Below are 57,671 nucleotides of genomic sequence, written 5' to 3' on the forward strand. Positions count from 1 at the left end.
AGGTCAATTAGTTCTGGGTCGTCTACCATGTCTGCCTTGTTTAAGAATACTACAATGTATGGAACACCAACTTGTCTTGCTAGTAGTATGTGCTCTCTTGTTTGTGGCATTGGACCGTCTGCTGCACTAACAACTAGTATAGCTCCGTCCATTTGCGCTGCTCCTGTAATCATGTTCTTTACGTAGTCAGCGTGTCCTGGACAGTCTACGTGTGCATAGTGTCTTGCTTCTGTTTCATATTCAACGTGTGCTGTGTTGATTGTAATTCCTCTTTCCTTTTCTTCTGGTGCCTTATCTATTTCGTCATACTTTGTTGCTTGCGCTCTTCCATATTGAGCTAATACTGTTGTTATTGCTGCTGTTAATGTTGTCTTCCCATGGTCAACGTGTCCTATTGTTCCTACGTTAACGTGTGGCTTCTTTCTCTCAAAATGTGCCTTTGCCATTTCTCTTCTCCTCCTTTATTTATATATTATTCTTTATTTCTTTCACCAACTATTTGAGCTTGAATGCTAGCTGGCACTTCTTCATATGTTGCAAATTGCATTACGTAAGTTCCTCTACCTTGTGTTCTTGAACGTAGAGTTGTTGCATATCCAAACATTTCAGCAAGTGGAACATATGCTCTTATAACTTGAGCACCATTTCTTGGTTCCATACCTTCTATTCTACCTCTTCTTGAGTTGATGTCTCCCATTACATCTCCCATGTATTCTTCTGGAACAACAACTTCAACCTTCATTATTGGTTCAAGAAGAACTGGGTCAGCCTTTTGCATTGCATTCTTGAATGCCATTGAACCTGCAATCTTGAATGCCATTTCTGATGAGTCAACTTCGTGGTATGAACCGTCAAATAGAACTACCTTACAGTCTATAACTGGGTATCCTGCAACAACACCACTTGTCATAGCTTCTTGGATACCTGCATCTACTGCTGGGATATATTCCTTTGGAATTACACCACCAACGATGTTGTTAACGAATTCGTATCCCTTACCTCTTTCTTGTGGTATAAGTTCTATCCAACAGTGACCATATTGTCCACGTCCACCTGATTGTCTTACGAACTTACCTTCAGCCTTAACAGCCTTTCTAATTGTTTCTTTGTAAGCAACTTGTGGCTTACCAACATTACATTCAACCTTGAATTCTCTTTGAAGTCTGTCAACAATTATTTCAAGGTGTAGCTCACCCATACCAGCTATAATTGTTTGACCTGTTTCTTGGTCAGTGTATGTTCTAAATGATGGGTCTTCTTCTGCTAGCTTTTGTAGTGATAGAGCAAGCTTTTCTTGACCTGCCTTTGTCTTTGGTTCAATTGCAACTGAGATAACTGGTTCTGGGAATTCCATCTTTTCTAGAATTATTGGCTTTTCTGGATCACAAAGAGTATCTCCTGTTGTAACATCCTTTAGACCTACAACAGCACCGATATCTCCTGCTCTTATTTCTTCTACTTCTTCTCTGTGGTTAGCGTGCATCTTAACAAGTCTTCCGATTCTTTCCTTCTTACCCTTTGTTGAGTTAAGTACATAAGTACCTGCAGTAAGAACACCTGAATATACTCTTGTGAATACTAGCTTTCCAACGAATGGGTCAGCCATTATCTTAAATGCAAGTGCTGATAGTGGTTCATCATCGCTTGCATGTCTTTCATCTTCTTCACCTGAATCTGGATTGATACCCTTTACTGATGGGATATCAATTGGTGATGGTAGGAATTCAACAACTGCGTCAAGAAGTGGTTGAACCCCTTTGTTCTTGTATGAAGAACCACAGCATACAGGAACTATTTCTCCAGCTATTGTAGCCTTTCTAAGTCCTGCTTTTATTTCTTCTACAGTGAATTCTTCACCTTCTAAGTACTTCATCATTAGTTCTTCATCTGTTTCAGCAACAGCTTCTATTAAGTTTGTTCTGTATTCTTCTGCAAGATCCTTTAGATCTTCTGGAATTTCAGTTTCTTCAGCCTTTGTTCCAAGGTCATCAGTGTAGATTATAGCTTCATTTCTTATAAGGTCGATAACACCCTTGAATGTATCTTCCTTACCTATTGGTAATTGGATTGGTACTGGCTTAGCTCCAAGTCTATCCTTCATCATTTGGATAACGTTGAAGAAGTCAGCTCCCATAATGTCCATCTTGTTAACATAAGCTATTCTTGGAACACCGTACTTGTCTGCCTGTCTCCAAACTGTTTCAGATTGTGGCTCAACTCCACCCTTTGCACAGAATACTGCAACTGCACCATCAAGTACACGAAGTGATCTTTCAACTTCTACTGTAAAGTCTACGTGTCCTGGTGTATCTATTATGTTTATAGTGTGTCCTTTCCATTGGCAAGTTGTCGCTGCTGATGTAATTGTGATACCTCTTTCTTGCTCTTGTACCATCCAGTCCATTGTAGCAGCGCCTTCATGAACTTCACCTATTTTGTGAGTTCTACCAGTGTAGAAAAGAATACGTTCTGTTGTAGTTGTCTTACCTGCATCTATGTGCGCCATTATACCTATATTTCTAACCTTCTCAAGTGGTACTAATCTCGGCACTATATTTCCTCCTCTCTAGGATACTATTTGTATATAGGGAAACCCTAAATGCACATTAAAAGTATGTGCATTTAGGGTAATTTTTATAAATTTATTACCATCTATAGTGAGCAAATGCCTTGTTAGCTTCTGCCATCTTATGAGTATCTTCTTTCTTCTTAACAGCTGCTCCTGTGTTGTTAGCTGCATCCATTATTTCATTAGCAAGCTTAAGTCTCATGTACTTTTCGCCTCTATTTCTTGCAGCTTCAACTAACCATCTAATTCCTAGTGTTTGTCTTCTATCTGGTCTTACTTCAACAGGAACTTGGTAAGTTGCACCACCTATTCTTCTTGCCTTAACTTCAAGAACAGGCATAACATTGTTCATAGCAGCTTCAAATACTTCTAGTGGATCTTTTCCTGTCTTTTCTCTTATTATATCAAATGCATCGTAGCAAATCTTTTGTGCTACGCCCTTCTTCCCGTCCCACATAATCTTATTGATAAGCTTTGTTACAACAGTGCTATTGTATATTGGATCAGGAAGTACTTCTCTCTTTGGTACATAACCCTTTCTTGGCACTTTTCTTCCCTCCTTAACATTAAAGTTTAAGTTCATCGGTACTCGGCCTTCGCCGCAAAGTGCTCTGTTAATGCAATCTATTATAACCCAGAAGGAGATAGCATTGCATTGCACACAGCACTAAATATTAAATTACTTCTTTGGTCTCTTAGTACCGTATTTTGATCTTTGTTGCTTTCTGTTAGCAACACCAGCACAGTCAAGAGCTCCTCTTACGATGTGGTATCTAACACCTGGAAGGTCCTTTACTCTTCCACCTCTTATAAGAACAACGCTGTGTTCTTGTAGGTTGTGTCCTTCACCTGGGATGTATGCAGTTACTTCAATTCCATTTGTTAGCCTTACTCTGGCAATCTTTCTTAGCGCTGAGTTTGGCTTCTTTGGAGTTGTAGTCTTAACTACTGTACATACACCTCTCTTTTGAGGACAAGCCTTTAGAGCTGGTGACTTTGACTTCTTTTGAACCTTTTCTCTTCCAAGTCTTACTAGCTGGTTAATTGTTGGCATATGTGCACCTCCTTCCAAAAGTAGAACACAAAATATATAAAATAAAAATATTAGCTATTCCTTAAGAATGCATGCTGCAGAGGCCCCTACATCAATACCACATAGTCTTCCTAGTTCATCCATTGAATCAACCATAACAAGCTCAACCTTATTTTCTGTACAAAGATCAATTATAGGTTGAGTTACCTTTTTATCTGCGTCCTTTGCAACATACACTATTTTTGCTGTTGCCTGCTTGATTGCCTTTAATGTTTGTTTTGCTCCTACTATCTTTTTGTTTGGCAACTTACCACTCATTTTATCACCCTCTAAAAAGGCAAAAATACATTGACTATGGACAGCAAAATGCTGTCCCATAGTCACACAAACTTAATTTTAACATCTAAAATACAATGTGTCAACAATAGTGTTGTTATTATTTTGTTAATTCACCACTAGTATTTTCATCCTCAACTGTTGTAATTTGTATACTTCTGTACTTAGTCATACCAGTTCCTGCTGGTATTAACTTACCTATAATTACGTTTTCCTTTAATCCTACAAGTGGGTCTATCTTACCTTTTATTGCTGCATCTGTAAGAACTCTTGTAGTTTCTTGGAATGATGCTGCTGATAGGAATGAGTCTGTAGCTAAAGCGGCCTTTGTTATACCAAGTAATGCTACTTTACCTTCAGCCTTTCTTAGACCTTTTTCTTCAGCTTCTCTATTTACCTCTTCAAACTCAAACATATCTACTAAGCTACCTGGTAGTAGATCAGTATCTCCAGCATCTTCTACTTTAATCTTTCTCATCATCTGTTTAATTATTATTTCTAGATGCTTGTCGTTTATATCAACACCTTGCATTCTGTAAACCTTTTGTACTTCAGCAAGTAAGTATGCCCTTACTGCTTCAACACCCTTAATTCTTAATAGGTCATGTGGGTTAACTGAACCTTCTGTTAATAGGTCACCTGCTTCTATAACTTGACCATCGTATACCTTTAATCTTGAACCATATGGTATTGGATATACTCTCTCTTCTCCAGAATTTGATGTTACTGTTACTAACTTTCTCTTTCTATCTTCTGTTACCTTAACTAATCCGCCAATTTCTGAGATAATTGCAAGTCCCTTTGGTTTTCTAGCTTCAAATAGCTCTTCTACTCTTGGTAAACCTTGTGTGATGTCTGCACCAGCTACACCACCTGTGTGGAAAGTTCTCATTGTAAGCTGAGTACCTGGTTCACCGATTGATTGTGCAGCTATTATACCTACTGCTTCACCTATATTTGTCTTATCGCCTGTAGCCATGTTCATACCATAGCACTTTGAACATACTCCATATCTTGTTTTACATGTGAATACACTTCTAATCTTAACCTTTTGTATTCCTAGCTTTTCTATCTTGTTTGCAATTTCTTCAGTAATGTATTCATTTTTAGCAACAATTAGCTCTCCTGTTTCTGGGTTTACAACATCTTCTGCTGCATATCTACCATAGATTCTATCCTTTAATGGTTCAATTACTTCGTTTCCATCCTTTATTGCTTCAACATAGAATCCTTCTTGAGTACCACAATCTTCTTCTCTTACTATAACGTCTTGTGATACGTCAACAAGTCTTCTTGTTAGGTAACCTGAGTCAGCAGTTCTTAATGCTGTATCCGCAAGACCTTTTCTTGCACCGTGTGTTGAAATGAAGTACTCAAGCACGTTAAGACCTTCACGGAAGCTTGCTCTAATTGGAAGCTCTATGATCTTACCTGATGGGTTTGCCATAAGACCTCTCATACCACAAAGCTGTCTTATTTGGTTCTTAGAACCTCTCGCTCCTGAATGTGCCATCATGAATATTGGATTTAGTTTATCAAAGCTATCCATTAGAGCATTAGTAACTGCTTCTGTTGTCTTAGTCCATGTATCAATAACGCTATTGTATCTTTCTTCTTCTGAGATTAGACCTCTTCTAAACATCTTTTGAATTTCATCAACTGTTGCATCTGCTTGTGCTAGCAATTCCTTTTTAGCCTCAGGAATAATCATGTCTGAAACTGAAACAGTAATTGCACCTCTAGTTGAGAATTTAAATCCTAGTGCCTTTATCTTATCTAATGTAATTGCTGTTTCAGTTGGACCATGCTTCTTATAAACTCTATCTACTATCTTACCTAGTTGCTTCTTATCTACTAGGAAATCAACTTCTAAATCAAACATCTTTTCTGGGTCATTTCTATCTACAAAGCCTAAATCCTGTGGTATAGCTTCGTTAAATATAATTCTACCTGGTGTTGTTTGTATTATCTTGCTTAACTTTTGACCGTTTACTTCTTTAGTCATCTTTACGTTAATTTTTGCATGTATTCCAACTTCACCTAGCTGATAAGCTAGTAGCACTTCTTCTGGTGATGAGAAGTATTTTCCTTCTCCCTTTTCTCCCTCTTTTTCTATTGTTAGATAGTATGAACCAAGTACCATGTCTTGTGTTGGAACAGTTACTGGTTTACCATCTGAAGGCTTTAACATGTTGTGTGCTGCAAGCATTAAGAATCTTGCTTCAGCCTGTGCTTCTACTGATAGAGGTACGTGAACTGCCATTTGGTCTCCGTCGAAGTCTGCGTTGTATGCTGTACATACAAGTGGATGAAGTTTAATCGCACGTCCCTCTACTAAAACTGGTTGGAATGCTTGAATACCAAGTCTATGTAGAGTAGGAGCACGGTTTAGTAAAACTGGATGATCTTGAATTACTTCTTCTAATATATCCCAAACTTGATTGTTTACCTTTTCAACCATCTTCTTAGCACTTTTTATGTTATGAGTTATTCCCTTGTCAACAAGAGCCTTCATAACAAAAGGTTTAAATAACTCAAGTGCCATTTCCTTTGGAAGACCACATTGATACATCTTAAGTTCTGGACCAACAACTATAACTGAACGTCCTGAATAGTCAACACGCTTACCAAGTAGGTTTTGACGGAATCTACCCTGCTTACCCTTTAACATATCTGAAAGTGACTTTAGTGGTCTATTTCCAGGACCAGTAACAGGTCTTCCACGTCTTCCATTATCTATTAGTGCATCAACAGCTTCTTGAAGCATTCTCTTTTCATTTCTAACTATAATATCTGGAGCTCCAAGATCAAGAAGTCTCTTTAATCTGTTATTTCTATTAATAACTCTTCTATATAGATCGTTTAAGTCTGATGTTGCAAATCTACCACCATCTAATTGTACCATTGGTCTTAGATCTGGTGGAATTACTGGAATTACATCAAGTATCATCCATTCTGGCTTATTATTTGACTTTCTAAAAGCCTCTACAACTTCAAGTCTTCTAATAGTTCTAACCTTCTTTTGTCCTGTACTATTTTCTAATTCTGCTCTTAATTCCTTTGCAAGCTTTTCTAAATCTATTTCCTTTAGAAGCTCTTTTATAGCTTCTGCTCCCATTCCTGCTCTAAAGGAACCTTCACCATACTTTTCAATTGCTTCTCTATATTCCTTTTCAGTTAACACTTGCTTCTTTGATAGACCAGTATTACCTGGATCTATTACTACATATGCTGCAAAATATAGTACCTTTTCAAGTGATCTTGGTGACATATCAAGAATTAGTCCCATTCTTGATGGGATGCCCTTAAAATACCAAATATGTGATACTGGAGCTGCAAGCTCAATATGTCCCATTCTTTCACGTCTTACCTTTGACTTTGTAACCTCAACACCACATCTATCACATACAATACCTTTATATCTTACTCTTTTGTATTTACCACAGTGACATTCCCAGTCCTTAACAGGACCAAATATTCTTTCACAGAAAAGACCGTCCTTTTCTGGCTTTAAAGTTCTGTAGTTTATTGTTTCTGGTTTTTTAACTTCTCCCTTTGACCACTCTCTTATTTTTTCTGGAGAAGCAAGACCTATCTGGATGGAATCAAAATTATTTAATTCGAACAAGAGGACATCCTCCCTTCATTTTTTGTTATGGACTGCCTACAACATAAGTGTAGGCAGTCTATATCTTATTATTCTTCAAAATCATCAAAACCATTTAAATCATCATCTAAACCGAAGTCAACATCCACCTTCATGTCCTCATCCATAAGTGATGATATATCCATATCTTCATCCATCATATCTTCATTGTCTTCAGTTTCTTCATAAACAACATCTTCTTGAGGTGATGGTGGGAATATTCCTTCTACGCTTTCCATAGTTTCTTGCATTTCTTCTAAATCATCTTCTATATCTTCTTTAATTGCAATTTCTTGTTTATCATCAGTTAGTACCTTAACATCTAGACATAGTGATTGTAATTCCTTGATTAGAACCTTAAAGGATTCTGGTACACCAGGTTCTGGAATGTTTTCACCTTTAACAATTGCTTCATATGTCTTAACACGACCTACAACGTCGTCAGACTTAACTGTTAACAACTCTTGAAGCATATGAGCAGCACCGTAGGCTTCTATTGCCCAAACTTCCATTTCACCAAATCTTTGACCACCAAATTGTGCTTTACCACCTAGTGGTTGTTGAGTAACAAGTGAGTATGGTCCTGTTGATCTTGCGTGTATCTTATCGTCAACAAGGTGAGCAAGTTTTAACATGTACATGTAACCTACAGTTACTCTATTATCAAATTCTTCACCTGTTCTACCATCTCTTAAGGTTATCTTACCATCTGGGCTGAATCCTGCCATTTCTAAGCACTTTTCTATATCCTCTTCTGTTGCACCATCAAATACTGGAGTTGCTACATGCCATCCTAGTTTTGATGCCGCAAGTCCTAAGTGTACTTCTAGAACCTGACCGATGTTCATACGTGATGGAACACCAAGTGGGTTTAATACTATTTGTAGTGGTCTACCATCTGGTAAATATGGCATGTCTTCAACTGGTAATACTCTTGAGATAACACCCTTNTTGAAGCATATGAGCAGCACCGTAGGCTTCTATTGCCCAAACTTCCATTTCACCAAATCTTTGACCACCAAATTGTGCTTTACCACCTAGTGGTTGTTGAGTAACAAGTGAGTATGGTCCTGTTGATCTTGCGTGTATCTTATCGTCAACAAGGTGAGCAAGTTTTAACATGTACATGTAACCTACAGTTACTCTATTATCAAATTCTTCACCTGTTCTACCATCTCTTAAGGTTATCTTACCATCTGGGCTGAATCCTGCCATTTCTAAGCACTTTTCTATATCCTCTTCTGTTGCACCATCAAATACTGGAGTTGCTACATGCCATCCTAGTTTTGATGCCGCAAGTCCTAAGTGTACTTCTAGAACCTGACCGATGTTCATACGTGATGGAACACCAAGTGGGTTTAATACTATTTGTAGTGGTCTACCATCTGGTAAATATGGCATGTCTTCAACTGGTAATACTCTTGAGATAACACCCTTGTTACCGTGACGACCAGCCATCTTGTCACCAACAGATATCTTTCTCTTTTGTGCAATGTATACTCTTACAAGTTCATTTACTCCAGGTGGTAGTTCATCACCATTTTCTCTTGTAAATATCTTAACATCTACTATTATACCTGCTTCTCCGTGTGGTACTCTAAGTGATGTATCTCTAACTTCTCTTGCCTTCTCTCCAAATATTGCTCTAAGCAATCTCTCTTCAGCAGTTAACTCTGTTTCTCCCTTTGGAGTTACCTTTCCAACAAGTATATCTCCTGCTCTAACCTCTGCACCTATTCTTATAATTCCTCTTTCATCAAGATCCTTAAGAGCGTCTTCTCCAACATTTGGAATGTCCCTTGTTATTTCTTCTGGTCCAAGTTTTGTATCTCTAGCTTCACATTCATACTCTTCTATATGAATTGATGTAAATACATCGTTCATTACAAGTTCTTCTGAAATTAGTATAGCGTCCTCGTAGTTGTAACCTTCCCAAGTCATGAAACCAATTAATATGTTTTTACCAAGTGCAATTTCGCCTTGGTCAATTGAAGGTCCATCTGCTATTATATCGCCCTTCTTTACTCTGTCTCCTTCATTTACTATTGGTCTTTGATTTATGCATGTTCCTTGGTTTGATCTCTTGAACTTTATTAGCTTATAAGTATCAATCTTACCATCTTCATCTCTCTTTATTTGAATCATATCACCAGTTACCTTTACAACAACTCCATCAGCCTTAGCAAGAGGAATTACCCCTGAGTCTTTAGCAGCCTTATACTCAATACCTGTTCCTACTATTGGTGCCTCTGTCTTAATTAGTGGCACTGCTTGACGTTGCATGTTTGAACCCATTAGGGCTCTGTTTGCGTCGTCATTTTCAAGGAAAGGTATCATAGCTGTTGCAACTGATACAATTTGCTTTGGTGATACGTCCATTAAATCTACTTGGTTTGGTGATACAACTACTATTTCCTTCTTAGCTCTTGCTGTAACTCTCTTGTCTATAAATCTTCCATTTTCATCAAGTGGTTCGTTAGCTTGAGCTATTATATATTGGTCTTCCTCATCTGCTGTTAAATAAACAACTTTATCTGTAACAATACCATTTTCCTTATCAACTATTCTATATGGAGTTTGAATAAAACCATATTCATTAACTCTTGCATAGGTTGCAAGTGAGTTTATAAGACCTATGTTTGGACCTTCTGGTGTTTCGATAGGACACATTCTACCATAGTGTGAGTGGTGAACGTCTCTTACTTCGAATCCAGCTCTTTCTCTTGAAAGACCTCCAGGACCTAGTGCAGAAAGTCTTCTTTTGTGTGTAAGCTCTGATAGTGGGTTTGTTTGGTCCATAAATTGTGAAAGCTGTGAGCTACCAAAGAACTCTTTAATAGCTGCTGCAACAGGTCTTATATTTATTAGCTGCTGTGGAGTTACTACATCTAGATCTTGAATGGTCATTCTTTCCTTAATTACTCTTTCCATTCTGGATAGACCAATTCTAAATTGATTTTGTAGTAATTCTCCAACCGCTCTTAATCTTCTATTTCCAAGATGGTCTATATCATCAACATATCCAATTCCAAAGGATAGATTTAAGCAGTAGCTAATTGTTGCAAAAATGTCATCCTTAATTATATGCTTTGGAATTAATTGATGTATATTTTGTCTTATTGCATCCTTTACATCTTCTTCATCTTGATATTCATCCAATATAGCTTTTAGTGTAGGATAGTGAACGAATTCTCTTATATTTAAATCGCTTAAATCGTATGGTAGATTTAGGCTATGAATATCAACAAAGTTATTGCCTATTACCCTAACTCTCTTCCCTTCAACAAGAACATCAACTACATTTATACCTGCATTTTGAATAGCCCAAGCCTTTTCTCTTGATATCTTTTGGCCTTCTTCAACAAGAATTTCTCCTGTTTCAGGGTGAGCAATGGTATCGGCAGCAACTTGACCATTAATTCTCATTGCAAGTGCTAATTTCTTATTAAACTTATATCTTCCTACTCTTGATAAGTCGTATCTCTTAGGATCAAAGAATAATCCTTCTAATAGTGCAGTTGCACTCTCAACAGTTGGTGGTTCACCTGGTCTTAATCTCTTATAAATTTCAATTAAACCTTCTTCTGTTGACTTTGTGCTGTCCTTTTCAATAGTAGCTCTTAAATGCTCATCTTCTCCAAAGAATTGTATTATTTCATTATCTAAACCTAAACCAAGTGCTCTAATAAACACTGTTAAAGGCAACTTTCTTGTTTTATCTATTCTAACATAGATAATGTCATTTGAATCTGTCTCGTACTCTATCCATGCTCCTCTATTTGGTATTATTGTTGAGGAGTATAGTCTCTTACCTGACTTATCAATTGTTTCAGCATAGTAAGCACCAGGTGATCTAACCAACTGGCTTACTATAACTCTCTCTGCACCATTAATGACAAATGTTCCTTGCTCTGTCATTAATGGAAAATCTCCCATGAATACCTCTTGATCTTTAACTTCACCTGTTTCCTTGTTTACAAGTCTTACCTTTACCTTTAAAGGAGCTGCATATGTAGCATCTCTCTCTTTGCATTCTTCAACAGTATATTTGATGTTGTCATAGTCCAATTTGTAGTCTATGAATTCTAAAACTAAATTTCCTGTGTAATCAGTAATCGGGTTAACATCTTCAAATACTTCCTTTAACCCTTCATCTAAGAACCATTGATATGAATTGAGCTGTACCTCGATAAGATTAGGCATGTCGATTACTTCTTTGATTTTTGAGAAGCTCATCCTAGTTCTTCTACCGACTTGAACTGGATGCACGATGTTGTTTTCAGGATGTACCATTAAAATCTCACCCCTTATGTATTGATAAATAACAGTTGACAGTTTATATACAGATAAATAAAATTATTATCAGCTATCATTATATTTTTTACATATTAGCTAAATTATATACAAAATATAATATATATTTGCATAGTAATCCCATTATTCATGCATTTTATTATAATATCATAACATTTTTTCCTAGTCAAGAATATATATCTAAAAATGGATAAAAAAAAGTGCTGCATTGCAGCACTTTTTTCTTGCCTATCTTAAATTACTTTATTTCTACAGTTGCTCCAACTTCAGCAAGCTTTGCCTTGATTTGTTCTGCTTCTTCCTTGCTTACGCCTTCCTTTAGTGTCTTTGGAGCGTTGTCAACTAGGTCCTTAGCTTCCTTTAATCCAAGACCTGTTAATTCTCTTACAACCTTGATTACCTTAACCTTTTCAGCACCAGCGTTTGCTAGGATTACATCGAATTCAGTCTTTTCTTCAGCTGCTGGAGCTGCTGCAGCTGCTGCACCTGCTACTGCAACTGGAGCTGCTGCGCTTACACCAAACTTTTCTTCGCATGCCTTTACTAATTCATTTAGTTCAAGAACAGTCATATTTTCTATAGCTTGAATGATTTCTTGAATTGTCATTTTCAAACACCTCCACTAATTTTTAATAATTATGCATTTGCTTCTTCTTTTTGTTTTCTAATAGCATCAAGCACATAAACAAGGCTTGATAGTGGTGACTTGATACTTCCAAGGAATTTTGCAATAAGTACTTCTCTTGGTGGAACCTTTGATAGTTCAATAACCTTAGCAGTGTCGTATACTTCTCCTTGAACAACACCTGCTTTTAGTTGGATAGCCTTATTGTTTTCAGCGAAGTTTGCAAGTATTCTTGCTGGAGCAGTTGGATCATCATATCCAAATGCTATAGCAACTGGTCCTTCGAAATATTGATCAAGACCTTCAATACCTGCTTCCTTAGCTGCTCTTAAAGCTAGTGTGTTCTTTACAACTTTGTATTCTACACCTGCTTCTCTCATCTTCTTACGAAGCTCTGTATCTTGCTCAACTGTGATGCCTATATATGATGTCAAAATAGCAGCTTGGGCTTTTTGGAATTTTTCTGCAAGCTCTCTAACTTTAGCTTCTTTGATTTCTCTGTTGCCCACCGTTTACACCTCCTTGTCTTTTATATAGGCCTTTTGCACAACACAAAAGGCCTCCCGTAGACATAGAGAGGCCTAAATATCATATCTAAAACCTCGGTAGGTTGGTTACCCGTTATGCCTACTGGCACCTACTGTCTACGGCGTTTTTTTCGTATTCAGTTCGACTGTATTATTATATCAAAATCCAAGCAGCATGTCAATATATTATTCAAGTGTCTTTGCTGGGTTGATCTTTATTCCAGGACCCATTGTGCTTGAAACTGTAACACTCTTAATGTATTGTCCCTTTGCTGCTGCTGGCTTAGCCTTTATAATAGCTTCCATTAAAGTATGGAAGTTATCAAGTAACTTATCAGTTCCAAATGACTTCTTACCAATTGGAACGTGTACTATAGCAGTCTTGTCAACTCTGTATTCAACCTTACCTGCCTTAATTTCTGCTATTGCCTTAGCAACATCAAATGTAACTGTACCTGATTTTGGGTTTGGCATTAATCCCTTTGGACCAAGAATCTTACCTAGTCTACCTACAACACCCATCATATCTGGAGTTGCAACAACTACATCGTAATCAAACCAGTTTTCCTTTTGGATCTTATCTACTAATTCTTCAGCACCTACATAGTCAGCTCCTGCTGCTTCTGCTTCCTTAGCCTTTTCTCCCTTAGCAAACACTAAAACCTTAACAGTCTTACCTGTTCCGTGTGGAAGAACAACTGCTCCTCTAACTTGTTGATCTGCATGTCTTGGGTCTACACCAAGTCTTACGTGTACTTCAATTGTTTCATCAAACTTTGCCTTTGCAGTTTGAATTGCTAAATCAAGAGCTTCTCTTGGAGTGTATAATACACTTCTATCAACTAGCTTAGCGCTTTCTAAATAATTCTTTCCTCTTTTCATTTCTTAACCCTCCTTATGTGGTATTAGCGGTAATAACCTCCCACTTTCAAGCAGGAAATTACTCTACTATTTCAATTCCCATACTTCTAGCTGTTCCCTTGATCATGCTGATAGCTGCTTCAAGTGAACCTGCATTTAGGTCTGGCATCTTAAGTTCAGCGATTTCTCTAACCTTAGCCATTGAAACCTTACCAACCTTTTGCTTGTTTGGTACTGCTGAACCTGATTCAATTCCAGCTGCCTTCTTTAGTAGAACTGCTGCTGGTGGAGTCTTTAGAATAAAGCTGAATGATCTGTCTTGGTAAATTGTGATAACAACTGGGATTATAAGTCCTGCTTGGTTTGCAGTCTTAGCATTGAATTCCTTACAGAATCCCATGATGTTAACACCATGTTGACCTAGTGCTGGACCTACTGGTGGCGCTGGAGTAGCCTTACCTGCAGGTAATTGAAGTTTTACCATACCTACTACTTTCTTTGCCATTGTCTGTACACCTCCTTAAGATAAGAAATCATATCTTTTCAATCTGGTTAAAATCTAGTTCGACTGGAGTTTCCCTACCGAACATATTAACCAGAGCTTTTATCTTTTTCTTTTCATAGTTTATTTCCTGGATTTGAGCTATGAAACTTTCAAGGGCACCACTTGTTATTCTTACATTTTCTCCAACTTCTACATCAATTAATTGAACAGGTTCAACTATTCCCATAGCCTCAACTTCTTCATCTGTTAGAGGAACTGGCTTAGAACCTGGTCCAACAAATCCAGTAACGCCCCTTGTGTTTCTAACCACATACCATGACTCATCTGTCATTATCATTTTTACTAGTACATATCCAGGAAATCTCTTTCTCTGTACTACTCTAGTTTTGTCATTCTTTGTTTCAACAACATCTTCTAATGGTATTTGAATATCGTGTATAAGGTGATGCAATCCTCTGTTTTCTATTGTCTTTTCTAGATTTGCCTTTACCTTATTCTCATAACCTGAATATGTGTGTACAACATACCATCTTGCTTTTTCTACCATATCTTAAGGGACTAACTTTAAATAGTCCCTCCCTCCTTTTTTACTTAAAATAATTGAGGACACCTTTTAGTATGTTACTAAAAACTGAATCATATACAGTTATAACTAATGTAAAGAACAACATAACCACAAGTGTCTTAATTGTTGATTCCTTAACATCTTCCCAAGTAGGCCATGTAATCTTCTTAAATTCGGCCTTTATATCTTTAAAATATGAGATTACCCCATTTGTTTTAGCTGCCATAAAATTCACATCCTTAAACAAAATTACTTTGTTTCCTTGTGAAGTGTGTGCTTTTTGCAGAATTTGCAGTACTTGTTAAGTTCTATTCTATCTGGGTCATTCTTCTTATTTTTTGTTGTGTGATAATTTCTTTGCTTGCATTCTGTACAAGCTAATGTTATCTTTACTCTCACCTTCTACACCTCCTAGTTGAGAAAAGTGCTACCCTACTATTTTTAAGCATTCCATTTTAATTTAACACAAATACAGTATTATGTCAAGAATACAAAATAATTTAACAAAATTCATTTTAAAAGAAAATAGGAAGCCTAGGATAACCCTAAGCTCCCAGTTTTATTATTCAAAAATCTTTGCAACAACACCAGCACCAACAGTTCTTCCACCTTCACGGATAGCGAATCTTAATCCTTCTTCCATTGCTATTGGAGTGATTAGTTCAACTTCCATGTTGATGTGGTCTCCTGGCATACACATTTCAACGCCTTCTGGTAACTTAATTGATCCAGTAACGTCTGTTGTTCTGAAGTAGAATTGTGGTCTGTATCCGTTGAAGAATGGAGTATGTCTTCCACCTTCTTCTTTCTTTAATACGTATACTTGACCTTCAAATCTCTTGTGTGGATTTACTGTTCCTGGCTTTGCTAGTACTTGACCTCTTTCGATTTCGTCTCTTGTTACACCTCTTAGAAGTGCTCCTATGTTGTCTCCTGCTTCTGCTTGATCAAGTACCTTTCTGAACATTTCTACTCCAGTTACTACTGTCTTCTTCTTTTCATCTGATAGTCCTACGATTTCTACTTCGTCTCCTACCTTTAGTACTCCTCTTTCTACTCTACCAGTTGCAACNTATTATTCAAAAATCTTTGCAACAACACCAGCACCAACAGTTCTTCCACCTTCACGGATAGCGAATCTTAATCCTTCTTCCATTGCTATTGGAGTGATTAGTTCAACTTCCATGTTGATGTGGTCTCCTGGCATACACATTTCAACGCCTTCTGGTAACTTAATTGATCCAGTAACGTCTGTTGTTCTGAAGTAGAATTGTGGTCTGTATCCGTTGAAGAATGGAGTATGTCTTCCACCTTCTTCTTTCTTTAATACGTATACTTGACCTTCAAATCTCTTGTGTGGATTTACTGTTCCTGGCTTTGCTAGTACTTGACCTCTTTCGATTTCGTCTCTTGTTACACCTCTTAGAAGTGCTCCTATGTTGTCTCCTGCTTCTGCTTGATCAAGTACCTTTCTGAACATTTCTACTCCAGTTACTACTGTCTTCTTCTTTTCATCTGATAGTCCTACGATTTCTACTTCGTCTCCTACCTTTAGTACTCCTCTTTCTACTCTACCAGTTGCAACTGTTCCTCTACCTGTTATTGTGAATACGTCTTCTACTGGCATTAGGAATGGCTTATCCTTATCTCTTTCTGGTGTTGGAATGTAGCTGTCTATTGTATCCATAAGTTCTAGAATCTTTCCACACCATTGACATTCTCTCTTTCCACATCCACATTCAAGTGCTTGTAGTGCTGATCCTACTACGATTGGTGTGTCATCTCCTGGGAATTCATATTCGTTTAGTAGGTCTCTGATTTCCATTTCTACTAGGTCAATTAGTTCTGGGTCGTCTACCATGTCTGCCTTGTTTAAGAATACTACAATGTATGGAACACCAACTTGTCTTGCTAGTAGTATGTGCTCTCTTGTTTGTGGCATTGGACCGTCTGCTGCACTAACAACTAGTATAGCTCCGTCCATTTGCGCTGCTCCTGTAATCATGTTCTTTACGTAGTCAGCGTGTCCTGGACAGTCTACGTGTGCATAGTGTCTTGCTTCTGTTTCATATTCAACGTGTGCTGTGTTGATTGTAATTCCTCTTTCCTTTTCTTCTGGTGCCTTATCTATTTCGTCATACTTTGTTGCTTGCGCTCTTCCATATTGAGCTAATACTGTTGTTATTGCTGCTGTTAATGTTGTCTTCCCATGGTCAACGTGTCCTATTGTTCCTACGTTAACGTGTGGCTTCTTTCTCTCAAAATGTGCCTTTGCCATTTCTCTTCTCCTCCTTTATCTAGTCAATTAGTTCTGGGTCGTCTACCATGTCTGCCTTGTTTAAGAATACTACAATGTATGGAACACCAACTTGTCTTGCTAGTAGTATGTGCTCTCTTGTTTGTGGCATTGGACCGTCTGCTGCACTAACAACTAGTATAGCTCCGTCCATTTGCGCTGCTCCTGTAATCATGTTCTTTACGTAGTCAGCGTGTCCTGGACAGTCTACGTGTGCATAGTGTCTTGCTTCTGTTTCATATTCAACGTGTGCTGTGTTGATTGTAATTCCTCTTTCCTTTTCTTCTGGTGCCTTATCTATTTCGTCATACTTTGTTGCTTGCGCTCTTCCATATTGAGCTAATACTGTTGTTATTGCTGCTGTTAATGTTGTCTTTCCATGGTCAACGTGTCCTATTGTTCCTACGTTAACGTGTGGCTTCTTTCTCTCAAAATGTGCCTTTGCCATTTCTCTTCTCCTCCTTTATGTATGGTTTTTTGTGTGCACCTTTGAACTTCCCTTTGAGGGATTCCTGCTTCATTGATACTAAATCTCCACAGGCGTAACTTCGGATTGTTCAAACCCTAGTTTATTTATTCGCCCTATGATTAGGACGATATGTTTGGCATTTAAACTTACCCTGGTGTTTCTTTTATGTAAAATAATGGAGCCCATGATCGGGATTGAACCGACGACCTCCACCTTACCAAGGTGACGCTCTGCCTACTGAGCTACATGGGCAAAGCTCTGTTTATACTTCAGTATTATATTCTACACTCTTTAAAAAAATATGTCAATATAATAATCATTCTTCCATAAGTAGCTTCTCTATTTTTCTCTTTACTCTTTGAAGTGCATTATCTATAGATTTTGCATGTCTATCTAAATCACAAGCAATTTCTTGATATGATTTACCATTTAAATAGCTTCTTAATACCTCAAGTTCAAGGTCACTTAAAACTTCCTTCATCCTTCTTTCTATTTTTCTTCTCTGCTCTTTACTAATAATAAGCTCTTCTGGATCTGATACATATATTGTCGATAAAACATCCATAAGGGTTCTATCTGATTCTTCATCATATACAGGTTTATTTAACGATATGTAGCTATTTAATGGTATATGTTTTTGTCTAGTTGCAGTTTTTATTGCTGTTATTATTTGTCTTGTTATGCATATCTCTGCAAAAGCCCTAAATGAAGCTAATGTCTCGGGCTTAAAGTCCCTTATGGCTTTATATAATCCAATCATACCCTCTTGATATAAATCTTCCTTCTCTGCACCAACTATAAAATATGTTTTAGCCTTTGATTTAACATAATTCTTATATTTATTTATTAAATATTCCTCTGCTTTATTATCCCCCTTTTTTGCTAGTTCAACAACTTCTTCATCTACCATTTCATCATAATTAAGCACTTTCTTTTCTAAAGCCGCATTACAACTCAATTTAACCCCCCCTAAATCAAAGGCTCAACTAAGTTCAATTATAATGCTTAATATTACATAAATCAAGTATTTTCAAGACTTTCGACGCAATTTTTCAAGTTTTTCCAAAATTTCTTCATCTAATATATCTGCAATTCTCACTGTTTTTTCTGTATAGCTAATATTCGACTTTTTTCTTACATCCTTCTGCAGAGCTTCTATTTCCCACAAAAGCTCATTTGGTGTAATTCTTGCTCCCCCCATCTGTAGAGCTATCCTCTGTTCAACATAATCAGATGTAACAACATAAACTTGACCTATCTTTGAATATAACGGAACATTCCTTTCTATATAGCAATCAGCCGTCTCACCTTCTCTTGTATATACAACATCAATATTTCCAATCTTATATTTACTCTCTATGTTTCCCTTCTTTAAATGAGCATCAAATACAACAGTTATATTTATATTTTTTATAACAGAATATTCCTGCAACATATCAACCAATTTATCCCTTGCATAATCTAAGTTTTCATCCTTTAAATCTTTTAAACCCTTCCACTGATTTATTACGTTATATCCATCTACAAACATGTACCTTAGCTCTTTCACCTTATATTCCCCTCTGCCTTACAACTTCGTACATAATAATACCAGCAGCAACTGAAGCATTTAGGGAATTTACATCTCCCCTCATAGGTATTTTAACAATTATATCACAATTTTCTTTGACAAGCCTTGATATACCTTTTCCTTCACTACCTATTACAAGTCCAATAGGTCCTTTTAGGTTGCTTTGGAAACTTACTTCTCCATCCATATCAGTACCTATTATCCAAAGCCCTCTCTCCTTTAACTCTTTAATTGTTTGAGTTAAATTTGTTACTTTAGCCACCCTTGTATGCATGGCAGCTCCAGCAGAAGCCTTTATAACTGTTGGAGTAACTAGTGCTGATCTTCTTTTTAGAATAATCACTCCGTGGGCACCAAAAACATTTGCAGATCTTATTATTGAACCTAGATTGTGTGGGTCTTCTATTTCATCTAAAATTATAACAAATGGATCTTCTCCCTTTTCTTTAGCATAATTTAATATATCATCAACAGTTGAGTATTTATAAGGTGATATAACTGCAATTACACCTTGATGCGCTTTAATTGTTGACATATCGTCTAGTTTTTTTCTATCTACTTCAATTACCGGAACCCTTTTTTCTTTAGCAAGGGCATATATTAGTTTAACTGGACCTTCTTGAGAAGACCCCTTTGCAATATATACTTTTTCTACAGTCGTTTCTGATCTTAAAGCTTCTATTACCGGATTTTTACCCTCAACTATATTTTCAACATTTTCATTGAAAGATTCATTTATCTTTCTTTTCTTATCCATACTTTTTCTCTCCTTTTATAAGTTTTGTAAATATTTTTCCCTAATCTCCCTTTGCTTACCACAGGTCATACTTCCTTCTTTACATGCACCTCTTACACACGATGGCCCTGCATATTTAAATATAGTAGGTGCAACTTGTCTTACAAGTTTTAGCATTTCATCAGCCATCTGTCTTATTTCCCACTGAGCTCTATTACAACATCTATGACTGAAGAAATTTAATAAAGTTCTTGCATTCATTGTAAATACAATCTTTGTTTCACATGCATTTGGAAACACATATCTTGCATCTTCTATGGCCAACTTTTCTGCTTTCTTTTCTGCAGTTTTTTCGTCTTCACCCTCATTAATCAACTTCTTTTTATGGTAATCCTTTAGTATGGATGAAATTCTATCATAGTATTCTTGATCCTTCTCCATAGCCTCAATGAAAAGATTTAGAGCTTCTTCATTCTCTTCTATTGAAGGAGGTACTATGTACTCAAACTGATTTAATCTTACATACCTTTGACTTTGCTGTGAATATGATGCAATTCTATGCCTTACAAGTTGATGGCTACAAGCTCTTGATATGCCCTCAACTGCAAAAGTAAAATTTATATGTTCAATTGGAGATTCATGGCCTAAGGATAAAAGCATGTTTAAAAATCTTTGTGTAGATTCATCATCAAGCTTCTTTGTTATCTCTTCAACACCAACTGGGCTATAGCATAATTTTGCAGCTGAAGCTACAATCTTCTCAGCATCTTTAGTATAAGCTAAAAGTTGAACCTTTAAATTTGCTTTCATTTAAAACACCATCCCTTTATTTTTCTATTTTAAACAAAGTAAATTCTATTATTTCATCTAATCTATCATACCTTTTCATTAGAAAAAGATATCCAATTAAACCCTCAAAGGCAGTAGCCATTTTATAATCAAACAGATTTGCATTTTTGGGTACATGTCCTACCTTAGCATTCCTTGTCCTTCTAACTATTTCCTTTTCTTCCTCTGTAAGCATCGGTTCTACTTCCTTTAAAAAACGTGCTTGGTTTGATGCCTTAACATACAGTATTGAACTTTTATGTATTTGATTTGGTTTAACTATCCCCATTGTTATGAGATAACTTCTTACAAACATCTCATATACAGCATCGCCAATATATGCCCATATTATAGGGTTTAATAGCTTTACCTCTTTTTCCGAAAGTCCAACATACTTATCTAAATAGAGCATCTTTTCTCCCTTTCTTAACTTTTTTTAAAATTAACTTTACATCATCACAACAAAAATATATTATCATATTATCAAAAGAACTGTGGAGGTTATTTATGAGAAAAATAAAAACTTTGCTCTATGAAAATGATATAAAAATTTTATATGCCTTTAATATACTTTATAAATCAAAAATACTTGATGTTATAATGCCAATTATAACTCATTTTGGTGGACCTTTCTTTACTATAGCAACTCCACTTATATTAATGCTATCTAAAAATGATTATGTCGCAAAATGTGGTAAAGAATGTATCCTTTCACTTTCAACAAGCCATATTTGTGTTCATTTTATAAAAAAAACCTTCTTAAGACCAAGACCATGCTGGATTATAAAGGATTTTGCAAGATTTAATAGTAAACTTAAAGACTATTCCTTCCCATCTGGACACACAACAGCAGCTTTTTCAACCTTTGTTACTCTATCTATTTTCTTTCCTAACTTTTCATTTATATTTATAAGTTTAGCTTTTTTAGTTGGTCTATCAAGAATATACCTTGGTGTACACTATCCAACAGATGTAGCTGCTGGAATGTTAATTGGATCAGTATTTCCAATTTTAATTCATATATTAGCTTAAAATTATTAGGGGCATAAAGCCCCTATTTTATATTCTCTTCCACCTTACACCTTGAGGTGTATCTTCTAATATTATGCCCCTTTGCTTTAATTCATCCCTTATCTTATCTGCTAGTGCATAGTTTTTCTCTTTTCTTGCCTTTTGTCTCTCTTGTATTAATCTTTCTATTTCCTCATCTAAATTTTCCTTTGTTGATTTTTGAAGTATAGCAAGTGGTGAACCTAGATCTCTTATCATATCTAAAGCTTTTCTTGCTATCTCCTTTGAACTTTCAACACTTATATTGCTGTTTATATCTCTAACCATATCAAATATAACAGAAATAGCATCTGCAGTATTAAAATCATCATCCATAACCTCTATAAATCTATTTTTATATTCAACAAGCTTATTGCTAAACTCCTTTTCTTCTTCCTTTAAATTCTCATATTTTGAAACATCAATAACATGTTCTAAATTTGATATTGAATTATAAATCCTTTCAAGTCCTGCCTTTGCTTGTTCTAATAAATCAATACTAAAGTTAATAGGATTTCTATAATGTCCTGATAGCATAAACATTCTAATAACTTCTGCATCATATTTTTCAAGTATTTCTCTTGCTGTAAAGAAGTTGTTTAATGACTTAGACATTTTTTGATTGTTAACATTTAAATATGCCGCATGCATCCAGTATCTAGCAAATGGTTTGCCATTCCTTGCTTCACTTTGTGCAATTTCATTCTCATGATGTGGGAATACAAGGTCTGCTCCACCACCATGTATATCAATAGTTTCGCCAAGTAATGTGCAGGCCATTGTAGAACATTCAATATGCCAACCTGGTCTTCCTTCACCCCAAGGGCTTTCCCAAGCAGGTTCTCCTTCCTTTTTTGCCTTCCAAAGAGCGAAATCCATTGGATTTCTCTTTCTTTCATCTACTTCAATTCTTGCTCCCGCTTCTAAATCCTCTATACTTTGATGGCTAAGCTTACCATACTCTTTAAATTTAGTTGTATCAAAATAAACATCACCATCAACTACATATGCATAGCCCTTATCAACTAAGTCCTTAACAAAGTTAATTATTTCATCTATATATTCAGTAGCTCTAGGATTTACAGTTGCTCTTTTTAAGTTTAGTGCATCTGCATCCTTATAATATTCAGCAATATATTTTTCAGCAACATCCTTTACAGTAACTCCCTCTTCATTTGCTCTTTTTATCATTTTATCATCTATATCTGTAAAGTTTTGTATAAAATTAACCTTATATCCTCTATACTCAAGATATCTTCTTATTGTATCAAAAACTATAAAAGTTCTTGCATTTCCTATGTGGAAATAGTTATATACCGTTGGTCCACACACATACATTCTAACTACTCCAGGTTCAATTGTAACAAAGTCTTCTTTTTGTCTTGTCATTGTATTATAAACTTTTATTCCCATACCCTCACCTCTATTTTTATAATTTAACCCCTCCATCTCCTTAGAGACGAAGGGGCACTCCGTGGTTCCACTCTAATTAGGCAAAGCCTCACTCAAAATTATAACGGAATCACCGTTCCTACCTACTAAAATTCGGTAGAAAGGCTCTAGGACGCACTAAAGGAGTGTCCATATAGCTGCTCACAGCCTAAGGCAGCTACTCTCTGAAATGGATTAATTCCTTATTCTTCCCTTCATTGCCTTTTATTTTATTATAGCAAATTTTGTTTTACATATTCAATTCTTTTTATCAGCATATCCTTACCTAGTATTTCAAGTATATTAACAAGTTCTGGTCCATGTACTTGACCTGTTACTGCAACTCTAATTGGCATAAATAAAGCTTTTCCCTTTGCTCCAGTTCTCTTTTTAACTTCATTCATTATATCCTTAGCATTTTCTATAGTTACAACTTCAGTTTCTAATAATATATTCTTAAACTCATCAAGAAGTGCAGGAACATGTTCTTGCTTTAATACTTCTTGAGCTTCTTCATTTTCCAATTTAACTTCTTCTCCAAAGAATATTCCTACATGATTTACAATTTCACCAACGTAGGATAATCCACCTCTTACAGTTTCTACTACCTTCGTTATCCATTCTCTATTTGATTTAGCAAATTCTTCAGTTATAAAACCTCCATTTATAAGATGTGGAATTGCTAAATCAACTATTCTATCTATGTTTGCATTTCTTATGTATATTCCATTTATATGATTTAATTTATCTATATCAAAAACAGCTGGGTTTTTGCTTACTCTATTTATATCAAACATCTTTTCTAATTCTTCCATAGAAAATATTTCTTCTTCTCCCTCTGGTGACCATCCAAGTAGGGCTAGAAAATTTATTATAGCCTCAGGAAGATAACCTGCATCTCTATATTGTTCTACCCATGTTGAACCATGGCGCTTGCTCATTTTTGTTCTATCTTTTCCAAGTATTAAAGAAACATGGGCAAACTTTGGAATATCAAATCCTAATGCTTTATATATTAGTATTTGTCTTGGAGTATTTGATAAGTGTTCTTCTCCACGTATTACAGTAGTTATTTTCATTAGATAATCATCTATTGTAACTGCAAAGTTATAAACAGGAATTCCATCGGACTTTACTATTATAAAATCCCCAATGTCATTTGAATTAAACTCTACTCTTCCTCTTACTAAATCATCAACAACGATCAATTCATTTTCAGGAACTCTAAATCTTACAACAGGTTTTCTACCTTCTTTTTCAAGTCTTTCCCTGTCCTCTTTTGTTAAATTCCTACACTTACCTGAATATCTAGGCATTTCTCCTCTCTTTAATGCCTCTTCTCTCTCCTTCTCTAACTCTTCCTCTGAGCAATAGCATAAATATGCCTTTCCTTCATCAAGAAGTCTTTGAACATAAGGATTGTAAATATGTACTCTTTCTGTTGATCTATATGGACCATGTTCTCCGCCAACTTCTATACCTTCATCCCAATGTATTCCAAGCCACTTTAGACCTTCTATAATTACCTTTTCTGATTCTTCTGTTGAACGATTTAAGTCTGTATCTTCAATTCTTAGTAAAAACTTACCGCCTGTCTTTTTAGCATAAAGATAATTAAACAGTGCTGTTCTTGCACCACCTATATGCAAATGCCCTGTTGGACTTGGGGCAAATCTTACTCTCTCCATGATACACCTCCACAAATATAGTATACTAATACAATTTTATATTTATATTCACTTTTTTTCAACACATATATTAAAAAAGCTACAGCTAATGCTGTAGCTTATGAATTCTTCTTTTGAATAATATTTGCTAAAACCATAGGATCTATATTACCACCTGTAACAACACATACTACATTTTTACCTGGCATATTAACCTTTCCATTTATAACTGCCGCAACTGTTGTTGCTCCTGCTCCTTCAACTACAAGTTTTGACTTTTGAAGTAGTCTGTATATCGCATCCTCTATTTCTTCCTCTGATACAGTTACAACATCGTCAACATACTTCTTTATTATCTCAAAAGTTAAATCCCCAGGAGTTTTTACTGATATACCATCTGCTAAAGACTTTACACCAGGTAGTGTAACTATCTTTCCTGCATCAAGTGATGCTCTAGTTGAAGCAATAACCTCTGCCTGAACACCTATTATCTTAACATCTGGCTTTATTTCCTTCATGGCAATGGCTATACCTGATATTATTCCTCCGCCACCTATTGGAACAACAACTGCATCAACATCTTTTAAACCTTCTAATATTTCAAGTCCTATTGTACCTTGTCCAGCAATAACATAAGGATCATTAAAAGGATGAACAAAAGTTGCACCTGTTTCTCTTTGAATTTCAACTGCTTTTTGATAACAATCATCATACACAAGTCCATGTAATACCACATTAGCTCCATATGACTTTGTAGACTCTACTTTTGTCTTAGGAGCTGTTTCTGGCATACATATTGTTGCATTTATACCAAAAGCCTTTGCAGCAAATGCAACTCCTTGTGCATGGTTACCTGCAGATGAAGCTATAACCCCTCTTTTTCTCTCTTCATCTGTTAAGTTTGCAATCTTATTATAGGCACCTCTTAGCTTGAATGAATTTGTATTTTGCCTATTTTCTGTCTTTAGATATATATTCATACCTGTAGCTTGTGACAAGCTATATGATTTAGAAAGTTCTGTCTTTCTTATAACACCTTCTAAATTTCTTTGAGCCTCTTTAATCATTTCAAGTGTTACTTGCATAACATCCCTCATTCCTTTAAATTTTATAAATAATCTTAATTTTAATATAACATTAATCGACAAATGTTTCAATTATTTAATCTGCCATTTTTGTTCATATTTTAGAATTTATCATCATCACATCTTATTGATCTATTTTATACACCTAATACTTTATTTTTTTTATCATATCTCTTAATATTTTGATTTTGCTCTATTTGAAGATATTTCTAAATAAATATAAAACAATATGTTCGCGATATACGTACACAATATTATGTATATTAAAACATAACATTTAATTTTGCACAACCGCATATTTTATAGTATAAACTTATTTTAGGAGGTTTTCCCCTTGGAAACAAAATACAAGGAAAGTTCTCTTGTGGGTTTAATTTTTAAAATGAACTCCCTAGAAAAAGCCCTTATCAACCTTTCATATCACTTAAAAGGCATTAAAGTATCTAAAGACTCTATGCCTATATATCGTGAAATCTATAATGATTATCTAAACTCTCTTTCCTATTTTTCTCAAAGTCTTGGATTTATAAAATGCCTCTACCTATGTAATTCTAATCCTTCATCAAAGGGATACCTACTTAATAACCTCTTTACCCAAGCCTATAGAAAACTCAATAACATAGATATAAAGCTTAAACTTGTAGAAGTCGATGATATCTATTCTGAAAGCAAAAAAATACTTGAGGATAAAATTTCATATATAAACTCAAACATGAAGGACATATTAAATGATCTAATTAACAATTAATAATTTAGCCCAATGAAGAATTTTAATCTCTTCATTGGGCTAGATTTTACTTATTAAATTTTAATCAAGTTCTAAATACAACTTCCTCTTTGCTAAACATATACCTTGCAAACAAAATTGCAGCTATTATATAAACTAATGCCCAAGCAAATGTTATAGCTATGTGTACAGGATTGTAAATTCCAATTATAAATTCCTTTATGATAAGTGAAACATTTGCAAGTGGTATGTTAAACATTATAGTAGAAGCACTTTTAACATCCATCATATAGGTTCCATAGGCAACTATCATACCAATAATAGTAACAGGAGATAGATAGGTTTGAGCTTCCTTAAAGGACCTTGCATATATACTTATAGCAAGTTCAACTGCTGCAAAAATCATATTTAGTATTATTGCTGTAATTCCTATTAAAATTAGGGAGCCTATTGAGATATTTAATCCAACATCCCCCATAAAATCCATTGAATATTTAAAGGCTATATAAAGTCCTGTTAAAGAGGATGTTGTTCCTATAATACCCATAACAGATATAGCCAAAAGCTTTCCAAACAATAGCTGCATTCTACTTGCTTGAGTTGTAAGAAGTGGCTCAAGAGTTCCTCTTTCCTTTTCACCTGCACCCAAGTCAACAGCAGCAGCCATAGGCCCTGTAATTGCATATATAATTAAGTAAAGTGGTAGAAGCATTGTTAATATTAGAGCCCCTTGATTTGCCTTTTCTTTATCTATAGGCTCATTTTTAATATCAATAGGATTTAAAATAGATACATCTATTCCCCTTGCTTCAAGTCTTCTTTTTACAATCTCATCCTTATATTTATTTATTATATCTTCAACCACATCTAAAGCTGTTTGGGAGTTTGTACTCTCTGAATCATATATAATTTTTATATCCGACATCTTATCCTGTGCTAACTTTTTATCAAAATCTTCCTCTACAACAACAGCTAAATAAACGCTTCCTTTTCTAACTTCCTCTTGATAATCTTTAGTCTCGATAAGTTTTATATTAGGTACATTACTTAAGAATTTTTTAAATGAAGATTCTCCTCCTACATAAGCTATTTTTACTTCCTTTGTTACCTTTTCAGTTGTACTCTTTACTCCTTTACCTATTAGACCAAATAATAATGGAAAAAGTACCAAAGGTAAAACAACTGACATTATAACTGTTTTTCTATCTCTAAATAAATCCTTTAATTCCTTTTTAAAAACAATTCCCCACAAATTACTCATTTTTATCCCCCACCAATCTTAAGAATACTTTTTCTAAATCTTCTCCATTATATTCTCTTCTTAAATCTTCAACCCTTCCATCATACACAAGTCTTCCCTTATGTATAATAACTACTCTATCACACAGTTTTTCAACTTCCCTCATGCTATGGCTTGAAAATATAATTGCCCTTCCTTTTTTCTTACAATCTAGTATAAAATCCTGAACAATTGCACTAGATGAAACATCAAGTCCTATTGTTGGTTCATCAAATAGCATAACATCAGGATTATGTACAATTGCCCTTGCTATTGCAACCTTTTGTTTCATACCTCTTGAAAACTTACCAACACGCCTATCAATATATTCCTTCATATCAAGCATTTCTGCTAAAAGTTCAATATTTTTATTAGCCTCTTCACTGGAAAGTCCACCTAAGTCTGCAAAGTACTTTATATTTTCCCTCGCAGTTAGTCTATCATACAACCCCACTTCTCCTCCAAATAATATTCCTATTTTTTTCCTTACTTTATCTGGTTCCTTTAACAAATCTAAACCACATACCTTTGCAGTACCTGATGTGGGCTTTAACATTGTGGATATCATTCTTAAGGTTGTTGTTTTTCCTGCCCCATTTTCTCCTAAAAGCCCAACTATCTCCCCCGCGTCAACTTTAAAACTTACATTATCAACTGCTGTTACTTCTTTAAACTTTTTTGTTAACCCAATTACCTCTATCATTCTATTCCCCCCTTTTTATAATACAAACAGCATGGGCTGCAATTCCTAAGCCCTCACCTGTAAAACCAAGTCCCTCCTCTGTTGTAGCCTTTACATTTACATCGTCAATACTTACCTTACAAACTTCTGCTATATTCCTTCTCATCAAATCAATGTAGGGTGCCATCTTTGGTCTTTGAGCTATTATTGTAGCATCTATATTGTTTACCTTATAACCCTTCTCCTCTATTATATTAATCACATGTTCAAATAGTTTTAAACTATTTGCACCCTTAAACCTTTCATCTGTATCTGGAAAGTGCTTACCTATATCTCCTAATGCTGCAGCACCTAATATTGCATCCATTATAGCGTGAAGAAGTACATCTGCATCAGAATGTCCAAGAAGCCCCTTTTCATAAGGTATTTTTACTCCTCCTATTATCAAATCTCTTCCTTCAACCAACTTATGAACATCATAACCATGACCTATTCTCATAATATACCTCCTAACCAATTGTAAATTTTACCATATCACTCTATAAAAAACAATTAAACTAATCATTTTTTAATTATTTTTTTACCAATTCATAATAATCCAACCAAAGTGACGTTATATTCGCGTATTATATCATATTTTTAAAACCCCATAAATGGATTTATAAATAAATTCTCAAAATCCATTATGGGGCTTCATCATAAATATATTTTATATATAAAACATAAGTTTATCATAGCTTGGGAATGGCCATCTATCCTCATCTACTATCATTTCCAGCCTATCAGCATAAACTCTTACCTTCTTCATTCTTTCAACTATAACATCTCTAAATAAACAAGCCTTTTCATAAAGGGTTCCATTAAACTGATGCACCTTTTCTAATTCCTTCTCAAGTTCAAGTGTTTCTTTGTTTAATTCGTTCAAGTTATTTTGTAGATCCTTAATAAGCTCTATCTGTGTTGTAGGCTCAATTTCTTTTACAACATTTTTAAAAGCACTAATAGAATTTGCTACATCAGTAATTTCTTTAATTACTGCAGGCACAATCTCCTTTTTTACCATATCTATCATAGTTCTAGCCTCTACATTTATATGCTTTATATACTCTTCAAGTTTAATTTCATATCTTGCCCTAAGTTCAACCTCTGTAAACACCCCATGCTTAGCAAATAATTTTATTGATTTATCTGATATTAAAGCACATAGAGCATCAACTGTATTATTAATATTTTTAAGTCCTCTTCTTTCTGCTTCCTTTACCCAATCTTCTGAATATCCATCACCATTAAAGATTATCCTCTTATGGTTTTTATAGATTTCCTTAATTATATTATTAACTTCTTCGTTAAAATCCTTAGCCTTTTCTAATCTATCTGCGATTTCACTTAAAACTTCAGCTACAGCGGTATTTAAAACAATATTAGGAGTTGCAATAGATGCAGATGATGGTACCATTCTAAATTCAAACTTATTTCCTGTAAAGGCAAAAGGTGATGTTCTGTTTCTATCACTAGCATCCTTAGGTAGTGGTGGAAGAGTATTTACACCTACCCTTAGATATTCTCTTTCCTTCTTTTCTGTTCCATTTCCCTTTTCTATATTCTCAAGTATCTCTGTTAACTGATCTCCTAAATACATTGATACTATAGCAGGTGGTGCTTCGTTTGCACCAAGTCTGTGATCATTTCCTGCATTTGCTGCTGATGCCCTTAAAATTTCAGCATACTCATCTACAGCCTTTATAACAGCACATAAAAATATAAGAAATTGAGCATTTTCATGTGGTGTTTTACCAGGATCAAGAAGATTTTGCCCTTCATTAGTTGAAAGAGACCAGTTATTATGCTTACCCGAACCATTCACACCTGCAAATGGCTTTTCATGAAGTAAACAAGCCAAATTATGTCTATTGGCTACTCTCTTTAGCGTATCCATTATAACTTGGTTATGATCAGTTGCAATATTAACATTTTCATAGATAGGAGCTATTTCATGCTGTGCTGGTGCAACTTCATTATGCTTAGTTTTTACAGGTATTCCCATCTTCCAAAGCTCATAGTCCAAATCCCTCATAAAATTTGCAATTCTATCCTTTAAGCTTCCAAAATAATGGTCTTCAAGTTCCTGCCCTTTAGGTGGTCTAGCACCAAAAAGTGTCCTTCCTGTAAAAAATAAATCTTTTCTCTTTAAATATAAATCTTTATCTATTAAAAAATACTCCTGCTCTGCACCTACAGTAGCAAAAACCCTTTTTGCAGTTGTATTTCCAAATAATCTTAAAACCCTTAACGCTTGTTTTGAAACAGCCTCCATGGAACGTAATAGTGGAGTTTTCTTATCTAACGCTTCACCTGTATAGGAACAAAATGCAGTAGGAATGCAAAGTGTTAATCCACCCTCATCCTCCTTTAAAAATGCATAAGAAGTAGCATCCCATACAGTATATCCCCTTGCTTCAAAGGTAGATCTAATTCCGCCTGATGGAAAAGATGAAGCATCTGGCTCTCCTTTGATTAATGCTTTACCTGAAAACTCAGTTATTGCTTTACCTTCGCTTACTGTATTCAAAAAAGACTCATGTTTTTCGGCTGTTATTCCTGTCATTGGCTGAAACCAGTGGGTATAATGAGTTGCTCCCTTTTCTATTGCCCAATCCTTCATTGCATTTGCAACAACATCTGCAACTGCTGGATCAAGAGGTACTCCTTCATCCATTGTTTTTCTTAAGGCTTTATATACATTCTTAGGAAGCCTTTCCCTCATTACCTCATCATTAAAAACATTCTCACCAAATACCTGTTTCAAATCTACGTTAGAATTTCCATTTGCCATACAGAACCCCTCCTAAATCTAAATCTATAAAAAAAGATACGGCGCCCCTTAAATACACCAAAGTGTATTTTAAGGAAACGCCGTTGTTTCCAAAATTTTATTTACTTTTCATACTGTATTATACGTTACACAACAGAAAATTGCAACTTTTATTTTTAAAAATTTCATTTTTTTAATATCAATTGAGCTAATTGTATATCCTCTGGAGTTGTTATCTTAATGTTATCATAGGACCCCTCAACTACCCTTACCTTATATCCTAAACATTCAAGTAAACTTGTATCATCAGTTGCAATAACTCCATTTTCTTTTGCAAATTCATGTGCCTTTATTATCAATTCATATTTAAAGGTCTGAGGTGTCTGAATTAAATATATAAAATTTCTATCTAGCGTTTTTTCAAAAAACTCTCCTTGGACATACTTTACAGTATCTTTAACCTTAACAGCCACTGCAGATGCTCCATATTTTTTTGCCATTTCAATTGATTTTAATATATGTTCTCTTTTAACAAATGGCCTTGCTCCATCATGAATTAATACAATATCGCTATTACAACAATTTACAAGTCCATTATAAACCGAATCCTGTCTTTCAGATCCACCCTTTACAATCTTTGTTACCTTTTTGTATCCATATTTTTCTATTATGTTTTTCTTAAAATAATCCACCTCATCTTCAGCAACAACAACCACAATATTATCTATAAAATCCAAACCATCAAATACATCTAAAGTTCTTGCTATTACTTCCTTGCCATCTAATAAAAGATATTGCTTATTGTATCCTAATCCCATTCGTTTACCTTTTCCTGCCGCAACAATAAGTGCTGTAACCATAGTTCCTCCTATACTGCCTTATCTTGAGTATTCTTTAATTTTGCAAATATCATTCTACCTGCCGCCGTTTGAAGAACACTAGTTACAATTACATCAACAACCTCTCCAACGTGCTTTTTACCACCTTCAACAACAATCATTGTTCCATCGTCAAGATAAGCTACTCCCTGACCAGATTCTTTTCCATCCTTTATTATGTGGATGTTCATTTCCTCTCCAGGTATAACTACAGGTTTTACCGCATTTGCAAGTTCATTTATGTTTAATACAGGAACACCTTGAAATTCTGCTACTTTATTTAAATTAAAATCATTTGTTATAATCTTACCACCTAAAACCTCAGCAAGCTTTAATAATTTACTATCAACCTCTGATACATTTGGAAAATCCTTATCACATATTTCTACTGTAACAGGTAGCTCCTTTTGTATTTCATTTAGTATGTCAAGTCCTCTTCTTCCTCTTGCTCTCTTTAGGTTGTCTGAAGAATCAGCAATATGTCTTAGTTCTTCTAATACAAATTGAGGAATAACAATGGTTCCTTCTACAAAACCTGTTTTTAATATATCTAATATTCTCCCATCTATTATAACACTTGTATCTAATATTTTAGGTTGACTTGGTTTTAAATCCATCTTTTGTTTTTTGTCCTTTGTGAACTTCTTCATAAACGTAAATACATTTGACAATTCTTCCTTCTTCTTAATTGCTAAATTAACACCCAAAGTACCAAAAATTATGTTTACAATTAACGTAATTACACTTCCTATCGCTGATAAAACAGAATTTGTCTGAAGAAAACTTGCAACTGACCCCACTAAAAGATTAGCAATTAAAAGACCTATTATAAGTCCAATAACTCCTATTATTATTTCATTTGTTGGTACCTTTTGCAATCCATTTTCCAAAAGATCAATGACCTTCCACACAAGAGATAGTATAAAAGGAGATATAATATAAAATATGAGTCCAACAATAAGTGTTCCAATAATATAAATAGTAATTCCTGCAACAGAAGTCATCTTGATATTTAATATATGCTTTACATATTCAATTTTTACAATAGTCGATGTCAAAACATATCCCAATATGAGCCCTGCTATTGTCAATAACCACCTAAATATTTTATTAAGCATTTATACACCTCCTATTTCATATATTTTCCATATTTTAATTTTTACTATTATACAACAATTATAAAAAAAAAACAATTAGAGTAAAAGAAAATATTATTATATTTTTATTAATTTTATGACAACAGATTATTAATTATTTTTTGCTTTGCCTCGTCAATTGATACATCTAATATAATAGAAATTTCACTTGATAACAAAAGAATACAGTTATCTAATATTTTTTCTTCACTACTAGATAAACTTTTATTTTTAGATAAAGCTTTAATATCTAATATAAGTTGTGCTATTTCAAATACATCCCCTTTAGAAATAACATTATCATATATCTTTAATCTATCTATCCATTTTGATGGTAACTTACTATGTTTTTTATTTGAAACATCAAATATCTTTTCAACATCCTCTGCTTTAATAACCTCTCTAATTTTTATATTATTTCTTTCGTCTACTGGTAGCATAATCTCTACATCGTCAATAATAAATTTTATTATATAATACCTCTTAACTGTTTTATAAATCTCCTTTTCTTCTATATTAACAATAAATCCTGCTCCAAACTTAGGATGATATATCTTATCTCCAATATTAAACATAACAATCCCTCTTTATAAAATAAATTTAATATTATCCTCATTTTATTATATTAATTAGGCTTTTAAGGTGTTAAAAAGATTATAAATATTCCCCATTGCATTTGACATATTAAAGTAAGAATATTTATAATATTTATAAAGCAAAGTTTACCCCAAACAAATGTAAGCTTTGTACCTCCTGTTAATTTTATAGAAAAGGGGTGTAAACATATGAAGGACATAATAATAGATGACTTTCAAAATGCTGTATCTGAGTCACTAATAAGACACAAAAGTATACTTGATATAATGACAAAACTTGGCGAATCACAAGCTAGAATAAATCGTGCGATAGCAAAATCTGCAACAAACTGTGGTTGTATTAAAATAGACGTTGAAAAGCAAAAGCTACCTCAAGATTGTTCTTTAGAAGATGCTGCCAAAATACTTTCACATCAAATAAAGGGTAAACTTTGCGATAACTGTCGCGAAGTTTTAGAAGATGAAATAGGAACAGAACTATATTACCTTGCTGCCCTTTGCGAAGCATTAAACCTAAATCTGTTTGATATACTATTAAAAGAATATAAAAACGTAACTACACTAGGTAAATTTTCTCTACTTTAAAATTTAAATATTATTCTTATTACATACAAATAGGCATGAACTTTTAAGTTCATGCCTATTTAAATTCTTCTATTTAAAATTACCTGTTCTTGCAATTTTCTTAATCCCTCTTTTATAGCTCTAGCTCTTGCTTCTCCTATACCTTCTACTGCATCTAACTCCTCTATTGTAGCATTTAATATATTCTTAAATTGACCAAATGTTTTCACCATATTATCTATAACAACTTGTGGCAATTTTGGTATTTTATTTAGTATTCTATAACCTCTTGGGGATATCATCGTTTCAAACATTGCATCAGGTGCATATCCTAAAACTTTACTAACAACATTTATATCTATTAAATCATCTGAAGGTATATTTCTTATTGCCTTTTGAACATCAGCTGGTTCTCTTTCTGCATAATCCTTTATAAGTAGTATTCCTTCTTCTTCCACTCCATCTGCTAAATCGTCTAACTGCATCGAAACTAGTCTTCCTTCATTACCCAACTCATATATATACTTTTCTATTTCATATACTATCCTCATAACCATTTCATTTCTCTGTACAGCTACTGATACATCATAGGCTGTTACTAAATCTTCAAACTCCAATGCCGATAAATTAGCCATTGCTTCATCAAGAACCTGCTTATATCTTTCTAGAGTTTGAATAGCTTGATTTGCTTTTGTTAATATTATGTTTGTATCCTTTAATACATATTTGAAATTACCTTTATAAACTGTAATAACATTTCTTCTTTGAGATATAGCTATTACTAAATTTCCTGTTTGTTTTGCTACTCTATCTGCTGTTCTATGTCTTGTTCCTGTCTCTGTAGTAGGTATTGTAGGATCTGGTATAAGCTGAGTGTTGGCATATAAAATTCTTTTTAAATCACTACTTATGATTATAGCACCATCCATCTTTGCAAGTTCATAAAGATATGAAGGTGAATATTCACTGTTTATATAAAAGCCTCCATCTACTATTTTCATAATTTCTTCTTGATCACCAATGACAATTAAACCACCTGTTTTAGCCTTTAATACATTTTCAAGTCCATCCCTTAGGGGTGTTCCAGGCGCCATAAGCTTTAAAACATTTAAAAGTTCAGTTTCTCTATATCTCATATCAACTATCCCCCTAATACCTCTTCTAATACTTCATATATATTTTTAACTCCAATTACATTTATGTCAAGATTATCCTCTATTGATTTTAAGTTTTCAAAAGGTACTATGCATCTTTCAAACCCTAACTTTTGCGCCTCTAAAATTCTCTTTTCAATAAAATTCACACCTCTAACTTCACCAGTTAATCCAAGTTCTCCTATTACAACCGTTTTAGAATCAATTGGTATATTCCTAAAACTAGATGCAATTGCACATACAATGCCTAAATCACATGCAGGTTCATCTAATTTTAAACCTCCAACAACATTTATATATGCATCAAAGGTTTGAAGTTGCATACCTACTCTCTTTTCTAATACTGCCATCAAAAGAACTACTCTGTTATAGTCTATTCCTGTTGCCATTCTTCTTGGCATACCAAATGCAGTTGCAGAAGTTAGTGCTTGAATTTCAACTAAGACTGGCCTTGTACCTTCTAAGCTACAGACAACAGCAGAACCTGGCACATTTTCTGGCCTACCAGATAGCATAACTTCAGAAGGATTTAATACCTCCTTAAGTCCATCACCCTTCATTTCAAAAATTCCTATTTCATTAGTTGAACCAAATCTATTTTTTACCGCCCTTATAACTCTATAGGTATGGTGTCTTTCGCCTTCAAAATATAAAACTGTATCAACCATATGTTCAAGTACCCTTGGACCTGCAATAGCTCCTTCCTTGGTAACATGTCCAACAATGAAAATAGGAATTGAAAGGCTCTTTGCTATCCTCATAAATGTTAATGTAGATTCTCTTACCTGACTTACACTCCCTGGAGCCGACTGCAAATCAATTTTAAACATCGTTTGTATTGAATCTACAATAACAATATCTGGCTTTAGGTTTTTTATATGTCTTTCAATAATATCCAAATTAGTTTCTGATACGATAAATAAATTTGTACCTTTAACATTTAACCTCTGTGCTCTTAGCTTAATCTGTTTTTCTGATTCTTCTCCAGATATATAAAATACTCTCTTTCCGTCAAGAGAAAGGTTTTTAGACACTTGCAGTAGTAAAGTAGACTTTCCTATTCCAGGATCTCCTCCTACTAAAACTAAAGAGCCTCTTACAATACCTCCACCTAAAACTCTATCTAGTTCATCTAATCCTGTTTTTAATCTTTCTTCTTCTGTCACTTCAATTTCATCTACTGTAAGAGGTGTTAATATATTGGTAGTTGTTGCTATATAGTTTTTGTTTATTTCATTTTCAAATTCTTCAACAAGACTATTCCAAACACCACATTCTGGACATTTTCCCATCCATTTTGGTGATTCATATCCACACTCTTGACATACAAATTTAGTTTTGACTTTTGCCATACAATCACATCCATAATGAATATATTTTTACCTTTCGTATATATTTTACACTAACTTATAAAAAAATAAATATATTTTTATTTTTACACTATAAAAAGCAAGGAGATTTATTCTCCTTGCTTTATAAACACTATTTCTTCATCTTTAACATCCATCTTTACTCTATCACCTTTTTTAATATTACCCTTTAACATCTCTTCTGATAGCTTATCCTCTACCGCCTTTGTAATTGCACGTCTTAGAGGTCTTGCTCCATATACAGGGTCAAATCCAGCCTTTGCAAGATGTTTCTTTACATCCTCAGTATATTCTACTTCAATATCTAAATCCTTCAACCTCTTTAATACACTGTTTAACATAAGCTCAACAATCTTTTCAATATCCTTTTCTTCAAGTTGATGGAATACTATTATATCATCTATTCTATTTAAAAATTCTGGTCTAAATGTTCTCTTTAGATCCTCCATTACATTTTCCTTCATCTTTTCATATGAACTTTCTTTTTCCTTCTCAGTATTGGCAGCAAAACCTAATCCTTGTTGTTTTTTAATCGTACTTGCACCTACATTTGATGTCATTATAATTATTGTATTTTTAAAGTCTACTGTCTTTCCCTTTCCGTCAGTTAATCTACCATCTTCAAGTATTTGAAGCAATATATTAAATACATCTGGATGAGCCTTCTCAATTTCATCAAATAGAACTACTGAATATGGCTGTCTTCTTACCTTTTCAGTTAACTGTCCTCCTTCTTCATATCCTACATATCCTGGAGGTGAACCTATAAGCCTTGATACCGCATGCTTTTCCATATATTCTGACATATCTATTCTTATCATAGCATTTTCATCACCAAACATAGCCTCAGCAAGAGCCTTTGTAAGCTCTGTCTTACCAACTCCTGTTGGTCCTAAGAATATGAATGAACCTATTGGTCTCTTTGGATCCTTTAAACCTACTCTTGCACGTCTTACAGCACGTGCTACTGCTTTAACTGCTTCTTCTTGTCCTACAACCCTGTTATGAAGTATTTCTTCAAGTTTTAGAAGCTTTTCTGATTCTGTCTCTGTTAATTTGTTTACAGGTATATTAGTCCATCTTGATACTACATTTGCTATATCTTCAGCTGTAACAGATAAGTTCTCATTATCTGCTTTATTTTGCCATGACTCCTTCAATTTATTTAGTTCGTTAACAAGCTCTTGCTCTTTATCTCTTAGTTTTGCAGCCTTTTCATACTCCTGCATATTAACAGCTTCGTCTTTATCTTTTCTAACTTTTTCTATTTCCTCTTCTAACCTCTTTATATCCGGTGGAGCTGTCAATGTCTTTAACCTAACCTTTGAGGCTGCTTCATCCATAAGGTCAATTGCCTTGTCTGGTAGATATCTATCGGTAATATATCTATGTGATAGATTTACTGCAGCTTCAATTGCTTCATCAGTGATCTTAACCTTATGATGTGCTTCATATTTATCCCTTAACCCCTTTAAAATCAATATTGACTCTTCAACAGATGGTTCACCAACCATTACAGGCTGGAATCTTCTCTCTAGAGCTGAATCCTTTTCTATATATTTTCTATATTCATCAATTGTTGTAGCACCAATTACCTGTAACTCTCCTCTTGCTAAAGCAGGCTTTAGTATATTAGATGCATCCATTGCACCTTCTGCTGCACCAGCACCAACAATTGTATGCACTTCATCTACAAATAGTATTATATTTCCTGCCTTCTTTATATCGTCCATTACCCTCTTTAATCTTTCTTCAAACTCTCCTCTATACTTTGAACCTGCAATCATGCCTGATAAATCAAGAGTTACAACCCTCTTATTCTTAAGTATCTCAGGTACATTACCTTCAACTATTTTTTGAGCTAGTCCTTCAGCTATTGCTGTCTTACCTACACCTGGTTCACCAATTAAACATGGATTATTTTTTGTTCTTCTACATAGTATTTCAATAACCCTTTCAGTTTCCTCTTCTCTTCCTATAACAGGGTCTAATTTTCCTTCTCGTGCAAGTTCTGTTAAGTCACGACCAAACTGATCTAAATTAGGAGTATTAACTCTTCCTTTTTTAGTTTGTCTAGACTTTGATTGCATTTCATTGTTTTGTGACATATTTTGAATTAAATCATTTCTTAATTTATTAAAGTCAACGCCCATCTTTTGAAGAAGTGTAACAGCAACTCCTTCTCCTTCTCTTATAATTCCAAGCAGAAGATGTTCAGGAGCAATAAAGTTATGATTTAATGAACTTGCTTCACCCTTTGCAACCTCAATTAACCTTTTAGTTCTTGGTGTAAGTTCTAATTGTTTAAGGAAGAAGTCAACTTCCCCAGTTCCTTCTATATTTATTATTTCTTGTCTTAACTTATTAGCATCTATTCCATAATCTGATAAAAGCTTTGAAGCATAGCCACCCTCTCTTACAATTCCTAAAAGTATATGCTCAGTTCCTATAAAATTATGTCCAAGCCTTTGGGCCTCTTCAGCAGCTAAATTTAAAACCCTTTGGCTTCTTTCTGTAAATCCTCCAAACATCATAAACACCTCCTTAATTTAGTTTTTCCCTAATTAGCCTTGCTCTAACAATGTCTCTATCCTTAGGACTTAAATCTCTTTTTTCTAAAAGTTGTAAAGTTGCTGGTTGAACATTAACAAATAGTTCATTTAATTTATCTACATTTACATCTTTAATTATTCCCATTTCAACTCCCATTCTTACCTTTGATATCAATTCTAAACTTTCCTGTGTTGATATGCTTCTTGCATACTTTAATATACCTAGTGCTCTATAGAGTTCATCTTCAAGTTCAACCGATTGCTTTTCAAGTAGCATTTCTCTTGCCTTTTTCTCTTTTTCTACAATCTTATTTGTTACTGCAATTAAATTGTTTATAATTTCCTCTTCAGATAGTCCTAGTGTTATTTGATTTGATATTTGATATACATTTCCTAAGGCATTGCTGCCTTCACCATATAATCCTCTTATTGTTAATCCAACTTGGTTAATTGTATTTATTATATTGTTTATATTCTTAGTTATAGTTAAAGCTGGTAAATGAAGCATAACCGATGCCCTAAGTCCTGTTCCAACGTTTGTTGGACAGCTTGTTAAATATCCAAGTCTTGTATCATATGAATAAGTTATTCTCTCTTCAATTAAATCGTCTATTTTACTAGCAAGCTCATAAGCTTCCTTTAATTTAAAACCTGGATATATAACCTGAAGTCTTATATGATCCTCCTCATTAATCATTATTGATACATTTTTTTGCTTATTGATCATTACAGCTGAAATATCACTTCTATTTATCAAATCCTTACTAATAAGATGCTTCTCAACAAGAGACATTCTTTCATTTAAAGTTATATCTTTTAAATTTATAACATCAAAATCCTTTGAAATTGCAGAATTACTATCTAATATAGCTGATGTTACATCTTCAACTACCTTTTTTGCACTGTCTTTATCTAAAATATGTGGAAATGGAACCCCATCTATATTACGAGCAAGTCTTATTCTGCTAGTAAGAACTATCCCCTCATCTGAAGATTTTGAGAAAAACCATGCCATATTATTCACCCCTTTCAGTACCCAATTTTGACTCAAGATATCTAATTTCATCTCTTAGTTTTGCTGCTTTTTCATATTCCTCTTTATTTATTGCAATTTTTAATTCTTCCTTTAATCTTTGAATATCCCTTCTCAATTTTAACTCTCCACCTGTTCTTGCAGGTACCTTGCCAGTATGCTCTATATTGCCATGCACCCTTTTTATTATAGGAGTTATCTTTTGAGAAAATGCACTATAACATCTTCCGCACCCTAATCTACCTTTATTTCTGAAATCATTGAAGGTCATCTTACATACTGGGCATACTTCTTCTTCGTATGTCTTAGGTGCTCCTCCTAGCATTTCAACAAATCCATCTAGTATATTTTGGAATGACATAGGCATTCCAAAATTTATTGGGAAGTTTACATTTATATCTTCACTTTGCTTTGCACATTCATCACAAAGATGCAGTTCAGTTTTAACGCCATTTATAATTTTTGTTATATGAACATTAGCTTCCTTCTGATTACATCTCTGGCACAACATATTCATACCCCCTATTCTATCATTGTTATTAATATATTCTTCAAAATATGGGCTCTTATTTTGTTTTTAGTCTCACCATCTAAAGGAATACTTCTATCATTTACAGCAGCTTTTATAATTGCCGCCTCCCTTTTATTCAAAAAACCCCTTTCCATAAAAAACTCAATGTATTCTTCTGCTTCGCTTTGTGTCAATGAATCCATTATGTTATTTTTTATAGCTTCTTTTATATACTGGTTTTTATCAAGCTCAATTCTTGTTATTTTAATACATCCGCCCCCACCACGTTTACTCTCTATATAGTAACCTTTATCTATTGTAAATCTTGTGGTCAATACATAATTTATCTGGGACGGTGCACAGTTGAATATGTTTGCTAATTCATTTCTTTGTATTTCAAGAACATTTTGTTCACTGCTCTCTAGCATTTGTTTTATAAATTCTTCAATAATATCTGAAAGTCTTGCCATCACATCACCTCTTTTGACTTTGACTTTCTTTGACCTTTCACCTTTAATTATAATACTGGTATTTATATACTCAAACCTTAATAAATACAATTTTTGTTGTTTTTTAATAATAATTATTTATTATTAAAATTTAAATTCAAATTTCTCAATTTTTCATAAAATAGGTGGTTAAACCACCTATTTTTTTGATTTATTATTTTTTTGTTTTAACTTCTCTTCTATTTCTTCAACCCTTTTTCTTTGTTCTTCTGGAGTCATCCAAGCAAATTCTGTTGGAACCATCTCTCCATATAAGTTAAGATTGTATTCATCCTTTTTCATTATTGACGCCTCCTTGCAATGATATGGTATTTATTATCATCATGCCCACCCTTTACTGTTATATCAAAACCATTATTCTCTAATACCCTATTTATGTTTTCTGTTTGAGTTGCATCAGCTGCTTCTATTGTAATAACCAACTCATCATCTCTACCAATTACATTTAAAACATCCACAAGCTTCCTTTGATCTAGCTGGTCTATAATGCTGCCAAAATTTATTCTATAATCAGACATTTTCTCCCCTCCTTAATATTTAGTTTTACCCTTAAAAAATTTTTTATAAAAGCAATTGATAAAAAAACAAGAAGAATAAGCCAACTGGCTTATTCTTCTTCCATTTCCTTTAACTTTTGAGCATTTTCAATTATTTTTTGACTAATAGCTGGTGGAACTTCTTCATATCTTTCAAATCTCATTGTAAAGCTTCCTCTTGCTTGAGTCATAGATCTTAATTCTGTTGCATATTTAAACATCTCTGCAAGTGGAATTTCTGCTGTTACAACCTCAAGACCATTTCTTTGTTCCATACCTAGAACTCTACCACGTCTTTTATTTATATCTCCCATAACATCTCCCATATATTCATCAGGTATTGTAATTTCAACATGCATTATAGGTTCTAATAAAACTGGATCTGCTTCCTTCATTCCCTTCTTATAAGCAAGGGCAGCTGCTGTTTTAAATGCCATTTCTGATGAATCTACTGGGTGATATGAACCATCATGTAATGTTGCTTTTATTCCAATAACTGGATAACCAGCAAGAACTCCATGCTTCATTGCTTCTCTTAAACCTTTTTCAACCGCAGGTATGTATTGTCTTGGAACAACGCCTCCTACAATTTGATCCACAAATATCAAATCGTCTGTTTCATGTTGTGGTTCAAACTTTATCCAAACATCACCATATTGTCCATGACCACCTGTTTGCTTTTTATATTTACCTTGTACATCTGATGATTTTCTAATTGTTTCTCTATAAGGAACCTTTGGAGTATCTAATACTACATCTATTCCAAATTTATTCTTTAATTTATTTGCTATAATTTCTATATGCATCTCACCAAGACCAGATATTATTGTTTCTGCATTTTCAACATCTCTTGTTATTCTAAATGTTGGATCTTCTTCTAACAACTTTTGAAGGCCTGTAGAAATTTTATCTTCGTCTCCTTTAGCCTTTGGTTTAACTGTCATAGATAAGCATGGTTCTGGGAATTCAAACTTTCCATATACAATAGGCTTTGAAGCATCACACAATGTATCTCCTGTTAATGTGTATTGAAGTTTAGAAACAGCTCCAATTTCTCCTGCATAAAGTCTATCTACTGAAATTTGGTTCTTTCCCTTTAGTAAATATAGTGTACCTACTTTTTCCATTTTGTCTTGAGTTGAATTATATATAGATGAATCTGCTGAAATACTTCCTGATAAAACTCTAAATAGTGATAATCTGCCTACAAATGGGTCTGCTATTGTTTTAAATACTATAGCTGAAAATGCCTCGTCTATACTTGATTTTCTAGTTTCTATGTTTCCTGTCTTTGGATTTATACCTTCGTATGTCCTTTCAAGTGGAGATGGGAAATAGTTTATTATGTTATCTAGAAGTGTATGTATTCCTATGTTATTTACTGCTGAACCACAAAATACAGGTGCTATGTCACAAGATAAAATTCCCTTTCTTAGTCCTTTAACAATTTCCTCCTCAGATAATTCACCTTCACTTAGGTATTTATCTAAAAGCTCTTCGTCTGTTTCTGCAACAGCTTCCATAAGAATGCTTCTATATTCATCTACCATTGGCATTAACTCACTTGCAACCTCAACATCAGTCATGGCCCTTGTCTTTGAATCATAAATCTTTGCTTTTTTGCTAACTATATTAACAACACCCTTAAAATCAGCTTCTTTTCCTATTGGAATTTCAATTGGAACAACTGCAAGACCAAATTTATCCTTTAGTGACTGTAGGGTTTTTTCATAATTGGAATTTTCTCTATCTAATTTATTTATAAAAAATGCCCTTGGAATTTTATATCTATTTACATAATCCCATGACTTTTCTGTTCCTACTTGTAGTCCTGATACACCACATACATTAATTATCGCTGCATCAACACCCTTTAGACCCTGAATAACCTCTCCTACAAAATCAAAATACCCTGGAGTATCTACTAAATATATTTTATGTCCATTCCATAAGCAATTTGCTACTGCAGATGATATTGATATTTTTCTTTTCTTTTCTTCGGGATCATAGTCTAAAATAGAGGTACCGTCATCTGTTCTTCCTAGCCTATCTGATTCCTTTGTGCTAAATAGTATTGCTTCTGCTAAGGAAGTTTTTCCTGTACCTCCATGACCTATGAGCCCGATATTTCGGACATTTTCAGCTTTGTACTCCTTCATATTAATTCCCCCTTTGGCAGTTTTTATGCCTTATTTTATATTTCTATAAATTTTTATTTTTTCCTTCTTAAATTTTTTAAATTTTTCGAAAATACATCTTTTATTATTTTATACTATTTTTGGTTTTTTATACATTTTATTAATCTTTTATTAATATTCTATTTTTCAGTTACAAAATTTATGTAATAAGTGTATAATATAATTAGCTACTTTTAGGAGGTGCTTTAATTTGAATGAAAATGTAAAAAGAGAAATTAAAGAATGGATATATTCTCTAATTATAGCTGCCGTTCTTGCTTTTACAATAAAAGCATTTATATTTGATATAATTCAAGTATCAGGTATTTCAATGGTTCCAACACTACATAATAACGACAGAGTAGTAGTTGAAAAAATAAGTCTATATAGAAAAAAAATATATAGAGGTGAAATTGTAATACTAGATCCAGGAAGTAAAGGTAGGGGAATCTATATAAAAAGAATAATAGGATTACCTAATGAAGTAGTTGAGATTAAAGATGGAAGTGTATATATAAACGGTAATAAACTTAAAGAAGACTATTTAGAACCCGGTACTTATACAGACGTAGATATGAAAATCACAGTTCCTGAAGATTGTGTTTTTGTGTTAGGTGATAATAGAGAGGTAAGCGAAGATAGTAGATACATAGGACCTATTCCTATTAAAAATTTAAAGGGCCATGCTGTTTTTCGAATTTATCCATTTTCAGATATTAAAAAATTAAGGTAGCTCTTGCTACCTTAATTTATTTCTACTCTCTCTCCAGTTACCATGTAAATGATTCTTTCACAAATATTTGTTGTATGATCAGCAACTCTTTCTAAATATCTACCTACAAACAGCAGCTTTATACCTTGATTTAAAAATTTGCTATCTCTTGAAATATACTCAAATACTTCTTTAATAACTATATCATATAAATCGTCCACTTCTTGATCCATCTCAGCAACTTTTCTGGCTAGTTCAACATCCTGATTAACAAATGCATCAAGACTTAATTTAATCATCCTTTGGCATATTTCTGCCATTTTAGGAATATCAATAAGGGGCTTCATTAAAGGCTCTTTTCCTATTTCCAATGTTACTTTTGCAATATTTACAGCATGGTCCCCTATTCTTTCAAGATCTGTTATTATTTTAAGTGCTGATGCAATTCTTCTTAAATCCTTTGCAATAGGTTGTTGAAGTGCTATTAAATTTAAGCAGTCCTTTTCTATACTAAGCTCCATCTCATCAATTGCATCATCATCGGTATATATACTCTTTGCCATCTCAAGATCTTGGTTCTTTAGAGAAACAATAGCCTTATCTATTATTTCCTCAACCATTGCTCCCATTTTAATTAAGTCATGATTCAATCTTGTTAGCTTTTGATCTAAATGTTCTCTCATCATAACCTCTCCTTTTAACCGAATCTTCCAGTAATATAATCCTCTGTTCTTTTATCCCTTGGATTTGAGAAAATCTTACTTGTTTCATCATATTCTATTACTTCCCCATTTAAGAAAAAGGCTGTATAATCTGATATTCTTGCTGCCTGCTGCATAGAGTGTGTTACTATAATTATAGTATAATCCTTTTTAAGTTCAAGTACCAATTCTTCTATCTTCATTGTTGAAATCGGGTCAAGAGCTGAAGTTGGCTCATCCATCAATACTACATCAGGTTGCATTGCAATGGCTCTAGCAATACATAATCTTTGCTGCTGTCCACCTGAAAGCTCAAGAGCTGATTTATAAATTTTATCTTTTACTTCATCATACAGAGCAACTGCCTTTAATGTCTTTTCTACTACTTCGTCTAATATTTCCTTTTTATTTACTCCATTTTTTCTAAGCCCATATACTATGTTTTCATATATTGTCTTTGGAAATGGATTTGGTTTTTGGAATACCATACCTATTCTTCTTCTTAATTCAACAGGTTCCATTTCCTTAGAATAAATATCCTTTCCTTCATATATTATGCTTCCTTCTACCTTAACGTTCTCAATAAAATCATTCATTCTATTTAATGTTCTTAAAAATGTTGATTTTCCACAACCTGAAGGTCCTATGAATGCTGTTACATTATTTTTATATATGTCCATATTTATGTCCTTCAACGCTCTATTATCTCCATAATAAAAGTTTAGATTTCTAACACTTAAAATAGCTTCCATTTTATTGCCCCCTTAGTCCTTCATTCTTATTTGATATTTATTTCTAAGAATTATTGCAACGGAGTTTACTCCAAGCAATATTACAAGAAGTACTATAATACCTGCTGCTGCTATATCTTGGAATTCTTTTTTTGGCATCCCTGCCCAGTTAAATATTTGTATAGGTAAAACTGTAAATTGATCTAGCGGTCCTTTAGGTATAAATGATACGTAAGCTAGAGCCCCTACTACGATTAAAGGTGCCGCTTCTCCAAGTGCTCTTGATACAGCAAGTATAGAACCTGTCAATATACCAGGTAATGCATAGGGTAAAATAACCCCTGTTACTGTCTGCCATTTAGTTGTACCTAATGCATAGGATGCTTGTTTTAATGATGATGGAACACTCTTAATTGCTTCCTGTGAAGATATAATTATAATTGGTAGTATTAATATTGCCATTGTGAAGGCTGCAGCAAGTATTGTTCTTCCCATGCTAAAAAGCCTTACAAAAACTGCAAGTCCAAGCATTCCATAAATTATAGATGGCACTCCTGCTAAATTTGCTATGTTAAGCTTTATAAACTCTGTAAACTTATTGTCTTCAGCATACTCTTCAAGATATATAGCAGTACCTACACCTACTGGAAATGCAATTAATGCTGTTAATAAAATTACCCAAAGGCTTCCTAATAGTGCAGGATAAATTCCTGATTTCCTTGGAAATCTTGATGGAAAGTTCTTTAAAAAGTCAAGGCTTAACCAAGGAATACCCTTTCTTAATATATCTAACATTAAAATTGCAAGCACTACTACACCAAACAAAGTACAGGCTAAAAATATAACATGCATTATGCTATTGAGCATTTTTCTCCTTTTAAGTCTTCTTAACTCTTCACTATTCATTAATAAGCCCTCCTATATTTTCTAACAAAATATCTTGAAATAACATTCAATGTAAAGGTCATTAGGAAAAGAAGCGTTCCAACTGCAAATAAAGTTTTATAAGCTAGTGAACCATACGGTACATCACCCATACTTATTTGAACTATATACCCAGTCATTGTCTGTATACTCTCTAAAGGATTAAAGGTAAGCTTAGGTGTTGAACCTGCTGCCATCGCAACTATCATTGTCTCCCCAATTGCTCTTGATATTGCAAGAATAAAAGAAGCAACTATACTTGACATAGCAGTTGGAATTACAACATCCTTTGTTACCTCAAGCTTTGTTGCACCAAGTGCATATGCTCCATTCCTTAAAGAATCTGGTACTGCCATCATTGCATCTTCACTCATTGATGATACAAGAGGTATGGTCATTATTCCTACAGCTATCCCTGCGCTTAATGCGTTATATACACTTGTTTCTGGAAATATATTTCGAATGAAAGGGGTAATTGCGGTTAACGCAAAGTAACCATAAACAATTGATGGAACTCCTGCTAACACTTCCAATACAGGCTTTAATATTTTTCTAACCTTCTTTGGTGCATATTCACTTAAGTATATTGCACTACCAAGGCCTATTGGAATTGAAATAAAGGCTGCTATAACAACTATAAGCATTGTACCTGCAACAAGGGGTAAGACCCCAAAATGGGTAGGTTCTAATAAAGGTGTCCACTTAGTTCCTGTTAAAAACTCAACTATTGATACCTCTTTAAAAAACATCAATGTCTCTTCAAAAAGTGAAAAGATGATTCCAATTGTAGTAAAAATAGATATAAGTCCAAGTATCGTTAATATAACCTTAACTATTTTTTCTAATCTATTCATTCTCTCTTTTCCTTCAAACTCTATCCTTCTCACACTAGCACCTCCTTAACTACAGGCCATAAGGCACCCATTAGGGTGCCTAAATTATTTAATCTTGTTTAATTCTTCTTGATACTTAGAATCTTCCATTGGAATATATCCAACTTCCTTAACTAAGTCCTTACCCTTTGTTAAGTAGAACTTAACAAATTCCTTAACTTCTGGTCTTTCAAGGGCCTTATTTGAAACATATATAAATAGTGGTCTTGATAGTGGCTTATATGTTCCATTCTTAACAGTTTCTACTGTTGGTTCTACACCATTTACCTTAACTACATTTAACTTATCCATGTTTTCTTCATAGTAAGCTAAACCAAAGAATCCCATAGCGTATTTATCTCCAGCAACACCTTGAACAAGAACATTGTCATCTTCACTTGCAGTATAGTCTGCTCTAATTTGCTTTGCTTTACCATTTATTGCTTCTGTAAAGTACTCAAATGTTCCTGAATCAGTTCCTGGACCATATAACTTTATTTTTTCCTTCGGCCATTCTGGTCTTACATCGCTCCAGTATTGAACCTTTGAGTCCTTATCCCAGATCATCTTTAGTTCTTCTACTGTCATATCCTTTGCCCAGTCATTTTGTTTATTAACAACAACTGCTATTCCATCGAATGCAACTTGTACTTCAGTCATTTCTATTCCATTTGCCTTAGCCTTATCTAGTTCTTCTTGTTTTACATGTCTTGATGCATTGTTTATATCGATTTCACCAACTACAAACTTCTTAAATCCTCCACCTGTTCCTGAAACACCAACTGTTATTTCTACTCCTTGATTTTCCTTCTTAAACTCTTCTGCCACTGCTTGAGTTATTGGATACACTGTACTTGATCCATCAATTTTAATTGTTCCACTTAGTGACTTGCTCTTTTGACCTGCACATGAAATCATTGATAGTGATAAAACCGCAGTTAACGCTAATGTTATAAACTTCTTAGCCTTCATAATTTTTCCCCTTTCATTTTATTGTTTCATCTTACAATTACATTTTATAATTTTGAATTGTTAAGTTCCTGCATATTCTTGTTAAATCTAGGTTAACTCTTAATTTTATTTTTTGTTTGTAATAATTTTATATACATCAACCAATTATAAAACAGCTTCCCTTTGTTAACTTACACTGCTTTTTTATTACAGATAAATATTCTCCTACTTCCTTTGCTGAATTAAACCCTTCAAGGCTTCTAATCATACACGCTATAGATACCGAAACTAGTGGAAATATTACTTCTTTTCCTTCTCTGTTTGTTGATATTACATAACCATTATTTAAATCTTTTATAGTATAGAAGGATCTTATTCTTCTATCAAATTCTCTGATTATACTTCTACAAAGCCCCTCTATGTTTGAATTGATATTTAAAATAACTATAAAATCATCTCCACCAATATGCCCAACAAAACAATCCTCATAATCTTTAGTTACTTGAAGCAAAATATCCGAAAGCATTCTTATTACCCTATCTCCGTTTTCAAATCCATATAAATCATTGAAGGGCTTAAAATTATCTAGATCTATATATAATATAGAGGTGCTTGTCCCACTTTTAATTAACTCATTTATCTTTTCTTCTATAATTAAATTCCCAGGAAGCCCTGTTAATGGATTTAAATGTCTTGCATAGTTTAGCTCTAGTTCCATAGCATACTCTAATAGCTTTTTAACTGTAACTATACCATAATACTTATTTTCTTTTGTTACTACTACATAATCATATAAGTTTTCCTCTTTTCTTGACATTGCAAGCTGTGCTACTTCTGAAATAGGTAAATTATAGTCTACAACAAGAGGAGATTTATTCATTATAATGCTAACCGGTCTATTTAAATAGATTTCATTACCATAAGGCTTTGCCAAAGCAAAGGTCAATTCACTCTTCATAACAAGTCCAATTGGGTAATCATCCCTTACAACAACTACTCCCTGTACAGAATACTTATTAAAATGTTCTTTTATATCTTTACCTTTTGTATCTTCTTTAACTGGTATATCAAACCTTACAATTTTACCTATAGGACATGTTTTGGCATTATAGGTAAGCTTTTTAGTCTTTTCGTTTATTAAAAATATTATCTGATCCTTTATTTTTTCATCTATATCATTGATACTCTGACTTGGTCTTGCTATTAGATAGCCTTGTACAAGTTCTACACCTGCTTCAATTAAAAAGCTAAGCTCATCAATAGTTTCTACTCCCTCTGCAATAAGCTTCATATTTGTTATCCTACTTAAAGAAAGTAAGTTTTTACATAGAGCCTGCTTAAAACTATCTTTATCTATATTTCTTATTAAAGCCATGTCAAGTTTTATAAATTGAGGCTTTGTTTCAGTAATAAGCCTAAAACCTGAATATCCTTCACCTGTATCATCAATAGCAATCTTATAGCCCTGCTTTTTATAATGTTCTAATACCTCCCTAAAGGACTTGTAATCTTCTATAGCTGTCTTTTCAGTTATTTCAAAGATTATATTATCAGGAGATAGATTGTTTGTTCTTAAAAACTCATTTGTAAATCCTTCCTTAAACTTTGGATCTTTAATTATCTGTGGATCTACATTTAAAAAAAGATACTCACTTATATTATTCTCTTTAGCCCTCTCTATAGCTAAAGTTCTACAAAGATACTCAAGCTCCCACAATAAGCCATATTTTTTAGCCACATCAAACAACTTATCCGGTCTTTCTAAAATACTTCCTTCAGGTCCCCTTGATAAAGCCTCATATCCTAAAACCTTCACGCTTTTTACATTAACTATAGGTTGAAAAAAAGTCCTAATATTTCTTTCACTTATTATCCTTTGAAGTTCCCTTAATTCATCCATAGTATCACCCTTTTGTTTTGTTAATTAAATTTTAAAACTAGTATGTAAATCAATATTTTTTTATATGTTAAATCTACGTTAATTAAAAATTACGTTAAATCTACGTTAATTATGTTAAAATTTGTCCTATTTTGTTGTTTTTATGCTATTACAACCTTATATTTATTATTGAGAACACTTAGGGGGTAATATATATGAAGTTTAATGGATTGCCTAAAATTAAACTGCCAAAATTTAAACCCAAAAAACTTAAATTAAACTTTAAAAAATTTGAATTTAAATTAAAGAAAATAAAGCTTGATAAACTAAAAATATATAAGCTAAATTTAAAAAATTTCAACTTAAAAACAGTAAAATCTCAAATTATAACTGCTATGATTCTAATATCACTTCTTCCTGTATTAATATTCAATTTCATTTCTAGCTCCTTCTTAATAAAAACTATTGAAAAGAATTACACCAGCTCAATTCAACAGACATCAGAAAAGTTAAATAACTTAATAAATGAAAAACTAACTTCCTTTGAAGGGTTACTTACACTCTTTTGTGAAAACAAAACAATTAAAACACATGTATATGATTTAAATTCAGAAGAACTTTCTGATGAGTTTAAAAAGGCTATGTCATCAAATGTAAATATAAGAAATGTATTTATATCAAACGTCAATGGTAAAACCTTCTTCTTTCCTAACAACAGTTTAAATATAGATATATCTACAACCTCAGAAATCTATAATAAAACTATAAAAAATTTCAATAATCCCTACTGGAGTAGTACTATAAAAGAAAAGGATAACAATAAAACATCCATAATTGTTGCAAAAACCATATATGATAATGAAAACAATATTGCTGGAATAGTTGGATTTACCATTTCATTGACAGACTTTCTAAAAGCTTTTGAGGGATTTGTTACAGAAAATAGCGGACAAGTATTTCTTATAGATCAAGACGGTAAGATAATTACAACTAGACAGGCACAATATATCGATAAAAATATTGGAGAATATATAAAGGATAAAAATATAATAAAGGATGTAATAGAAGGTAAAAAGGCTTTAAAGCAAACTTATTTTAATAACACCAAAAGCTTTATATTCTATCAAAACAATTTTAAGTCTAACTGGAAAATAGTTGCTCAACTAAATAAAAAAGATATTTATTCTAAATCACTATTTATGTTCTATACAATGGCTTTTGTATTTTTTATATTCATAGTAATTTCAGTTGGCATAGGATATATGTTTTCAAACAACATAAATAAAAAATTAAAGAAATTAGCTAAACATATGGATGTAATTGGACAAGGAGATTTGACAGTAGATGTAAATATTGAGTCCCATGATGAATTTGGTGAGCTTTCAAAATATGTAAATAAAATGCAAACAAATATGAAGCAACTGATAGAAGAAATAAAGACAGCCTCAGATATATTAATGACTTCATCACAAAATCTAAATAATGATACATCATCATTATTTAAAAGTTCAGATATAGTTGAAATAGCTATGCAAGAGATATCATCTGGTACTGAAAACCAAAAAAGAGAAATATCAAATTCTATTGAAATAGCTAAAGCTTTTGTGCATGACGCTAAAATACTAGATGAAAAAAGATGTGAACTTATTAATGAAAGCTACAATATAGAAGGATCAAATAAGATTGCATTACAATCTATAAATAACCTAAAAGAAAAGAACAATTATACAATTAAGTCAATGCATGATGTTGAAAGACAGATAGAGCTACTTGTAAATCATATAAAAAATATAAATTCTGTTGTAAATGTAATTAATCAGATATCCTATCAAACAAATCTACTTGCACTTAATGCTTCTATTGAGGCTGCACGAGCTGGAGAAGCTGGAAGAAGTTTTTCTGTTGTCGCAAATGAAATAAGAAAGCTGTCAGAAGAAACACGTCTATCTACAAACAATATAAGAAAAATTATTGAAGACATACAGAAACTAACTAATTCTACAATCGAATATACACAAACTATAAAAGAAAACATACTAATTCAAAGCGAAGCCGTAAAAACAACAGAAGATTCCTTTGAATATTTAAATGGCACAGTAGAAAAAATGTTAAATTCGTTAAACAGCATGTACGACATAATAAATGAAATTACAGGTAAAAGCAGTACCCTTGAAAACAGTATAAAAAATACTTTAGCTGTATCAGAGCAATTTTTAGAAACAGCCCAAACATCTTCACTGCATGTTTTAAATCAAATTGAAGAAATCAAAAATATAAAACTTCAGGCAGATAATCTAATAAATCTTTCTGAAAATCTTAATAGTACTATAAATAAATTTAGGGTGTAGAAATACTTCTACACCCTAACTACATTTAGAATACCCACAACTTGGGCATATTACACAGCCATCCTGATGAGTTATTTCATTACCACATTCTGGACATTTAATTTTTGATTTCTTACTAGAATTTGCAATAAGGTCTTCTATTTCCTCAGCAGGTTTAATATTAAAATCCTTAAATCCATTAACTCTCTTTATATCAAGTAAAGTTTCAATAGTCCTTGCTATTGCATCAGGACAGGATAATACCTTAATATCCTTATTATTTGCCCTCTGTCTTAATGTTGAATGACATCTTATTCCCTTTAACTGTTCTATTATTTCCTTCACATCCATTCCACTTCTTAATGCAATGGAAACAAGCCTTGCAGTTGCCTCAGATTGTGATGGACAACCACCTGCTTTGCCCACATTAGTGAATACTTCACATATTCCATTATCATCATAATTAACAGTAATATATAGATTTCCGCATCCTACCCTTACCTTTTCAGTAATTCCCATTGTTATTTCTGGGCGCTCTCTTGGAATATGCTCATCTGCCTTAGCTTCCTTATTTTTTCCTATATTTATAACTTGACCTTCTCTACTTCCATCTCTATATATTGTAACTCCCTTACATCCAAGCCTATAGGCAAGAAGATAAACAGTCTTTACATCTTCGACAGTTGCTGAATTTTTAAAGTTTACTGTTTTTGAAACCGCATTATCGGTGTATTTTTGGAAGGCTGCCTGCATCTTTATATGCCATATCGGTTCTATTTCGTGGGCTGTTACAAATATCTTCTTAATTTCATCAGGAACTTCCTTTATACCTTCTAATGTACCCTTTTCAGCTATTTTATCTATAAGATCCTTTGAATAAATTCCTCTCTTTTTTAATACATCTTCAAGTAAATAGTTAACCTCCACAAGCTTTTCATTATCTAATACATTTCTCCAAAAAGCTAATGCAAAAAGGGGCTCTATACCTGATGAAACACCTGCTAATATGCTTATTGTTCCTGTCGGTGCTATTGTTGTTGTAGTTGCATTCCTTAAAGGCTCTCCATCCCTATATATACTATTTTTAAATTCTGGAAATGCTCCCCTTGATTTTGCAAGTCTTCTACTTGCCTCTTTTGATTTATCATTTATAAATTTCATTATATTCTCTGCAAACTCTACTGCCTTTTCTGAATTATAAGGTATATTTAGTTTTATCAGCATATCTGCAAATCCCATCACACCAAGACCTATTTTCCTTGTTCTTTTTGTCATAGCCTCTATTTCCCTTAAAGGATATACATTTACATCAATTACATTATCTAAAAAGTGAACTGCATTAAATACAGTCTCCTCTAAAAGTTGGTAATCTACTTCATATTCTTTTCCATTCCACTTAACCATATTTGCAAGATTTATTGACCCTAAATTGCAGCTTTCAAAAGGAAGTAGAGGCTGCTCACCGCAATTGTGAACTACTATTCCATTTGCTATGAGTGAATTTGTAACTGGTTCTATAACATCATAAACCTCACACTCTTCCCATTCTTTTATCTCTTTAACTTTAAACTTATAATATATGTTCTTACGCGATTCTCTACAAATCTCATTTAATTTTTGATTCTTTTCTTTATGTGTTAAGGCACCTATAACCTCTTTAAATTTAATAATATCATTTCCATTTATAATCAATTCATAAAAGTTATTGCTTGTATAAGTCTTTTCTTCGCCATTTTTATTCCTATATTTAAACTGTGATTGATTTTTCTTGGTTCTATTATAAATCTTACTTGTTATTCCTAAATTTAAAAGAATTAATTGAACATCAAATAGTAAATCCTTAGAAGCAGAAGACAATCTAATATCCCTATGATCTTCATCTACATAATTTACAGTACCATCTGCACTAAAAATACCATCTAAAAAAGCTGCAATTGTCTCTTTAGACGCTGTAAATATAGCCTTAGGAACCCTCTTAAAAGGTGCCCTTTTTGCTTCTATTCCAAGTTCCTTTATCTTTTCAACAAATTCCTTCCTTTTAAACAATATTTGCCAAATACCGTTTTCCCTCTTATTTACTATTCCTTTTCCACCATTATATTTCTGAGAAATCTCCTGTATTTTATCCATTATATACTTTTCATTTTCTGCAAACACAGCACCTAAAACCTTTCCATCAAAGGTGAGCCAACCATCTCCTAATATATATCCTAATAAAAATCCAAGTTCCCTTCCAATACTATCTTCCTTTACAAGCACACCTTCTCCACTTTGTATCAAAACTTCGTCTTCTACAGATAAATCTTTAGCCATCTTCCATCCATCTACAGTCATAACCTTATGTTCTGGTGTCAATATAAGATATTGTCCATTGCTTAACTCTATCCTTAATGTTCTTCTAATTCCTGTTTTTATTATTTTTGCACTCCTTAGCTTAACTCCAATTCCTTCATTCAATACCCTGTTATCTGTTAATATTTCAACCTCTTTGTCCCCATACTCGCTATACAGTTCAGATATCTTCTTCAACCCTTCCTTTGTGGATATCAATGTATCTTTATGCAAACAAGGATTAGTACTCTCTATTTCACCCAAATGAGGCGTAGGATTAAACTTATTCATCCTATCTATAAAAACTATACCAGGTTCTCCATTCTTCCAAGCCATTTTAACTATTAAGTCAAATACTTCTCTTGCATTTAATCTTCCCTTTACTTTTTTAGTGTTTGGATCTATTAAATCATAGTCCTCTCCCTTTATCACAGCCTCCATAAATTTTTCTGTTACTGCTACACTTATGTTAAAATTATTTATCGCATTATTGTCTTCTTTACACCTTATAAACTCTAGAATGTCAGGGTGATCAACCCTAAGAATTCCCATATTTGCACCCCTTCTGGTTCCCCCCTGCTTTACTGCTTCTGTTGCTGCATCAAATACCTTCATAAAACTTACAGGACCTGAAGCAACTCCTCCAGTTGATTTTACACTTGAACCACTCGGTCTTAATCTTGAAAAGCTAAACCCTGTTCCACCACCGGATTTATGAATAAGTGCTGCATTTTTTATAGAGTCAAATATCCCCTCCATTGAGTCTTCAACAGGAAGCACAAAGCAAGCAGAAAGCTGACCAAGAGGCCTTCCTGCATTCATTAAAGTTGGAGAATTAGGGAGAAAGTTTAAACTTTTCATCATCTCATAAAATATTTTTTCTGTCTTTTGCACGTCTGCATTCTCATCATAAAATTTATCTGCCTCTGCAACTGTTTTTGCTACCCTATGTAACATATCATCTGGAGTTTCTAGTATGTTTCCATTTTCATCCTTTGCTAAATATCTTTTTTCAAGAACCTTTATAGCATTATTAGAAAATCCCATAAAAACCGCCCCTTACTATATTTAGTATTATTATATAACCTAAACACTAAATATAGTATCATATTGTTAGATATTTTAAAATTAAATTTTTATCTATTAACATTAGTTATCATAGAAAATTCCTGTTGTATTTTCCTTTTTTTCTTTTTTACATAAAAACTTAAAAAAATAAAAAAGACAGTATATATGTATATATACTGTCTTTATAGATATCTAACCTTCTAAAGTACGTCTATTAAATACACCCATCCATTTTAAAACATAAATATCAGCTAAAGACATCACTATTAAAAATATAATGCTTCCAAATATACCATACTCTCCACCGCTTATTATATCATAATTACCATAAATTAAATTTATAACAGATAAAAAATCTAACTTATCTGGTTCGAAACTTAATGAAAATATAAAGTTTGATGTAAAAAACCATATAAAATTAGCAGCAAGTGTATAAATCAAATTATTATATTTAATATATATCAAATTTAAAAACATAGAGTATAAAAATAAGTTAAGCATAAATATTAAATTAAAGCCTCTACTTAACACGTTAAAAACTACATA

Annotated in this window: 51 protein-coding genes, 1 tRNA gene, 4 pseudogenes and 2 other annotated features (1 of these 58 only partly in view); of the genes and pseudogenes, 5 read left to right on the forward strand and 51 right to left on the reverse strand. The window is 33.4% G+C overall.

The window, feature by feature from the left end; translation table 11 throughout:
• From TCEL_RS10065 to TCEL_RS10180, 24 genes and pseudogenes are all read right to left on the reverse strand, one after another.
• A partial coding sequence (locus TCEL_RS10065; RefSeq protein WP_040684028.1) for a GTP-binding protein occupies positions 1-446 on the reverse strand: 446 nt, incomplete at its 3' end.
• A gap of 26 nt (positions 447-472) precedes the next feature.
• Positions 473-2,551, reverse strand: coding sequence for an elongation factor G (fusA, locus tag TCEL_RS10070; RefSeq protein WP_018663734.1), 2,079 nt, complete (start codon positions 2,549-2,551; stop codon positions 473-475).
• Positions 2,552-2,645: 94 nt separating this feature from the next.
• Positions 2,646-3,116 (reverse strand): 30S ribosomal protein S7, encoded by a 471-nt coding sequence (gene rpsG / locus TCEL_RS10075; RefSeq protein ID WP_018663736.1) that lies wholly within the window; start codon positions 3,114-3,116, stop codon positions 2,646-2,648.
• Positions 3,117-3,248: 132 nt separating this feature from the next.
• Positions 3,249-3,623, reverse strand: a complete 375-nt coding sequence (gene rpsL / locus TCEL_RS10080) for a 30S ribosomal protein S12 (protein ID WP_018663738.1) — start codon at positions 3,621-3,623, stop codon at positions 3,249-3,251.
• Between the two features lie 54 nt (positions 3,624-3,677).
• On the reverse strand, positions 3,678-3,920 hold the full coding sequence (locus TCEL_RS10085; protein ID WP_018663740.1) for a ribosomal L7Ae/L30e/S12e/Gadd45 family protein: 243 nt from the start codon (positions 3,918-3,920) through the stop codon (positions 3,678-3,680).
• A gap of 118 nt (positions 3,921-4,038) precedes the next feature.
• Entirely contained in the window at positions 4,039-7,566 is a 3,528-nt protein-coding gene (rpoC, locus tag TCEL_RS10090) for a DNA-directed RNA polymerase subunit beta' (RefSeq protein ID WP_018663742.1), read from the reverse strand.
• Between the two features lie 68 nt (positions 7,567-7,634).
• Complete coding sequence (locus tag TCEL_RS10095; RefSeq protein WP_018663744.1) at positions 7,635-8,498, reverse strand: DNA-directed RNA polymerase subunit beta; 864 nt, start codon at positions 8,496-8,498, stop codon at positions 7,635-7,637.
• A 16-nt stretch (positions 8,499-8,514) separates the two neighbouring features.
• Positions 8,515-11,856 (reverse strand): annotated as a pseudogene (gene rpoB, locus TCEL_RS10100) (DNA-directed RNA polymerase subunit beta); the annotation flags it as partial.
• Between the two features lie 280 nt (positions 11,857-12,136).
• The gene (gene rplL / locus TCEL_RS10105) at positions 12,137-12,505 is read right to left on the reverse strand and encodes a 50S ribosomal protein L7/L12 (RefSeq protein ID WP_018663748.1); all 369 of its coding nucleotides are present in this window, start codon (positions 12,503-12,505) and stop codon (positions 12,137-12,139) included.
• A 29-nt stretch (positions 12,506-12,534) separates the two neighbouring features.
• Entirely contained in the window at positions 12,535-13,032 is a 498-nt protein-coding gene (gene rplJ / locus TCEL_RS10110) for a 50S ribosomal protein L10 (RefSeq protein ID WP_018663750.1), read from the reverse strand.
• Positions 13,033-13,065: 33 nt separating this feature from the next.
• Positions 13,066-13,191, reverse strand: a sequence feature (ribosomal protein L10 leader region).
• Positions 13,192-13,236: 45 nt separating this feature from the next.
• Complete coding sequence (rplA, locus tag TCEL_RS10115) at positions 13,237-13,932, reverse strand: 50S ribosomal protein L1 (RefSeq protein ID WP_018663752.1); 696 nt, start codon at positions 13,930-13,932, stop codon at positions 13,237-13,239.
• Between the two features lie 58 nt (positions 13,933-13,990).
• On the reverse strand, positions 13,991-14,416 hold the full coding sequence (rplK, locus tag TCEL_RS10120; protein ID WP_018663753.1) for a 50S ribosomal protein L11: 426 nt from the start codon (positions 14,414-14,416) through the stop codon (positions 13,991-13,993).
• A gap of 28 nt (positions 14,417-14,444) precedes the next feature.
• Complete coding sequence (gene nusG / locus TCEL_RS10125) at positions 14,445-14,963, reverse strand: transcription termination/antitermination protein NusG (protein WP_018663755.1); 519 nt, start codon at positions 14,961-14,963, stop codon at positions 14,445-14,447.
• 40 nt (positions 14,964-15,003) lie between these two features.
• Positions 15,004-15,207: a preprotein translocase subunit SecE gene (gene secE / locus TCEL_RS10130; RefSeq protein WP_018663757.1), complete on the reverse strand. Its 204-nt coding sequence runs from the start codon at positions 15,205-15,207 to the stop codon at positions 15,004-15,006.
• Positions 15,208-15,230: 23 nt separating this feature from the next.
• Entirely contained in the window at positions 15,231-15,380 is a 150-nt protein-coding gene (gene rpmG / locus TCEL_RS10135) for a 50S ribosomal protein L33 (protein WP_018663758.1), read from the reverse strand.
• A gap of 163 nt (positions 15,381-15,543) precedes the next feature.
• A pseudogene (locus TCEL_RS10140) lies at positions 15,544-16,053 on the reverse strand (EF-Tu C-terminal domain-related protein); the annotation flags it as partial.
• A gap of 3 nt (positions 16,054-16,056) precedes the next feature.
• Positions 16,057-17,259, reverse strand: coding sequence for an elongation factor Tu (gene tuf / locus TCEL_RS10145; protein ID WP_018663759.1), 1,203 nt, complete (start codon positions 17,257-17,259; stop codon positions 16,057-16,059).
• Positions 17,260-17,281: 22 nt separating this feature from the next.
• Positions 17,282-17,725, reverse strand: a pseudogene (locus tag TCEL_RS10150) (GTP-binding protein); the annotation flags it as partial.
• Between the two features lie 197 nt (positions 17,726-17,922).
• Positions 17,923-17,998 (reverse strand) — tRNA-Thr (locus tag TCEL_RS10155).
• Positions 17,999-18,062: 64 nt separating this feature from the next.
• Entirely contained in the window at positions 18,063-18,674 is a 612-nt protein-coding gene (gene sigH, locus TCEL_RS10160; RefSeq protein WP_373867049.1) for an RNA polymerase sporulation sigma factor SigH, read from the reverse strand.
• A gap of 102 nt (positions 18,675-18,776) precedes the next feature.
• A complete protein-coding gene (locus tag TCEL_RS10165) occupies positions 18,777-19,295 on the reverse strand; it encodes an NYN domain-containing protein (protein WP_018663762.1) in 519 nt (172 codons plus the stop codon).
• Between the two features lies 1 nt (position 19,296).
• A complete protein-coding gene (gene rlmB, locus TCEL_RS10170) occupies positions 19,297-20,073 on the reverse strand; it encodes a 23S rRNA (guanosine(2251)-2'-O)-methyltransferase RlmB (protein ID WP_018663763.1) in 777 nt (258 codons plus the stop codon).
• 15 nt (positions 20,074-20,088) lie between these two features.
• The gene (thyX, locus tag TCEL_RS10175) at positions 20,089-20,862 is read right to left on the reverse strand and encodes an FAD-dependent thymidylate synthase (protein ID WP_018663764.1); all 774 of its coding nucleotides are present in this window, start codon (positions 20,860-20,862) and stop codon (positions 20,089-20,091) included.
• 16 nt (positions 20,863-20,878) lie between these two features.
• Positions 20,879-21,292: a Mini-ribonuclease 3 gene (locus tag TCEL_RS10180; protein ID WP_018663765.1), complete on the reverse strand. Its 414-nt coding sequence runs from the start codon at positions 21,290-21,292 to the stop codon at positions 20,879-20,881.
• A 95-nt stretch (positions 21,293-21,387) separates the two neighbouring features.
• Between TCEL_RS10180 and TCEL_RS10185 the strand changes: the two genes are divergently transcribed.
• Entirely contained in the window at positions 21,388-21,912 is a 525-nt protein-coding gene (locus TCEL_RS10185) for a phosphatase PAP2 family protein (protein ID WP_018663766.1), read from the forward strand.
• 27 nt (positions 21,913-21,939) lie between these two features.
• Here the strand turns inward: TCEL_RS10185 and cysS are convergent, their stop codons facing one another.
• The 3 genes and pseudogenes from cysS to ilvA all read right to left on the reverse strand — a co-directional run.
• Positions 21,940-23,337, reverse strand: coding sequence for a cysteine--tRNA ligase (gene cysS, locus TCEL_RS10190; RefSeq protein WP_040684032.1), 1,398 nt, complete (start codon positions 23,335-23,337; stop codon positions 21,940-21,942).
• 45 nt (positions 23,338-23,382) lie between these two features.
• Positions 23,383-23,589 (reverse strand) — a binding site (T-box leader).
• A 5-nt stretch (positions 23,590-23,594) separates the two neighbouring features.
• Positions 23,595-25,049: a glutamate--tRNA ligase gene (gltX, locus tag TCEL_RS10195; protein WP_018663768.1), complete on the reverse strand. Its 1,455-nt coding sequence runs from the start codon at positions 25,047-25,049 to the stop codon at positions 23,595-23,597.
• A gap of 107 nt (positions 25,050-25,156) precedes the next feature.
• Positions 25,157-26,113: pseudogene (ilvA, locus tag TCEL_RS10200) on the reverse strand (threonine ammonia-lyase); the annotation flags it as partial.
• A 334-nt stretch (positions 26,114-26,447) separates the two neighbouring features.
• Between ilvA and TCEL_RS10205 the strand changes: the two are divergent.
• A complete protein-coding gene (locus TCEL_RS10205) occupies positions 26,448-26,861 on the forward strand; it encodes a hypothetical protein (RefSeq protein ID WP_018663770.1) in 414 nt (137 codons plus the stop codon).
• 64 nt (positions 26,862-26,925) lie between these two features.
• On the opposite strand, the gene TCEL_RS10210 is transcribed toward TCEL_RS10205, so the two are convergent.
• The 7 genes from TCEL_RS10210 to TCEL_RS10240 form a co-directional block, all read right to left on the reverse strand.
• Positions 26,926-28,101, reverse strand: coding sequence for an ABC transporter permease (locus TCEL_RS10210; RefSeq protein WP_018663771.1), 1,176 nt, complete (start codon positions 28,099-28,101; stop codon positions 26,926-26,928).
• Positions 28,094-28,822, reverse strand: a complete 729-nt coding sequence (locus TCEL_RS10215) for an ABC transporter ATP-binding protein (RefSeq protein WP_018663772.1) — start codon at positions 28,820-28,822, stop codon at positions 28,094-28,096. Before TCEL_RS10215 ends, TCEL_RS10210 begins: the two co-directional genes overlap by 8 nt.
• Position 28,823: 1 nt before the next feature.
• Complete coding sequence (gene ispF, locus TCEL_RS10220; protein WP_018663773.1) at positions 28,824-29,300, reverse strand: 2-C-methyl-D-erythritol 2,4-cyclodiphosphate synthase; 477 nt, start codon at positions 29,298-29,300, stop codon at positions 28,824-28,826.
• Between the two features lie 210 nt (positions 29,301-29,510).
• On the reverse strand, positions 29,511-31,634 hold the full coding sequence (locus TCEL_RS10225; protein WP_018663774.1) for a glutamine synthetase III family protein: 2,124 nt from the start codon (positions 31,632-31,634) through the stop codon (positions 29,511-29,513).
• Positions 31,635-31,798: 164 nt separating this feature from the next.
• Positions 31,799-32,473, reverse strand: a complete 675-nt coding sequence (gene ispD, locus TCEL_RS10230) for a 2-C-methyl-D-erythritol 4-phosphate cytidylyltransferase (RefSeq protein WP_018663775.1) — start codon at positions 32,471-32,473, stop codon at positions 31,799-31,801.
• Between the two features lie 8 nt (positions 32,474-32,481).
• Positions 32,482-33,609 (reverse strand): PIN/TRAM domain-containing protein, encoded by a 1,128-nt coding sequence (locus TCEL_RS10235; protein WP_018663776.1) that lies wholly within the window; start codon positions 33,607-33,609, stop codon positions 32,482-32,484.
• A gap of 113 nt (positions 33,610-33,722) precedes the next feature.
• On the reverse strand, positions 33,723-34,202 hold the full coding sequence (locus TCEL_RS10240) for a CarD family transcriptional regulator (protein ID WP_018663777.1): 480 nt from the start codon (positions 34,200-34,202) through the stop codon (positions 33,723-33,725).
• Between the two features lie 210 nt (positions 34,203-34,412).
• On the opposite strand from TCEL_RS10240, the gene TCEL_RS10245 reads away from it, so the two are divergent.
• A complete protein-coding gene (locus tag TCEL_RS10245; RefSeq protein WP_018663778.1) occupies positions 34,413-34,808 on the forward strand; it encodes a nucleoside triphosphate pyrophosphohydrolase family protein in 396 nt (131 codons plus the stop codon).
• A 59-nt stretch (positions 34,809-34,867) separates the two neighbouring features.
• Here TCEL_RS10245 and disA read toward each other — a convergent pair whose 3' ends face one another.
• From disA to fusA (TCEL_RS10285), 9 genes are all read right to left on the reverse strand, one after another.
• Entirely contained in the window at positions 34,868-35,923 is a 1,056-nt protein-coding gene (disA, locus tag TCEL_RS10250; RefSeq protein WP_018663779.1) for a DNA integrity scanning diadenylate cyclase DisA, read from the reverse strand.
• A 5-nt stretch (positions 35,924-35,928) separates the two neighbouring features.
• On the reverse strand, positions 35,929-37,293 hold the full coding sequence (radA, locus tag TCEL_RS10255; protein WP_018663780.1) for a DNA repair protein RadA: 1,365 nt from the start codon (positions 37,291-37,293) through the stop codon (positions 35,929-35,931).
• 107 nt (positions 37,294-37,400) lie between these two features.
• Positions 37,401-39,845, reverse strand: a complete 2,445-nt coding sequence (locus tag TCEL_RS10260) for an ATP-dependent Clp protease ATP-binding subunit (RefSeq protein ID WP_018663781.1) — start codon at positions 39,843-39,845, stop codon at positions 37,401-37,403.
• A 10-nt stretch (positions 39,846-39,855) separates the two neighbouring features.
• Positions 39,856-40,887 carry a protein arginine kinase gene (locus TCEL_RS10265; protein WP_423219073.1) on the reverse strand — a complete coding sequence of 344 codons (1,032 nt, stop codon included), beginning with the start codon at positions 40,885-40,887 and terminating at the stop codon, positions 39,856-39,858.
• Entirely contained in the window at positions 40,880-41,407 is a 528-nt protein-coding gene (locus tag TCEL_RS10270; protein WP_018663783.1) for a protein-arginine kinase activator protein McsA, read from the reverse strand. The genes TCEL_RS10265 and TCEL_RS10270 overlap by 8 nt, the downstream gene beginning before the upstream one ends.
• Before the next feature lie 11 nt (positions 41,408-41,418).
• On the reverse strand, positions 41,419-41,877 hold the full coding sequence (locus TCEL_RS10275) for a CtsR family transcriptional regulator (RefSeq protein WP_018663784.1): 459 nt from the start codon (positions 41,875-41,877) through the stop codon (positions 41,419-41,421).
• 177 nt (positions 41,878-42,054) lie between these two features.
• Positions 42,055-42,198 carry a hypothetical protein gene (locus TCEL_RS13565; protein ID WP_018663785.1) on the reverse strand — a complete coding sequence of 48 codons (144 nt, stop codon included), beginning with the start codon at positions 42,196-42,198 and terminating at the stop codon, positions 42,055-42,057.
• Positions 42,198-42,434, reverse strand: coding sequence for an alpha-crystallin domain-containing protein (locus tag TCEL_RS10280; protein ID WP_018663786.1), 237 nt, complete (start codon positions 42,432-42,434; stop codon positions 42,198-42,200). The genes TCEL_RS13565 and TCEL_RS10280 overlap by 1 nt, the downstream gene beginning before the upstream one ends.
• Positions 42,435-42,523: 89 nt before the next feature.
• The gene (gene fusA, locus TCEL_RS10285) at positions 42,524-44,611 is read right to left on the reverse strand and encodes an elongation factor G (protein ID WP_018663787.1); all 2,088 of its coding nucleotides are present in this window, start codon (positions 44,609-44,611) and stop codon (positions 42,524-42,526) included.
• A gap of 229 nt (positions 44,612-44,840) precedes the next feature.
• On the opposite strand from fusA (TCEL_RS10285), the gene lepB reads away from it, so the two are divergent.
• The gene (lepB, locus tag TCEL_RS10290; protein WP_018663788.1) at positions 44,841-45,362 is read left to right on the forward strand and encodes a signal peptidase I; all 522 of its coding nucleotides are present in this window, start codon (positions 44,841-44,843) and stop codon (positions 45,360-45,362) included.
• Between the two features lie 11 nt (positions 45,363-45,373).
• Here lepB and phoU read toward each other — a convergent pair whose 3' ends face one another.
• The 6 genes from phoU to TCEL_RS10320 all read right to left on the reverse strand — a co-directional run bounded on the left by phoU (position 45,374) and on the right by TCEL_RS10320 (position 51,420).
• Positions 45,374-46,024, reverse strand: a complete 651-nt coding sequence (phoU, locus tag TCEL_RS10295; protein WP_018663789.1) for a phosphate signaling complex protein PhoU — start codon at positions 46,022-46,024, stop codon at positions 45,374-45,376.
• 14 nt (positions 46,025-46,038) lie between these two features.
• Complete coding sequence (gene pstB / locus TCEL_RS10300) at positions 46,039-46,794, reverse strand: phosphate ABC transporter ATP-binding protein PstB (RefSeq protein ID WP_018663790.1); 756 nt, start codon at positions 46,792-46,794, stop codon at positions 46,039-46,041.
• Positions 46,795-46,806: 12 nt separating this feature from the next.
• Positions 46,807-47,679, reverse strand: coding sequence for a phosphate ABC transporter permease PstA (pstA, locus tag TCEL_RS10305; protein ID WP_018663791.1), 873 nt, complete (start codon positions 47,677-47,679; stop codon positions 46,807-46,809).
• A complete protein-coding gene (pstC, locus tag TCEL_RS10310; protein WP_018663792.1) occupies positions 47,679-48,584 on the reverse strand; it encodes a phosphate ABC transporter permease subunit PstC in 906 nt (301 codons plus the stop codon). The genes pstA and pstC overlap by 1 nt, the downstream gene beginning before the upstream one ends.
• A 51-nt stretch (positions 48,585-48,635) precedes the next feature.
• Positions 48,636-49,541: a PstS family phosphate ABC transporter substrate-binding protein gene (locus tag TCEL_RS10315; protein WP_018663793.1), complete on the reverse strand. Its 906-nt coding sequence runs from the start codon at positions 49,539-49,541 to the stop codon at positions 48,636-48,638.
• A gap of 136 nt (positions 49,542-49,677) precedes the next feature.
• Positions 49,678-51,420 (reverse strand): GGDEF domain-containing protein, encoded by a 1,743-nt coding sequence (locus TCEL_RS10320; protein WP_018663794.1) that lies wholly within the window; start codon positions 51,418-51,420, stop codon positions 49,678-49,680.
• A gap of 194 nt (positions 51,421-51,614) precedes the next feature.
• Between TCEL_RS10320 and TCEL_RS10325 the strand changes: the two genes are divergently transcribed.
• Positions 51,615-53,747, forward strand: coding sequence for a methyl-accepting chemotaxis protein (locus TCEL_RS10325; protein ID WP_018663795.1), 2,133 nt, complete (start codon positions 51,615-51,617; stop codon positions 53,745-53,747).
• Between the two features lie 15 nt (positions 53,748-53,762).
• On the opposite strand, the gene TCEL_RS10330 is transcribed toward TCEL_RS10325, so the two are convergent.
• Entirely contained in the window at positions 53,763-57,104 is a 3,342-nt protein-coding gene (locus TCEL_RS10330; protein ID WP_018663796.1) for a TSCPD domain-containing protein, read from the reverse strand.
• A 213-nt stretch (positions 57,105-57,317) separates the two neighbouring features.
• Positions 57,318-57,671, reverse strand: the 3' portion of a protein-coding gene (locus TCEL_RS10335) for a CPBP family glutamic-type intramembrane protease (protein WP_018663797.1). 492 nt of this gene lie beyond the right edge of the window; 354 of the gene's 846 nt are visible here — the last part of the coding sequence; the start codon falls outside the window, past its right edge — the gene reads right to left on this strand; it ends in the stop codon at positions 57,318-57,320.

This window comes from Thermobrachium celere DSM 8682 (assembly GCF_000430995.1).
Classification (GTDB): Bacteria; Bacillota; Clostridia; order Clostridiales; family Caloramatoraceae; genus Thermobrachium; species Thermobrachium celere.

Excerpts from the sequence above, each read along its gene's own strand:
- rpsL (WP_018663738.1), bottom strand. The coding sequence starts at position 3,623 with ATGCCAACAATTAACCAGCTAGTAAGACTTGGAAGAGAAAAGGTTCAA.
- TCEL_RS10085 (WP_018663740.1), bottom strand. The coding sequence starts at position 3,920 with ATGAGTGGTAAGTTGCCAAACAAAAAGATAGTAGGAGCAAAACAAACA.
- TCEL_RS10095 (WP_018663744.1), bottom strand. The coding sequence starts at position 8,498 with ATGCCATATTTACCAGATGGTAGACCACTACAAATAGTATTAAACCCA.
- rplL (WP_018663748.1), bottom strand. The coding sequence starts at position 12,505 with ATGACAATTCAAGAAATCATTCAAGCTATAGAAAATATGACTGTTCTT.
- rplA (WP_018663752.1), bottom strand. The coding sequence starts at position 13,932 with ATGAAAAGAGGAAAGAATTATTTAGAAAGCGCTAAGCTAGTTGATAGA.
- rplK (WP_018663753.1), bottom strand. The coding sequence starts at position 14,416 with ATGGCAAAGAAAGTAGTAGGTATGGTAAAACTTCAATTACCTGCAGGT.
- nusG (WP_018663755.1), bottom strand. The coding sequence starts at position 14,963 with ATGGTAGAAAAAGCAAGATGGTATGTTGTACACACATATTCAGGTTAT.
- secE (WP_018663757.1), bottom strand. The coding sequence starts at position 15,207 with ATGGCAGCTAAAACAAATGGGGTAATCTCATATTTTAAAGATATAAAG.
- tuf (WP_018663759.1), bottom strand. The coding sequence starts at position 17,259 with ATGGCAAAGGCACATTTTGAGAGAAAGAAGCCACACGTTAACGTAGGA.
- rlmB (WP_018663763.1), bottom strand. The coding sequence starts at position 20,073 with ATGGATAAGAAAAGAAAGATAAATGAATCTTTCAATGAAAATGTTGAA.
- thyX (WP_018663764.1), bottom strand. The coding sequence starts at position 20,862 with ATGAAAGCAAATTTAAAGGTTCAACTTTTAGCTTATACTAAAGATGCT.
- TCEL_RS10180 (WP_018663765.1), bottom strand. The coding sequence starts at position 21,292 with ATGCTCTATTTAGATAAGTATGTTGGACTTTCGGAAAAAGAGGTAAAG.
- TCEL_RS10185 (WP_018663766.1), top strand. The coding sequence starts at position 21,388 with ATGAGAAAAATAAAAACTTTGCTCTATGAAAATGATATAAAAATTTTA.
- gltX (WP_018663768.1), bottom strand. The coding sequence starts at position 25,049 with ATGGAGAGAGTAAGATTTGCCCCAAGTCCAACAGGGCATTTGCATATA.
- TCEL_RS10210 (WP_018663771.1), bottom strand. The coding sequence starts at position 28,101 with ATGAGTAATTTGTGGGGAATTGTTTTTAAAAAGGAATTAAAGGATTTA.
- TCEL_RS10215 (WP_018663772.1), bottom strand. The coding sequence starts at position 28,822 with ATGATAGAGGTAATTGGGTTAACAAAAAAGTTTAAAGAAGTAACAGCA.
- ispF (WP_018663773.1), bottom strand. The coding sequence starts at position 29,300 with ATGAGAATAGGTCATGGTTATGATGTTCATAAGTTGGTTGAAGGAAGA.
- TCEL_RS10225 (WP_018663774.1), bottom strand. The coding sequence starts at position 31,634 with ATGGCAAATGGAAATTCTAACGTAGATTTGAAACAGGTATTTGGTGAG.
- ispD (WP_018663775.1), bottom strand. The coding sequence starts at position 32,473 with ATGGTTACAGCACTTATTGTTGCGGCAGGAAAAGGTAAACGAATGGGA.
- TCEL_RS10235 (WP_018663776.1), bottom strand. The coding sequence starts at position 33,609 with ATGCTTAATAAAATATTTAGGTGGTTATTGACAATAGCAGGGCTCATA.
- TCEL_RS10240 (WP_018663777.1), bottom strand. The coding sequence starts at position 34,202 with ATGTTTAATATTGGAGATAAGATATATCATCCTAAGTTTGGAGCAGGA.
- TCEL_RS10245 (WP_018663778.1), top strand. The coding sequence starts at position 34,413 with ATGAAGGACATAATAATAGATGACTTTCAAAATGCTGTATCTGAGTCA.
- disA (WP_018663779.1), bottom strand. The coding sequence starts at position 35,923 with ATGAGATATAGAGAAACTGAACTTTTAAATGTTTTAAAGCTTATGGCG.
- radA (WP_018663780.1), bottom strand. The coding sequence starts at position 37,293 with ATGGCAAAAGTCAAAACTAAATTTGTATGTCAAGAGTGTGGATATGAA.
- TCEL_RS10260 (WP_018663781.1), bottom strand. The coding sequence starts at position 39,845 with ATGATGTTTGGAGGATTTACAGAAAGAAGCCAAAGGGTTTTAAATTTA.
- TCEL_RS10270 (WP_018663783.1), bottom strand. The coding sequence starts at position 41,407 with ATGTTGTGCCAGAGATGTAATCAGAAGGAAGCTAATGTTCATATAACA.
- TCEL_RS10275 (WP_018663784.1), bottom strand. The coding sequence starts at position 41,877 with ATGGCAAGACTTTCAGATATTATTGAAGAATTTATAAAACAAATGCTA.
- TCEL_RS13565 (WP_018663785.1), bottom strand. The coding sequence starts at position 42,198 with ATGAAAAAGGATGAATACAATCTTAACTTATATGGAGAGATGGTTCCA.
- TCEL_RS10280 (WP_018663786.1), bottom strand. The coding sequence starts at position 42,434 with ATGTCTGATTATAGAATAAATTTTGGCAGCATTATAGACCAGCTAGAT.
- fusA (WP_018663787.1), bottom strand. The coding sequence starts at position 44,611 with ATGAAGGAGTACAAAGCTGAAAATGTCCGAAATATCGGGCTCATAGGT.
- phoU (WP_018663789.1), bottom strand. The coding sequence starts at position 46,024 with ATGAGAGAACATTTAGATCAAAAGCTAACAAGATTGAATCATGACTTA.
- pstB (WP_018663790.1), bottom strand. The coding sequence starts at position 46,794 with ATGGAAGCTATTTTAAGTGTTAGAAATCTAAACTTTTATTATGGAGAT.
- pstA (WP_018663791.1), bottom strand. The coding sequence starts at position 47,679 with ATGAATAGTGAAGAGTTAAGAAGACTTAAAAGGAGAAAAATGCTCAAT.
- TCEL_RS10315 (WP_018663793.1), bottom strand. The coding sequence starts at position 49,541 with ATGAAGGCTAAGAAGTTTATAACATTAGCGTTAACTGCGGTTTTATCA.
- TCEL_RS10320 (WP_018663794.1), bottom strand. The coding sequence starts at position 51,420 with ATGGATGAATTAAGGGAACTTCAAAGGATAATAAGTGAAAGAAATATT.
- TCEL_RS10325 (WP_018663795.1), top strand. The coding sequence starts at position 51,615 with ATGAAGTTTAATGGATTGCCTAAAATTAAACTGCCAAAATTTAAACCC.
- TCEL_RS10330 (WP_018663796.1), bottom strand. The coding sequence starts at position 57,104 with ATGGGATTTTCTAATAATGCTATAAAGGTTCTTGAAAAAAGATATTTA.